41 protein-coding genes (2 of these 41 cut by a window edge) are annotated in these 57,671 nt (G+C 71.9%); 17 read left to right on the forward strand and 24 right to left on the reverse strand.

Going from position 1 to position 57,671, the window contains the following annotated elements; translation table 11 throughout:
• Positions 1-1,885, forward strand: the 3' portion of a protein-coding gene (locus tag CAP_RS14185) for an ATP-binding protein (protein WP_156040785.1). Its footprint begins 1,163 nt before the window's first position; 1,885 of the gene's 3,048 nt are visible here — the last part of the coding sequence; the start codon falls outside the window, past its left edge; the stop codon is at positions 1,883-1,885.
• 24 nt (positions 1,886-1,909) lie between these two features.
• On the opposite strand, the gene CAP_RS14190 is transcribed toward CAP_RS14185, so the two are convergent.
• The gene (locus CAP_RS14190) at positions 1,910-2,737 is read right to left on the reverse strand and encodes a class I SAM-dependent methyltransferase (protein WP_052375165.1); all 828 of its coding nucleotides are present in this window, start codon (positions 2,735-2,737) and stop codon (positions 1,910-1,912) included.
• 262 nt (positions 2,738-2,999) lie between these two features.
• Between CAP_RS14190 and CAP_RS44575 the strand changes: the two genes are divergently transcribed.
• Positions 3,000-3,689 (forward strand): MgtC/SapB family protein, encoded by a 690-nt coding sequence (locus CAP_RS44575; RefSeq protein WP_052375167.1) that lies wholly within the window; start codon positions 3,000-3,002, stop codon positions 3,687-3,689.
• A gap of 31 nt (positions 3,690-3,720) precedes the next feature.
• Here CAP_RS44575 and CAP_RS14200 read toward each other — a convergent pair whose 3' ends face one another.
• From CAP_RS14200 to CAP_RS14225, 6 genes are all read right to left on the reverse strand, one after another.
• The gene (locus tag CAP_RS14200; protein ID WP_044240929.1) at positions 3,721-4,671 is read right to left on the reverse strand and encodes a DNA-methyltransferase; all 951 of its coding nucleotides are present in this window, start codon (positions 4,669-4,671) and stop codon (positions 3,721-3,723) included.
• Positions 4,668-5,627 carry a penicillin-insensitive murein endopeptidase gene (locus CAP_RS14205; RefSeq protein ID WP_081864883.1) on the reverse strand — a complete coding sequence of 320 codons (960 nt, stop codon included), beginning with the start codon at positions 5,625-5,627 and terminating at the stop codon, positions 4,668-4,670. The genes CAP_RS14200 and CAP_RS14205 overlap by 4 nt, the downstream gene beginning before the upstream one ends.
• Before the next feature lie 11 nt (positions 5,628-5,638).
• Positions 5,639-8,380 (reverse strand): 1-acyl-sn-glycerol-3-phosphate acyltransferase, encoded by a 2,742-nt coding sequence (locus tag CAP_RS14210; RefSeq protein ID WP_156040786.1) that lies wholly within the window; start codon positions 8,378-8,380, stop codon positions 5,639-5,641.
• 129 nt (positions 8,381-8,509) lie between these two features.
• Complete coding sequence (locus CAP_RS14215) at positions 8,510-9,343, reverse strand: nucleotide-binding enzyme (RefSeq protein WP_044240934.1); 834 nt, start codon at positions 9,341-9,343, stop codon at positions 8,510-8,512.
• The gene (locus CAP_RS14220) at positions 9,340-9,660 is read right to left on the reverse strand and encodes a sigma factor-like helix-turn-helix DNA-binding protein (protein ID WP_231511459.1); all 321 of its coding nucleotides are present in this window, start codon (positions 9,658-9,660) and stop codon (positions 9,340-9,342) included. The genes CAP_RS14215 and CAP_RS14220 overlap by 4 nt, the downstream gene beginning before the upstream one ends.
• Before the next feature lie 19 nt (positions 9,661-9,679).
• Positions 9,680-10,177 carry an HD domain-containing protein gene (locus tag CAP_RS14225; RefSeq protein ID WP_044240938.1) on the reverse strand — a complete coding sequence of 166 codons (498 nt, stop codon included), beginning with the start codon at positions 10,175-10,177 and terminating at the stop codon, positions 9,680-9,682.
• Between the two features lie 297 nt (positions 10,178-10,474).
• Here CAP_RS14225 and CAP_RS14230 point away from each other — a divergent pair, with 297 nt between their 5' ends.
• The 3 genes from CAP_RS14230 (at position 10,475) to CAP_RS14240 (ending at position 13,235) form a co-directional block, all read left to right on the forward strand.
• The gene (locus CAP_RS14230) at positions 10,475-10,804 is read left to right on the forward strand and encodes a hypothetical protein (protein WP_044240940.1); all 330 of its coding nucleotides are present in this window, start codon (positions 10,475-10,477) and stop codon (positions 10,802-10,804) included.
• Between the two features lie 11 nt (positions 10,805-10,815).
• Positions 10,816-12,540 (forward strand): hypothetical protein, encoded by a 1,725-nt coding sequence (locus CAP_RS14235; protein WP_063748688.1) that lies wholly within the window; start codon positions 10,816-10,818, stop codon positions 12,538-12,540.
• A 230-nt stretch (positions 12,541-12,770) separates the two neighbouring features.
• Positions 12,771-13,235, forward strand: coding sequence for a hypothetical protein (locus CAP_RS14240; protein ID WP_156040787.1), 465 nt, complete (start codon positions 12,771-12,773; stop codon positions 13,233-13,235).
• Positions 13,236-13,252: 17 nt separating this feature from the next.
• Here the strand turns inward: CAP_RS14240 and CAP_RS14245 are convergent, their stop codons facing one another.
• On the reverse strand, positions 13,253-15,850 hold the full coding sequence (locus CAP_RS14245) for a hypothetical protein (RefSeq protein ID WP_044240944.1): 2,598 nt from the start codon (positions 15,848-15,850) through the stop codon (positions 13,253-13,255).
• A 424-nt stretch (positions 15,851-16,274) separates the two neighbouring features.
• Between CAP_RS14245 and CAP_RS14250 the strand changes: the two genes are divergently transcribed.
• Genes CAP_RS14250 through CAP_RS14260 form a run of 3 tightly spaced genes read left to right on the forward strand, consistent with a single transcriptional unit; the run spans position 16,275 to position 26,510 of the window.
• Positions 16,275-22,208, forward strand: a complete 5,934-nt coding sequence (locus CAP_RS14250) for a tetratricopeptide repeat protein (RefSeq protein WP_231511460.1) — start codon at positions 16,275-16,277, stop codon at positions 22,206-22,208.
• Positions 22,209-22,267: 59 nt separating this feature from the next.
• Entirely contained in the window at positions 22,268-24,340 is a 2,073-nt protein-coding gene (locus tag CAP_RS44580; protein ID WP_052375169.1) for a serine/threonine-protein kinase, read from the forward strand.
• Between the two features lie 19 nt (positions 24,341-24,359).
• Positions 24,360-26,510: a hypothetical protein gene (locus CAP_RS14260; RefSeq protein WP_156040788.1), complete on the forward strand. Its 2,151-nt coding sequence runs from the start codon at positions 24,360-24,362 to the stop codon at positions 26,508-26,510.
• A gap of 16 nt (positions 26,511-26,526) precedes the next feature.
• Here the strand turns inward: CAP_RS14260 and CAP_RS14265 are convergent, their stop codons facing one another.
• Positions 26,527-27,864, reverse strand: a complete 1,338-nt coding sequence (locus tag CAP_RS14265; RefSeq protein ID WP_044240946.1) for a hypothetical protein — start codon at positions 27,862-27,864, stop codon at positions 26,527-26,529.
• A gap of 180 nt (positions 27,865-28,044) precedes the next feature.
• On the opposite strand from CAP_RS14265, the gene CAP_RS14270 reads away from it, so the two are divergent.
• Both CAP_RS14270 and CAP_RS14275 read left to right on the forward strand, forming a co-directional pair.
• Complete coding sequence (locus CAP_RS14270; protein WP_197041179.1) at positions 28,045-31,374, forward strand: hypothetical protein; 3,330 nt, start codon at positions 28,045-28,047, stop codon at positions 31,372-31,374.
• Between the two features lie 8 nt (positions 31,375-31,382).
• Positions 31,383-32,270 carry a mechanosensitive ion channel family protein gene (locus CAP_RS14275; RefSeq protein ID WP_156040790.1) on the forward strand — a complete coding sequence of 296 codons (888 nt, stop codon included), beginning with the start codon at positions 31,383-31,385 and terminating at the stop codon, positions 32,268-32,270.
• Between the two features lie 55 nt (positions 32,271-32,325).
• On the opposite strand, the gene mobA is transcribed toward CAP_RS14275, so the two are convergent.
• From mobA to CAP_RS14315, 8 genes are all read right to left on the reverse strand, one after another.
• The gene (gene mobA / locus CAP_RS14280) at positions 32,326-32,997 is read right to left on the reverse strand and encodes a molybdenum cofactor guanylyltransferase (RefSeq protein WP_052375176.1); all 672 of its coding nucleotides are present in this window, start codon (positions 32,995-32,997) and stop codon (positions 32,326-32,328) included.
• Positions 32,994-34,970, reverse strand: a complete 1,977-nt coding sequence (locus CAP_RS14285; protein WP_156040791.1) for a molybdopterin biosynthesis protein — start codon at positions 34,968-34,970, stop codon at positions 32,994-32,996. Before CAP_RS14285 ends, mobA begins: the two co-directional genes overlap by 4 nt.
• Before the next feature lie 44 nt (positions 34,971-35,014).
• Positions 35,015-36,271 (reverse strand): molybdopterin molybdotransferase MoeA, encoded by a 1,257-nt coding sequence (locus CAP_RS14290; protein ID WP_231511461.1) that lies wholly within the window; start codon positions 36,269-36,271, stop codon positions 35,015-35,017.
• Between the two features lie 41 nt (positions 36,272-36,312).
• Entirely contained in the window at positions 36,313-38,244 is a 1,932-nt protein-coding gene (locus CAP_RS44585; RefSeq protein WP_197041180.1) for a DUF2330 domain-containing protein, read from the reverse strand.
• A 268-nt stretch (positions 38,245-38,512) separates the two neighbouring features.
• Complete coding sequence (locus CAP_RS14300) at positions 38,513-39,592, reverse strand: ABC transporter ATP-binding protein (protein WP_044240950.1); 1,080 nt, start codon at positions 39,590-39,592, stop codon at positions 38,513-38,515.
• A 29-nt stretch (positions 39,593-39,621) separates the two neighbouring features.
• A complete protein-coding gene (locus CAP_RS14305) occupies positions 39,622-40,500 on the reverse strand; it encodes an ABC transporter permease (protein ID WP_044240951.1) in 879 nt (292 codons plus the stop codon).
• 7 nt (positions 40,501-40,507) lie between these two features.
• On the reverse strand, positions 40,508-41,602 hold the full coding sequence (locus CAP_RS14310) for a polyamine ABC transporter substrate-binding protein (protein WP_044240953.1): 1,095 nt from the start codon (positions 41,600-41,602) through the stop codon (positions 40,508-40,510).
• 34 nt (positions 41,603-41,636) lie between these two features.
• Positions 41,637-42,482 carry an ABC transporter permease gene (locus CAP_RS14315; protein ID WP_044240954.1) on the reverse strand — a complete coding sequence of 282 codons (846 nt, stop codon included), beginning with the start codon at positions 42,480-42,482 and terminating at the stop codon, positions 41,637-41,639.
• A 282-nt stretch (positions 42,483-42,764) separates the two neighbouring features.
• Here CAP_RS14315 and folE point away from each other — a divergent pair, with 282 nt between their 5' ends.
• The 3 genes from folE (at position 42,765) to CAP_RS14330 (ending at position 45,374) form a co-directional block, all read left to right on the forward strand.
• Positions 42,765-43,340, forward strand: a complete 576-nt coding sequence (gene folE / locus CAP_RS14320) for a GTP cyclohydrolase I (protein ID WP_044240955.1) — start codon at positions 42,765-42,767, stop codon at positions 43,338-43,340.
• 9 nt (positions 43,341-43,349) lie between these two features.
• Positions 43,350-44,015, forward strand: coding sequence for an LON peptidase substrate-binding domain-containing protein (locus tag CAP_RS14325; protein WP_044240956.1), 666 nt, complete (start codon positions 43,350-43,352; stop codon positions 44,013-44,015).
• A 129-nt stretch (positions 44,016-44,144) separates the two neighbouring features.
• The gene (locus tag CAP_RS14330; RefSeq protein WP_052375180.1) at positions 44,145-45,374 is read left to right on the forward strand and encodes an AI-2E family transporter; all 1,230 of its coding nucleotides are present in this window, start codon (positions 44,145-44,147) and stop codon (positions 45,372-45,374) included.
• Positions 45,375-45,463: 89 nt separating this feature from the next.
• Here the strand turns inward: CAP_RS14330 and CAP_RS14335 are convergent, their stop codons facing one another.
• Genes CAP_RS14335 through CAP_RS14355 form a run of 5 tightly spaced genes read right to left on the reverse strand, consistent with a single transcriptional unit; the run spans position 45,464 to position 50,631 of the window.
• A complete protein-coding gene (locus tag CAP_RS14335; RefSeq protein ID WP_044240957.1) occupies positions 45,464-46,291 on the reverse strand; it encodes a carbohydrate ABC transporter permease in 828 nt (275 codons plus the stop codon).
• Positions 46,288-47,175, reverse strand: coding sequence for a carbohydrate ABC transporter permease (locus CAP_RS14340; protein WP_044240958.1), 888 nt, complete (start codon positions 47,173-47,175; stop codon positions 46,288-46,290). The genes CAP_RS14335 and CAP_RS14340 overlap by 4 nt, the downstream gene beginning before the upstream one ends.
• On the reverse strand, positions 47,172-48,557 hold the full coding sequence (locus CAP_RS14345) for an ABC transporter substrate-binding protein (protein ID WP_081864884.1): 1,386 nt from the start codon (positions 48,555-48,557) through the stop codon (positions 47,172-47,174). The genes CAP_RS14340 and CAP_RS14345 overlap by 4 nt, the downstream gene beginning before the upstream one ends.
• Positions 48,554-49,762 carry an ABC transporter ATP-binding protein gene (locus tag CAP_RS14350; protein WP_044240959.1) on the reverse strand — a complete coding sequence of 403 codons (1,209 nt, stop codon included), beginning with the start codon at positions 49,760-49,762 and terminating at the stop codon, positions 48,554-48,556. The genes CAP_RS14345 and CAP_RS14350 overlap by 4 nt, the downstream gene beginning before the upstream one ends.
• The gene (locus CAP_RS14355; RefSeq protein WP_231511463.1) at positions 49,759-50,631 is read right to left on the reverse strand and encodes an HAD family hydrolase; all 873 of its coding nucleotides are present in this window, start codon (positions 50,629-50,631) and stop codon (positions 49,759-49,761) included. Before CAP_RS14355 ends, CAP_RS14350 begins: the two co-directional genes overlap by 4 nt.
• A gap of 259 nt (positions 50,632-50,890) precedes the next feature.
• On the opposite strand from CAP_RS14355, the gene CAP_RS14360 reads away from it, so the two are divergent.
• Positions 50,891-51,874, forward strand: a complete 984-nt coding sequence (locus CAP_RS14360) for a 3-oxoacyl-ACP synthase III family protein (RefSeq protein ID WP_044240961.1) — start codon at positions 50,891-50,893, stop codon at positions 51,872-51,874.
• A gap of 707 nt (positions 51,875-52,581) precedes the next feature.
• Here CAP_RS14360 and CAP_RS14365 read toward each other — a convergent pair.
• Both CAP_RS14365 and CAP_RS52295 read right to left on the reverse strand, forming a co-directional pair.
• A complete protein-coding gene (locus tag CAP_RS14365) occupies positions 52,582-53,739 on the reverse strand; it encodes an IS1 transposase (RefSeq protein ID WP_052375183.1) in 1,158 nt (385 codons plus the stop codon).
• Between the two features lie 1,238 nt (positions 53,740-54,977).
• On the reverse strand, positions 54,978-55,205 hold the full coding sequence (locus tag CAP_RS52295) for a helix-turn-helix domain-containing protein (RefSeq protein WP_052375185.1): 228 nt from the start codon (positions 55,203-55,205) through the stop codon (positions 54,978-54,980).
• Between the two features lie 108 nt (positions 55,206-55,313).
• Between CAP_RS52295 and CAP_RS52300 the strand changes: the two genes are divergently transcribed.
• The 3 genes from CAP_RS52300 to CAP_RS14385 all read left to right on the forward strand — a co-directional run.
• Positions 55,314-55,994 (forward strand): hypothetical protein, encoded by a 681-nt coding sequence (locus CAP_RS52300; protein ID WP_197041181.1) that lies wholly within the window; start codon positions 55,314-55,316, stop codon positions 55,992-55,994.
• Positions 55,995-56,242: 248 nt separating this feature from the next.
• Complete coding sequence (locus CAP_RS14380) at positions 56,243-57,259, forward strand: DUF2169 family type VI secretion system accessory protein (RefSeq protein WP_044240964.1); 1,017 nt, start codon at positions 56,243-56,245, stop codon at positions 57,257-57,259.
• Between the two features lie 51 nt (positions 57,260-57,310).
• Positions 57,311-57,671 carry the 5' portion of a type VI secretion system Vgr family protein gene (locus tag CAP_RS14385; protein ID WP_052375187.1) on the forward strand. It continues 1,898 nt past the right edge of the window, so the window shows 361 of its 2,259 coding nt (coding positions 1-361); the start codon lies at positions 57,311-57,313; the stop codon falls past the right edge of the window.

Consider the following 57,671-nt stretch of genomic DNA (forward strand, 5'->3'; position numbering starts at 1 on the left):
GGTCGAGAGCGACGTCCTCCGCGGGACCACCTTCCGGATCACCCTTCCCCGGGGCGCCATGCAGGAACCTGCCCTGCGCAAGCCCGCCACGCCGGAGAGGCCGACCGAGGACCAGGCCTCCACCCGCGCGGGCGCCGCGCCCTTCGTCGGGGAGGCGCTGCAGTGGACCACCGAGCCCGGAGCCCCGGCGGCGCACCTCCCGGCGCTCGCCTTCGACCCTGCCCCCGACGCGGGGTCTGCGCGCGCCCGCATCCTCGTCGCCGATCACAACGCCGACATGCGCGCGTACGTGGCCGGGCTGCTCGGCAGGCACTGGGACATCACCACCGTGCCCGACGGCGCCTCCGCACTCCGCGCCGCGCAGGACGACCCGCCCGACCTCCTGCTGAGCGACGTGATGATGCCGGGCATGGACGGGTTCCAGCTCGTCCGCGCCCTGCGCAGCGACGAGCGCACCCGCCGCATCCCCATCCTCCTGTGCTCCGCGCGCGCCGGCGAGGAGGCGACGCTCGAAGGGCTCGACTCCGGCGCCGACGACTACCTCGTCAAACCCTTCTCGGCGCGCGAGCTGATGACCCGGGTCAGGGCGCAGCTCTCCCTGTCGCGCCTGCGCCGGGAACTCGACCAGAAGCAGGCCGAGCTGCTCGCGCTGAGCCAGGACCGCCTGCGCCTCGCCGTGGAGTCGACCGGCATCGGGATCTGGGAGATCGAACTCTCCACCGGCAACCTCCGCTGGAACGAGCAGTGCAACGCCATGTTCGGGCTCCCTCCCAACATCGACGCCGATCTCGACGTGTTCATCCACCGGGTTCACCCCGGTGACCGGGAGCGCGTCATCGCCGCACTGCAGGACGCGCTCGATCCGTCGGGCCCCGGCCGCTACGAGATCGAGTACCGGACCCTGGGCTTCGGAGAGGGCCAGGAGCGCTGGATCTCCGCGCGCGGCCACGTCCTGTTCGAGGACGGCATGGCGGTGCGCTACCTCGGGACGCTCCTCGACATCACCGAGCGCGCCCAGCTCGCCGAGCGCGAGCGCCAGGCGCGCGCCGCCGCCGAGGACGCCAACCGCCTCAAGGACGAGTTCCTCGCCACCGTCTCGCACGAGATCCGCACCCCGCTCACCTCCATCCTCGGCTGGTCCTCGATCCTCGGGATGACCCCGCCGAGCCCCGCGACCCTCGCCAGGGGGCTCGCGGTGATCGAGCGCAACGCCCGCGCCCAGCAGGCGCTCATCGACGACATCCTCGACGTGTCGCGGATCGTCAGCGGCAAGCTCCGCATCGAGATCGCCCCCCTCGACCTCGTCCCGGTGATCCGTGAGACCGTGGAGGGCGTGACCACCACCGCCGAGGCGCGGCAGATCACCCTCACCTGCGCCGGGCTCGACATCCCCGCCCCGCTCACCGGCGACGCCGACAGGCTCCGCCAGGTGGTCTCGAACCTCCTCTCGAACGCGGTGAAGTTCACGCCTGCGGGCGGCGCCGTGTCCCTCTCGCTCGCGCACGACGACGGGGCGCTCACCCTGCGCGTCTCCGACACGGGCGAGGGCATCGACCCCGCCCTCATCCCCCACATCTTCGACCGCTTCCGCCAGGCCGATGGATCGAGCACCCGGCGGCACGGTGGCCTCGGGCTGGGCCTGGCCATCGTGCGCCACCTCCTCGAACTGCACGGCGGGACGGTCACCGCGGAGAGCGCCGGCAAGGGCGAGGGCGCGACCTTCACGGTGCGCCTCCCGACCCGGACTGCCCTGGAGGAGTCCGCGCCGGAGCCGACGCCGGAGCCCGGTGACCGCGTGAGCATCGCGCCTCTCTCGGAAGGCGAGCAGCGCCCCTCGGGAATTGTAGAGACGAGCGGCAAGGACAAGGGCTGGAGCGCCGCCTGAGCGCCCTACCGCGGGCGCCGCCTCTCAGGGGGCCGACCGAGGCGCCGTCTTCGCGAAGATGAGGATGTGCTGCCAGGGGAGGAACTCGTGCCTCTCCACCAGGCGAAACCCCGCCGCGTCCAGCTCGCGGATCACCTGAGCCGCGGTCATCTTGTGCTCCTCGCGGATGGGGACGCTGGGGTCTTCGCCCCGGAACTCCACGAGCGCGAGCCGCCCCTCGCCCTTGAGGTTCTCCTTCAGGCCCGCGAGGAAACGCTCCGGCGCGCTCAGCTCGTGGAAGACGTCCACCATCAGCGCCAGGTCGATCGCGCCCCGCGGCAAGCCCGTCGCGGCGTCGGTGGACAGCACGGCCGTGACGTTGCCGAGCCCCTGCTCCCGCACCGACTTGCGCAGCATGTCGAGCATCTCCGGCTGGATGTCGGTCGCGTAGACGCGCCCCTCGGGCCCCACCCGGGTGGCGATGCGCAGCGCGTGGTAGCCGACCCCTGCCCCGATGTCCGCCACCACCATCCCGCGACGGATCCCGAGGGCATCGAGCATCTTCTCGGGCTGCTCCTCCTCGATGCGCTCCGGCCTCGTCAGCCAGTCCGCCCCGAGGTAGCTCATCGTCGGCGCGGGTGTCCGGCCACGATCACGCGGCGCCTCCTCGCGGGGATGCTCGTGGTGCCCCGGGGCATGCTCGCCCGCGCGCTCGCTCTCTCGCGCGGCTCCCCGCGCCTCGACGGCATCCGCGGGAGGAGGTGCCGGCGCGGGAGCGCTCTTCTGCGAGCAGCTCCCCGCCGCCACCGCGAAGGCGAGCGCGAGGGCACGCACGAGGGCGAAGGGGAACGAGGGGCCGCGTCGTTTCGTCATGGAGAGGTCAGCGCCTCCCTGTTCTGGCCCCCCCTCGTCTGTCTGTCGAGCCCACCGCGTCGAGCCCACCGCGTCGACCCCACCGCGTCGACCCCACCGCGTCGAGCCACCGGGTCGACCCCACCGCGTCGAGCCGCCACGGCGGATCTGCGCCCTCAGGCGTCACTGCGGGTTGACAGTCCCCCCTCCGGAAGGGACACCGTGGTTCATGATGACGATCGTCACCCCCGCATCCTGGCGAGGCGCCCGGAGGGCTCCGTAGATGGGACCGCGCGCCCCGGCCGAGCTCGTCGCCCGCATCCTGGTGGGCGCGGCGCTCGGCGGCATCATCGGCTACGAGCGCGACCGCCACGGCAGGCCCGTGGGCCTGCGCACCCACCTGATCGTGGCCATGACGGCGGCCACGTTCATGGTCGTCTCGGCGCACTTCGTCTACTTCCAGGGCTACGGCAAGGACGACCTCACCGCGGTCGACGCCTCGCGCATCGCGGCCTCGGTGGTCTCCGGCATCGGCTTCCTCGCGGGAGGCGCCATCCTCCGCACGGGCGCCACCGTCCAGGGGCTCACCACCGCCGCCGGCCTCTGGCTCGTCACCGCCATCGGCCTGGCCGCGGGCGCCGGCATGTACGTCGTCGCCATCGCCGTCACCCTGATGGGCGTCATCGCGCTGACCGTGCTGCGCCGCTTCGAGGACAAGAACGACAGCGTCACACGCCAGCGGGTCTCCATCGTGCTCGGCGCGGAGGGGCGCAACGTCGGTCAGGTCATGGAGGCCGTCGGCGCCCTCGGCATGCGCGTGAACAAGATGGAGTACGAGCGGCGCTTCGACGAGAAGCGGCGCCTCACCGTGACCTTCGAGGTCCTCCTGCCCGACACCATCGGCGTCGGCGGCTTGGTCGACCGCATCGAGCAGCTCCCCGACGTCCTCCGCGTCCAGGTGCAGCACCTGTAACGCCCGCCTCGCGCTCGCCTCGCGCCCGCCTTCAGCGCTCCACAGCGGCATCCGGCGCCGGGTCCTCGTCCGCGGAGCCCAGTCGAACGCCCTCGAACTGCACGCCCTCGCGCGCGAGCCTGTCCGTCGCGGTCGCGAAAGCCAGCGCGCTCCGGTCCCCGCCCACGAACCGCCTCCCGAGCCTCGCCGCGGCCACCAGCGTGGTCCCGCTCCCGCACATCAGGTCCGCCACCACCTGCCCGGGGTGGCTCGTCGCCCGCACGATCCGTTCGAGCAGCTTCTCGGGCTTCTGCGTCGGGTAACCCGTCGCTTCCTTGCGCAGCGGCGTGTTCGCCACCATGGCCGGCACGTCGGTCCACACGCTCCCGAGCCGCCGCCCCTCGTCCGCGTGGTAGCGGTACGCCTTGCCGTTGATCACCCGCTCCCGGTAGCGCCGCCCGTCCGCGTCCACGTGGGTGAAGTGCATGGCCAGGCTCGTCGCCGCGTACGGCTCGCGCAGCGCGGGGTCGTCGGCGTTGTAGACCACCTGCCCCCGCTCCTTCGCGCTCCGCGCGTAGAGGAGCAGCGTCTGGTGGGTGATCGCGAACCCCCGCGCTCCGCGCCCGCCGTTGCCGGGCGCCCAGATCACCTCGCCGAGGTACGCCCCGCGCCCGAAGAGCCGGTCACAGAGCACCTTGGCCTCGTGCACCGCCCGGTGGTCCAGGTGCAGCCACAGGGTCGCTCCCGGGGCCATGCGCTCCCGGATGGCGGCGAGCCGTGGCTCCAGCATCGCGAGCAGCGCCTCGGCCCCCGCCGGGTCGTCGTAGGCATCCGGCCCGCTGCGCGCCGTCTTCCGCCCGCGCGCCTGGCCGCTGCCCTTCCGCGCGCTCATGGTCGTCCCGAGGCCGTAAGGCGGATCGAGGTACACCAGATCGAAGCGCACCTCCGCGGGGAGCGCCGCGCACACCGCGAGCGCGTCCCCGAGCGCGAGCAGGTGGCTCACGGCGCCGCGCCCGGCGCAGTGCCCGTCAGGTCGGGCGTCGCGGCCGCCATGAAGGGCAAGAGCGACGACGCGGCAGACGTCGGCCCTGCCGCGTCGAGCGCTCCGGGCAGGATCCCCTCCAGGATGGCGCGGCCGAGGTCCTCGTCGGGCAGCCCTCTGAGCGCCGGCAGCTCCGGCAGCCAGGGCCACCGCGGACCGCCGCCCTCGCACCCCGCGATGGTGTCCTCGGGCGCGCAGGCGATGCGCAGGTGCAGGTGATCGTCGTGCGGGGCGCTGTCCCCCGGCTGGAGGAGCACCGACTCCGCGTGCCACACCACCTCGGGGTCCTCGCCCCGCGCCCGCGCGTACTCGGTGATCAGGGCCTCCAGCCAGCGCGCCACGAAGATCCACTGCACGTCGGCTTCCGGCGACATCACCAGCGCCCGCACGAGCAGCCAGGTGCGCTCCACGTCGAGGCGGTAGAACATCGACTTGCCCGCCTTGTCTTGCTCCTCCGCGAGCCCGTCCCGCCCGTAGCGCAGGAACCCTGGCGCGCGCACCGGCAGCCCCTCGGGCGTCAGCGCGTACAGCAAGAGGTCCACGTCGCGCCCCGTGCGGTGCGACCGGTGCCCGCGGATGAAGCCGCCGCGCTCCCCCGACAGATCTCCCACCACCAGCGGGGGCCCCGCGGGCCGCGCGCGCTCCACCTCCCCCGCCGCCTGCTGCACCGCGGCCACGAGGCGCGGGTGCCCCCACCGGGCGCCCTTGCTGCGCAGCAGCACGAACCCGTCCCCGCGCCGCGGCATCTCCACGCCGCCGGTGAGCACCCCGTGGTGGGGCACCCCGATCGAGCCGCGCAGCGAGGGCGCGAGCGGTGACGGCGTCGCGCAGCCGAGGACGGCGGACGCCACGAGCGCCGTCAGCGCCGAGGCCACGAGCGAGAGAGGACGCCGAGCAAACCGGAGACGACCACCCATGAGACCCTCCCTCACCACCCCAGATCGCCGCTGCGGCGCTGGAGATAACCGGCGATGCGACCCTCGATGGTCTGCACCGCTTCCTCGGACGCGAACGACTCGGCGAGCACCAGCTTGCCCTCCTCGCGCCGCAGGTACCCCTGATCCACGAACGCCGCGAGCGCGTTCTCGATCACCGGCCGGCTCACCGCCTCGCTCCGCTCGATCTCCGCCCCGAGGAACATCTGCTCCCCCACCTGGAGCGCCCTCCCCACCAGCTCCTTCTCGGTGAGCCCGCCCTTCACCAGCACCCGCGCGGCGCGCGCGGCGATCCGGTATCCCTCCAGGAAGTTCCGCAGCACCGAGGCGTAGAACCCCACCCACCCGCGCCCGTCGAGCCCCTCGCGCCCTGGCCCGAAGCGCACCACGTCGCCGTCGAACGCGATCTCCCCGTCCTCCGCCATGGCGCGGCTCGTCTCCTCGAAGATCTGCTCGAACGGCGCGTCGGCCCGGAACATGAACTCCAGCTTGAAGAGCCGCGAGAGCGACCTCACCCGCTCCTCCAGCTCCGCGCGCGTCGGCGGGCGGCGTACGTCCCGCGCCTCACGCACCTCCCCCGCGAGCCCCTGCCCTTCCGTGTGCGCGAGCAGCGCCGTGCTGATGAGCGCCCGGTCCACGAGGAGGTGCACGATCACGTTCTTGGCCAGGTCGAGCAGGATGCGGCTCTCCTGGGGCACGGTGTAGATCACGTCGTCGCCCGTGTAGATCCGCGCCCGCTTCCGCGCCTTCCCGGTCAGCGTGTCGCCGGGCACGTGCTGCCGCACCAGGCCCCCGCGCACGTAGAGCAGCGCCGCCTCCCGCACCGCCAGCTCCCGCATCTCGCCCGAGGGCCGGGTGAGCGACGGCGCCGTGCGCGCCCCGAGCCGCCGCAGCAGCGCCGTGAGCCGCTCGCACTGGGCCAGGAGCTCCACGTGCGGCAGCCCCCGCCGGCTGTGGCAGAGCAGCGCCGTCGCCACCAGCGACCCCGGCGTCACCAGCGTCGCCCGGTTCATCTCGCTCATCACCCGGTGCGCGAGCCGCGTCACCAGCGCCCGCCGCTTCGCGGGCGGTACCGGCTCGCCAGGCGCGATCCCCACCGCCTCGCGCATCTCGTCGAGGGTGAGGATCTGGCCGAACTCCATGTTCGCGCGCCCGTACTTCTCCTGGAGCACGCTGCCGATCTTGAGCAGCTCCCCCACGCTCTCCTTCTGCTTCACGCCGCCGGAGAGCTCCCGCGCGAACGACCCCTCCTCCATCATCCGCTCGTAGCCGATGCTGATCGGCACGAACGAGATGGTCCGGTTCTCCAGCGCGAGCCCCGCCTCGACCACCATGTTCAGGAGGCCGAGCTTCGGCGGCAGGAGCTTGCCCGTGCGGGACCTCCCTCCTTCGAGGAAGAACTCGATCGCGTACCCGTCCCGGAGGAGCCGCCGGATGTAGGCATCCACCACCGCCGCGTAGAGCCGGTCCCCCTTGAAGCTCCTGCGGATGAAGAACGCCCCGGCCCTGCGGAACAGCGGCCCCACGGGGAAGAACGAGAGGTTGTCCCCCGCCGCCACCACCGGGAGCTGCAGCGCGTGCTTGCGCAGCACCCACGACATGAGCAGGTAGTCCACGTGGCTCTTGTGGCTGGGCAAAAGCACGATCGATCCCCGCCGCGCCGCCTCCCGCACCCGCTCGATGCCCTCCTTGTCGACGTCGATGCCGGCGTACACCCGGCTCGCCAGCGTGTCGGCCAGCATCTCCAGCCCCCGCAGCGTCGCCGGGTCCGGGTCGGCCTGCAGGCTGCGCAGCGTGCGCCGGGCCTTCTGTTCGAGCAGGAGGCGCCCTTCGTCCCCGGACCCCGCCAGCTCCCGGATCACCGCCTGGAGCTTGGGGCTGCGCAGCACCTCCTCGCGCACCCGGTCCGCAGGCTTCTGCGCCGGCCCCACCATCGCCCGCCGCTCGCGTTCGAGCCTCCGCAGCAGCGCATAGGTGAGGCGGCGCGCGAGTACCGCATCGTCGGTCGACGCCTCGGCGAACCGGAGCGCGCGCTCCGCACCCGCCGCCTCCTCCGAGGTCCCTGCGGCCTTCGCGGCTTCCCGTGCCTCCTCCTGCTCCGCCAGAAACGCGCCGAGGCGCACCGGCTCTCCGGCCCGGATGGCGCAGTGCTTGTAGTTGAGCAGCACCTGCGCCGCGGCGCGCAGCTCGCCGGGAAACTCCGCCGGCCCGAACAGCGTGTCGGTGAACGAGACCCGCAGGTTCCCCGGGCGCTGCGTCCAGAGGAAGGTCTGGGGGACGAGCATGATGTCCTTCCCCCGACCTGCCGCCGTGGCCTCGCGCTGCATCGCGAGCAGCGCGCGCAGCGGCTCGTCCCCTCCGCTGCGGCCGCGCTGCACGTTCCCCGGGCGGGGCAGGATCCGCTCCGGGGGCCGCTTCAGAAAGAGCACCGCCGACTGCCCTCCCTCCAGCGCGTGTCGGATGCGCTCCTCCGCCGACGGCTTCTTCAGGCTCCACGCCGGCGCCTCGACCCAGGCCCCCAGCTCGTTGGCGAAGCCGAGCGGCGGCAGCCCGAAGCGACGGGTCAGCGCGTCGAGCGCGAGCAGGTCCACGAGCGAGACGTTGCGCAGCACGTAGACCACCGGCCCCCGCGCCACGAGCGCGCGGATCGCCTCGACCCAGGCCTCGTCGACCGGGATCTGGCGCAAGACCGTGTCGTAGGCGCGGACGGCGAGCGACGCGGGTCGGAGCGGCATGCCCGAGGGAGTACCGCCGGGAGCCGCGCAGGGGAAGGGCATTGCGCTGTACCGGCCGCCCGTCCCGGCCCGCGATCCTGCAGTGCGCCCGCGGCGTGGCACGCACCGTCGGGCCCCGGGACCGAGGGGCTACCCCACGCCCTCGAAGCCTGACAGCGGATCGTAGTCCTGCTCGGGATCGTCCTCCTCTCCGGGCTCCGGCAACGCCTCCGGCTCGTCGTCGCCGTCGAGCATCTCCAGCAGGCCGTCGAAGGGGCCTGGCCGCGGCGCCTCGTCGAGGCTGCGCAGCGCGTCCATCCCCTCCACCTCTCCCGTCGCCAGGTACTGCCGGTAGGCGTCCGGATGATCCCGCGCGCAGAGCGCCTCCACCGCGCCGATGGACAGCCGCTCGATGGGCTTGCCGTCCGTGCTGCTCCGCGGCCGCGCGCGCAGCTCCCGGGGTTCGTAGACGGTCAGCTCGACGGGGGCGACGTCGGTCACGTGGTAGTGCACGTAGTCGCGGATCGCGCCGCCCTTCTGGATGGACACCTTCTCGCGCTCGTAGACCCAGCCGAGCCCGCGCAGGTGCCGGTCGAGCGCCTCCTCCGCGGCCGGGAACACGTGCAGGTCGACGTCGCTGCCCCGCCGGATGTGCCCGGTGGAGACCGAGCCGATCAGCCGCGGCGAGAACGGCGCGAGCGCCCGCATCGCCTCCAGCGCCACGATGCGCAGCGCGAACAGGCGGCGCGTCCGCTGGCTCCCCTCCGCGTGCTCGGAGAGCACCAGCACCGCGTCGCGGATCTCCCCGTTCGAGGGCAAGTCGGCGGGCCTGAAGCGGGTCCGCTTGCCCTCCACCCGCCCGAGCACGCGCTTCGCGGCGATGCGCTTCGCGGTGAAGTACTGGTCGACGCCCTCGTCCACCATGAGGCGCGCCGCCTCCACGGTGATGCGCCCGCGGACGCCGCCGTAGCGCTCCGCGCTCATCGGGCACCCTGCGCTGCGGCGCCGCCGAGGGCCTGCCGCAGCCGCTGCATGGCGCCTCCGATCAGCCGGCCCCCGCGGGGCGCGCCGAAGAGCCGCTTCTGCACCACCTGCTGCGAGATGCCCAGCCGCCGCGCGATGTCGCCCTGCGACAGGCCCTCGAAGAAGTAGGCCTCCACGACCTCGCGCTGCTTGTCGGTCAGCGCCGAGGCGACCGCATCTCGCACCGCGTCGCAGAGCGCGGCGTGGCCCGGGGGCTCGGGCTCGTCGGCCCAGAGGCGACGCTCGTCGCTCCAGCGGTCCGCGTCGGCGCGGAGCACCTCCCTGCGTGCCTTGCGCTCAGGTGAGCGGCTCCTTTCGCAGGTCATCGCAGGGGGCGGGGTCGCCGGAGGGGCCGAGGAGGTCGAGGTCTGCGCCGTCGAGCAGGAGCGCCACGGCGGCTTCGGGGCTCAGCACGGTCGCCGCGGGCGAGCGGCCACCGACGTCCCAGCGCCGGAGCCGCCCGAGGTCGGCGAGCGCGCGGGTGTTCCTGAGGCGCCGCTTGGTCACGCCCGGCGCGCGCAGGAGGTGGAGGTGGTGGCGCACCAGCCACACCCCGCGCGGGCAGCAGAGGTCGGAGAGCAGGTCCGCGCCTTCCTCGGCGTGGTCTCTGGTCGCGAAGGCCTTGCCGACGTCGTGGAGCAGCGCGGCTGCCCAGAGCACGCGGTCGTCGGTGTCGCGGCGGGCCAGGTCGAAGACCTGGAGGGAGTGGTAGAGCGCGTCCCCTTCGGGGTGCCAGCGCGGGTCCTGCGGTACGTGGTCGAGGGCGAGGAGAAGGTCGAGAAATTCCTGGTGCATCGGGCTGGGGGCGGCTGGGCCACCCGCGAGGCGCGGGCGCGTGGTGCCCCTTCACCCAGGCGCGCGGTCACACCCACCGGCAAGACCGCCACCCCGGGCGCGGCTCAGGATAGCGCCCGGACCCGATAGCCGCGACCCCTCCCCTCGTCGGGTTGGTGTGCCTGCATACCGTGACAGCGAGCCACCTGGCCGTATTTCCGTACCACCTGGCCGTATCGCCGTACCACCTGGCCGTATCGCCGTACCACCTGGCCGTATCACCCGTGCCACCTGGCCGTATCGCCGTACCACCTGGCCGTGTGGCTCGCCCTGCTGGTCGTGGCACCGGCCCTGCTGGCCGTGTTGGTCGTCCTGCTGGTTGTGGTGCTGTCCCTGCCGGCCGTGGTGCTGTCCCTGCTGGTCGTGGTGCCGTTCCAAGAACGCTGGCACGACCGACACGGCCAGCAGGACGACCGACACGGCTGGCAGGACGACCAACACGGCTGGCAGGACGACCGACACGGCTGGCAGGACGACCGACACGGCCGGCAGGACGACCAACACGGCTGGCAGGGCGAGCCATACGGCCAGCGGGTGCGGAAACCCGGGGCTGCAGGATGCATCGATCCGGGCGCCGATTCGAGCTAACACCACGCGCCATGAAGCCGGCAGCGCCGCGGCCCGGGACGAACGAGGCAAACCGTCAGCAGAAGCTCCGGATGCCGGGCTCGCGCAATGACGAGGACCCGTCGGAGGAGGGTTCGGACCGCTTCGCCTGGAAGGGGGCAGCCCTCGTGGCGGTGGCGGTGGCAGGGCTCGTGGTGTGGCGTATGTGCTCGCCAGGGAGCGAGGAGAAGGCGCCGGACGGCTCGATCCGGGCAGCAGGGACCACGAGCGCCACCGCGAAGGCAGCAGCGCCGCCGCGGTGTGCGGCCGCAGCTCCGCCCTTCGTGGTCGACGCCGAGAAGAGGCCGCGCAAGGCCACAGGCGACAAAGTGACGCCCGAGGAGGAGCCGGAGCCCGAGCAGCTCGCGCCGTTCGCGGTGGAGGTGGGGCGCGGGGCGGCGTTCGAGGGTGGGTTCGCGGTGGGGGCGCTGCGCGAGGGCGAGGGGGGCGCGATGGGGATGGTCGCGTTCGTGGGGGCAGACGGCGCCGGGGGGAGGCTGGTGCGGCTGACACGGTCGCGCGGGGATCTGGAGCCTCCGGCCGTGGCAAGCGCGGGCAAGGCGGTGATCACGGCGATGCTCGAACCGAACGCGGGGGGCCGGGCGATCCGGGTGGCCAAGGTGGAAGGGGACCAGGTGACCTGGGGGGCGGAGCTGGCCGAAGGGCGGGACGAGTCGCTGGCGCTCGACGTGGCGACGTCGGGGGCGCGTGCCGTGGTGGTGTGGGACGACGTGACGCGGGACGGGAAGCGGTCGCAGATCATGATGGCGTCGCTCGACACGGCGACGCTGCGGTCGGTGACGAGCCCGAGGCCGATCTCGGTGCCCACGGTGGACGCGGAGGTGCCGCGGCTCCTGTCGCGCGCGGGCGGGTACTGGCTGGTCTACATCGCGCGGTCGGACGAGCGCGCGGGAGGCGCTGCCGAGGGCGGCGCACGCAAGGGCGCGAAGGGGAGCGATGGGGCCGGCGCTGCCAAGGGGGGGACGAAGGCAGGAGCGACGGCGAAGGCAGGGGCGAAGGCGGGGACGAAGAAGAACGCAGAGCGCTTCGAGGAGGTGCTCGACGAGGATACGGAGGCGCCCGGGGAGATGATCGCTTCGCAGTGGCTGGAGGTGGTGCCGCTCGACGAGACGGGGTCGCCGGCGGGCAGCGCGCGGTCGGTGACGCCGCGGGACGGGCACGTGCTGGCGTTCGATCTGGCCGCAGGAGACGAGGGCTCGGTGCTGATCGCCTACCGGGACAACGACACGCCGAGCGGGTCGAGCGGCGGGCGGGTGAGCATGCTCTCGGTGGGGCTCGGGCGGGTGGGCGAGGCGCAGGTGGTCGCCGGCGAGGAGAAGACGACGCCGGGGAGCGGTCAGGAAGGCGTGGTGAGCGGGGTGCCGTCGGTGCTGCCCGGGTGGCTGTCGGTGGCGAGCGCGACGGGGGCGACGCTGCTCGCGGCGCTCGGGGGGCAAGGGGAGATCCTGGACGGGCTCGCCACGGAGGCGGTGATCGGCGGAGGAGAGCCCATCGCCGCTGCTGGAGGGTCACTGCTCGTGGCGCGGCCCGCAGGGACGGCGGTGAAGCTCGAAGTCCTGAAGTGCATGCGGGGCGCGAAGGCGGAGCCGCCGCCGCAGCCCTCGTTGCCGTCGGTACCCGAGGTGGGGGATCCGCGTGGGCCTGCTCCCGGCGAGCCGAGCGAGGAGCGGGCACCGCCTGCACCGGCAGAGGAGTGACGCGCGGCGCGCCGGCGTGTGGGCAGGCGCGCATGCGGGCATGCGGGCGCGCGGGCATGCGATGAGGAGGGTCTTTGAGGTCCTCAAATCGCGCGGCTCGGATGACGGCAACGTGGCGTGACAGGCTCAAATTTGCGGGGTTTTCGTCGACTGCTGCGGCGCTCGCACCTGCTCGTGTGCGATCAATGGGCTCAGGCGCGGCCGACCCGCGCAACCACCAGGGAGCCTTCATGAGCCTTCGTTCTTCCAAGCCTGCTTCGTTCGTCTCCTGCCTCCGCTACGGAGCGCCCGCGCTGCTCGCCGCCGGCGCGCTCGCGGTGGCGACCTACACCGCGGCCCCGCCCGCACATGCCAGCGAGACCTGCAAGAGCGTGAAGATCAAGGTGATCAACCACGTCAAGAACGCCTCGGGGAATTACCGCGACATCAAGGTCCTCAGGGCCATCTACCTCGATGGCGGCACCTGGCGGACGGAGCAGCTCGCGAACAAGATCCTCACCGCGAACGGCGGCACCTGGACCTGGGTGGAGAATCTCGGCAACGTCCGGGATGAGAACACCCAGATCAAGATCGTCTTCCAGGTGGACACCGGCGGCAGCACCTGGTCGTCCGAGGAGACCTCCAACACGGGGACGGCGAGCGCGGTGTGCTCCGACGGCTCGACGTACACCAAGGATCTGGTCGGGACCTACTGACGCGCCGCGGCGGCGCGTCAGGCATCGCCGAGCTGGACGTCGGCGTCGAGCCGGTAGCCATCGCTCTGCTTGACGAGGCGATCGCCGAGGCCCAGGCGCCGCAGGGTGGCGATGGCCACGTGGACGCGGTGCATGCCGGCGTCGTGGGAGATGCGCTCGGAGGGCCACCCGGCTTCGAGGAGCGATGCCGTGGAGACGCCCAGCCGAGGGTCGCGGGCGTGGTGCGCGATGAGGTGCGTGAGCACCTGCCGCAGCGGGGCGCGCCGGGAGAGATCGCACCTGCCGGCGCCGTCGACCTCGAACCAGGAGCCGTCCCGCGCGGCGACGAGGAGGTGACGGCCCTCGGGCCGCGGGGGGCGCCGGGGGTCGACGTCGACAAGCGGATCGGCGTCGACGAGCGGGAGGACGAGCCGGATGGCGTGGCGCACGTCGGAGGAGCGGCGCGCGATGGGCTCGGCGCGGGCGAGGCGGGCCGCGGCGCTGGAGGGGTCGAGGAAAGATTCGAGGACGTCCGCGAGGGGGAGCAGGTTCGGCGAGTCCGAGTGCGCGGCGTGCGCCCGGGCCTCGGCGAAGGCGTCGCGGGCGGCGGCGCTCTCGCCGAGGCGCGCGAGCACGGCGCCCAGGTTCGCGAGGAAGACGCCGAAGCGGTAGTGGTCACCCTCCCGCCGCGCGCGGGCCACGGCGCTGGTCAACAGCGCGCGCGCGGCTTGCCAGCCCCCGGCGTGGGCTTCGAGCACGCCGGTGTAGCCCACGACGGAGCGGTGGAACCAGTCGTCGCCCATCGTTTCGAGGAGCGCTCTGGAGGCCTCCAGGCAGGGGCGCGCGGAGACGGTGTCGCCCTCGTCGAGGCAGAGCAGGCCGTACCAGTGGCGGGCGACGCCCTCGACGAAGGTGTCGCCGATCTTGCGCGCGAGGGCGAGGGCGCGCTGCAGGCCCTCGCGGGCCTCGTCGAGGCGGCCCAGCTCGTGGCAGGTCACGGCAGAGAGCGCGGTGAGGGCGGCCTCGTGGTTCTCGTCGCTGTGGGCACGGGCGAGGGCGAGCCCGCGGGAGAAGCTGTCGAGCGCCTGCTCCATGGAGCCGCGGGCGAGGTGCATGATGCCGATGGAGCGGAAGAGGAGGTCGGCGTCCGGGTCGATGTCCCGGACCAGCGGGGGGAGGCGCTGGAGGCCCTCGTCGAACTGGCCGCGGCTGATCATCACCACGCTGAGGACCGCGAGGAGCTGGCGCTCGATGTCGCCGTGGCCGAAGACGTCGACGATGCGCTGCGCCTCGGCGACGTCGGCGAGCGCGCGGTTGACGTCACCGAGGCTGGAGTGGGCGTGGGCGCGCGCGACGAGGAGGAGGCCGCGGAGGCGGAAATCGTCGAGCGAGCCCGGGGCGGCGAGCACCCGAGTGATGCGCTCGGCGTGGCTGCGGAGGGGGCCCCGCGCGCGCACGAGGGGGTCGAGGCTCAGCGCGAGGCGCGCGGCCTCCGCAGCGTCGCCGGGGAGGCTCTGCTCGCAGGCGGCGGCGATGTTGCGGGCGTCGAGCGCGAGCAGGGCGAGGACCTCGGCGCGAGGGCGGCCGTGGGCCTCGGAGATGTCGGCGGCGTGCCGGGCGAAGTAGCCGGTGTGGAGGGCGAGCGCCGCCTGGGTGTCGCCAAGCTCGTCGAGCTTCTCGGCGGCGTAGGCGCGGATGTTCTCGTAGAGGTAGAAGCGGGGGTGGTCCTGGGCCGCGGGCGTGCGGCCGAAGACCACGAGGGAGGCCTCGCAGAGGGCTTCGAGGACGTCGACCGCGGTCGTGCCGCGAGGTCCGGGTCCGACAACGTGCTCGAACGCCGGCAGGGAAAAGGATGCCTGGAAGACGCTGGCCCTGGCGAGGCCGCGCCGCTCCGCGTCGCCGAGCGCTTCCCACGAGGTGTCGATGGCGTCCCGCAGGGCGCGGTGACGCGAGCCGAAGGCTTCACGCTTCGCCCGCAGGAGATCGAGGCGGGACTCGATGCGCGCGAGGAAGTCGCCTGCCCCGAGCACGCGGGCGCGGCTCGCGGCGAGCTCGATGGCGAGCGGGAGGCGGTCGAGGCGCTCGGTGAGCGCGGTGATGACCTCGGTGGAGTCGGCGACGGGGCCACCGCGGACCGCGAGGGCGCGTTCCCGGTAGAGGGTGATGGCGCAGGCGCTCGTGAGCGGGCCGATCTCGATGCAGGTCTCGGCAGGAAGGTGGAGCGGCGAGCGCGAGGTGGCGAGGAACCTCGCGCGGGGGGCGAGGGTGAGCCATCGTTCGAGCAGCTCGGCGGCGGGCGAGAGCGCCTCTTCGAGCTCGTCGAGGACGACGAGGAGCGCCTCCTGCTGCGCGAGCCAGGTGTCGATCGCGTCGCCAGGCATGGCCAGCACGTGGCCGACGGCGCTCGCGATCTCCTCCACGGTCCGCGCTCCGGCGACGGCGCAGAAGACAGCGCTCGGGAGGGCCTGCGTCGCGAGCCGGATGGCGAGCCGCGTCTTGCCGGCGCCCGGCGCGCCGAGCAGGGTGACGAGCCTGCCTCCGCGCGCAAAACGGTCCACGATCTCCGCGATCTCGGTCTCCCGGCCCACGAAGCTCGTCACCTCGCGCGGGACCCGCGCGGGGACCGGGTCAGCCACCGCGCACCGCTGGGCTCAGCATCGCGCCGGGGGGGCTGCACAGCCACGAGGCCGCGGGGGAGAGGGCTCCGTGAGGAGCAAGAGGGCTCCCTCCCCCAGGGGGCCAGGTCGAGGCGGCATGCACGGGAGCATAGTAACGCACATGCCCCCCTGCCTCCCCTCGATGTGCATCACGGCCATGAGGACGCTGGGCGATCAGGGGCACCACGGGGCAGCGCTGGTGCGGGGATGACGCACGCCTCACGAACCGGAATCAAGGGGAGAATGGCGTGATGAGGAGGAACCCTCGGGTGCGGTGGCAAGGAAGCATGGGGACGGGAGAGAGAACGAGGGAGAGAACAGAAAGGGTGCGGCGCGGGGAAGTACGGGGCGAGATGCCGCCTTCCCTGGATCCTCCAGGGGGGCGTTGTGTAGCATCCGCGCCGTGGGCCAGGGCAACGACCAGCACGACGATATCGAGCGTTTGAGCTTGTCCGACCTGGTCTCGGAGGTGGGCTGGGAAGAGGGCAAGTCGGGGAAACCGCCAGGCATGACGGCGGGTGCGGTAGGTGCGACGGGTGCAGCAGGCGGGCCCGGAGCGCGGCCGCTGGGACCGCCGCCGATGCCGCCAGCGCCACCGCGGCGCGAGGGCGTCGCCGGTCCGCCAGCGCTGCCGCCGCCTCTGCCTCCGCCGAAGATGCCGCCGAAGCTCGCGCCCAGCGCGGCGCCGCCGGGGCTCGATGGCACGATGGCGACGCGCACGCTCTCGGCGCCGAAGCCGCCGGGGACGCGTGACGAGGGGACGCCGGCTCCGTCGCCGCCGAAGCCGTCGCTCGGGGCGACAATGTCGACCCGGATCTCGCGCGGTGCCGGGACGTTCGGGACCTCGACCACGGCAGGAACGACGGGTGCGTCAGGTGCGTCAGGTGCGTCGGGCGCGTCAGGCGCGTCGGGCGCGTCAGGTGCGTCAGGTGCGTCGGCGAGACCTGCGCCGGGTGGGCGGCTCGGACCGCAGACCCTGGGCACGCAGGCGACGGTGATGCAGACGGCGGTCGCGCCGATGCCGCCTCACGACACGGCGACGCGGGGGATGGAGCCGCAGCGATCGCCCGTGTCTTCGCGGACCGGGGGAGAAGAGCTGGGTCAGCGCCACCCGGCGTCCTCCGACGTGCCGGTCGCCGACGAGCTGCGGGGACGCGCGGAGCGGCTGCGGGAGTCGGACCCGGTGGCCGCAGCGCGCGCGCTGGTGGAGCTCGGCATCCTCGAAGAGCGGGTGCTGTACGACAGGCCGGGGGCGCGCCGCTCGTACGAGCGGGCACGGAAGCTTTGTCGGACGATGGAGCCCGCGGTGAGCCGGCTCCGGCGGCAGGTGGAGAGCCGCGCGGAGCTGCCGCTCGCGCTGGAGCTGGTGGAGGATCAGCTCCGGACCGTGGACGGCGAGGCGGCGCGGAGCGATCTGCTCGCGGAGCGGGCGCGGCTCTGCGACGCGCTGGGGCGGCCCGAGGAGGCGCGGGAGGCGTACGGGGAGGCGCTGAGGCTGTCGCCGCTCCACGCGGCGTCGCTGCGCGGGCTGGAGGTGGTGCTGCGGCGCGAGGTGGCGCGGGGGCGGGACCAGACGCTGGCGGGAGAGCTGGCGGCGCACCTGGAGCGGCTCGCGGACGCCTACGCGCCGGGGCGCGAGAGGCCCGATGGGGACACGCGGCTCGCGGCGTGGCTGCACGTGGAGCGGGCGCTCACACTGGATCGCAAGCTCAGCAAGCCGGACCTGGCGCTCGCGTCGCTGGAGGCGGCGGTGGCGTTCGATCCGGCGCCAGGGCCGGTGCGCGATGCGCTGCGGCGCCACCTGATCCGGCACAACGGGATGGTGGGCCTCGTGAGCGCGCTGAGCGTGGAGGCGGAGCAGGAGCGCGACGATGCGCGCGCCTCGCGGCTGCTCTACACGGCAGGGAGGCTCCTCGTCGACAAGCTGCGCGCGCCGGCCGATGCGGTGGCGCTGCTGTCGCGGGCAGCAGGGAGGGCGCCCTCGTCGTCGCCGACGGCGCGGCGGGCGCTCGCGGAGCTCCTGCGCTTGCTGGATGCGAGCGGGGCGGTGGAGGCGGCAGCGGCGGTGCGGCTGCAGCAGCTCGCGCTGCTCACCGACGAGGAGGCGATCGTCCACGAGCAGGTGCGGCTCTCCGAGATCTACGAGGGGCTCGGCGAGCCGGAGCGGGCAGCAGGGCACGCGGGGCAGGCGCTGGGGCGGGACCCGCACGACATGGCGACGCGGGAGCGGCTCGACCGGGCGCTCGCGCGGCTCGGGCGGGACGACCAGCGGGTGCAGACATGGATGGAGGTGGCGAGCTCCGACAGGTCCGCGTCCGTGCGCGTGAACGCGCTGATCCGGGCGGCGGAGATCTGCGAGCGGCAGCTCCGGAGGCCGGACGAGGCGGTGGCGTACCTGCGCGCGGCATGGGTCGTCGACCCCGGCAACGGGCCGGTGTTCGATGCGCTGTCGGCGCTGCTGTCGCCGCGGCCGGTACCGATGCCCGAGGACGAGAACCCGTCGCGCTCCCGGTCGGGGGCGTGGCGGAACGAGGAGGATCCGCGGGGGGTGCGCGCGCGGCTCGACCTGTACACGCAGGCGGCGGCGACGACGCAGGACGCGGCGCGCAAGGTGGGGCTGCTCGAGAAGCTGGTCGCCATCTGGGAAGACGAGCTGGGGCAGCCGGCGCGGGCCATCGAGGACATCGACCGGATCCTGGAGATCGATCCCCAGCGGCGCACGGCGATCCTGGCGCTGCAGCGCAACGCGGCGCGCGCGGGGGACGCACAGCGGCTGGCGCGGGCGCTGTGCGCAGAGGCCGACCTCACCGGCGACCGGGAGCTGGAGCGGCGCCTGCTCCTGCGCGCCGCCGACATCACCGAGGGTCGGCTCGGAGACCGGGACCGGGCGTCGGCACTCGTCGATCGGGCGCTGGCGATCAACCCCGACGACGTGGATGCGCTGCGGGCGCGGGCGCGGATGAACGAGCGCGCGGGCCGCTACGAGGAGGCGCGGGCGGCGCTCCTGCGGTTGATCATGCGGGGGGCGCGGGACGGGGCACCCCCGGGCGAGTCGGAGAACGCGTTCGCGCTGTGGATCGAGATCGCCGGCCTCGACGAGCGGCGGTTGATGCGGCCGAAGTCCGCGGTGGCGGCGTACCGCGAGGCGGCGCGGCTGAAGCCCCGTCACCCGCTGCCGCGGCTGGAGATCGCGCGGCTCCTCCGGGAGACCGGGGATCACGAGCAGCTCGTGGCGGTGCTCGGGGGGCTCGCGGGGGAGGCGCAGGATCCGGAGGACGCAGGGCGCCTCTGGGTGCAGGCCGCCGAGGTGCAGGAGCTGGTGCTGGGACGCGACGACGAGGCGCTGAAGAGCCTGACGCGGGCCGACAGCGCGCTCGCTGAGCGGGGGGGAGACCCGGCCATCCTGGAGCAGATGGAGCGCATTTACCTGCGCGCCGACGGGCACGGGCCGGGGGTGTGGGGGCGCCCGGCATCGCAGGCGGCGCCGCGCGCGGAGGCGGAACTCGCGGCGCTCTACGGGCGGTGGCTCGAACGCAAGCCGCCGGCAGCGGTGGACCACGGGATCCGGGTGTCACTGGCGCACGTGCTCGCCGCGGCCGACCCGCGGGAGGCGGTGGAGATCCTGCAAGGGCTCATCGCCGTGGTGCCGTCGCACGTGCCGGCGCTGCGGCTGCTGGAGCAGCTCCACCGGCTCGTCGACGCGCCGACGTCCCTGGCGGCGGTGCTGCAGGCCGAGGCCGACGTGCTGATGTCGAGCGCGGCGCGGGCCGGGGCGCTCTGGGAGGTGGTGAGCCTGGAGGAGCAGGTCGGGCCGGGCGCGACGCTGGAGGCGCTGGAGCGCATCCTCCGTGACGCGCCGAAGGACACGGCCGCGCTCTCCGCGATGATCCGGGTGGCGGGCAAGGTGGGCGGAGGGTCGGTGGCCCACCCGGCGGCGCTCACGGCGCGGGGGCTGCTCCTCGATGCGCTGCGGGCGCGCAAGGAGCTCACCCCCGATCCGGTGGGGCGGGCGCTCTACCACATCGAGGAGGCGGTGCTGGCCGAGGCACACGCGGAGACCGACGTGTCCTCGGCGCGGGCGGCGCTCGCGGGCTACCGGAGCGCGCTGTCGCTGTGGCCGGAGAGCTTGCTGGCCGCGCGCGGCCTCGACCGGCTGGCGCAGCTCCTCGGGGACCGGGGGAGCATGATCCTGGCGCAGACGGCGCTCTCGCGGCTGCTCTCGGGAGCCGCGGCGCAGGCGGCGCACCTGGTGCGCGCGGCCGAGCTGACCGCGGAGGAGCAGGGCGGAGAGCCGCAGGCGCGCGCGCTCGATCTGTACGAGGAGGCGCTGCGCATCCACCCGGACAGCACGGCGGCGGCGCGGGCGGTGGCGCACATGCTGGTGGCGGAGCCGGCGCGGCTCGCCGACCGGCTGGGCGGCGCGCTGGAGAAGGCGACACACCCGGACGCGGTGGTGCTGCTCGGCACCGAGATCGGGCGGGCCATCCTGCGGCACCAGGGGCGCGGTGGCGCGCCCGAGCCCGGGGTGGGGATCGCGGCGATGCGCCGGGTGGTGGAGGTGACGCCGGACGATCCGGAAGCGCTGCTGCTCCTCGCGCGGCTGCTCACCACACAGCGGGTGTGGGCGGAGGCGCGCGACACCCTGAAGCGCTCGGTCATCGCGGCGCCCGACGCGGAGACCAAGGTCACCGCCTACTTCCTGCTCAGCGATCTCTACGAGGGGCCGCTCGCGGACCTGCCGCTCGCGCTGGAGGCGCTCCAGGCGGTGCTGCTGCTCGAGCCGAACAACCGGCTGGCGCTGGAGCGGCAGCACAAGATCGGCGTCACCCGCGGCGACCACGGGGTCATCCTCCACGCGCTCGGGCGGCTCGTGGACATCGCGCCCGACGCGCCGAGCCGCGCGGAGGCTGCGCTGCGCCTCTCGGACGCGTGCCGCGAGGCGGGCGACACGGCGGGGATGGTGCGGTCGATGTGCGACGCCGTGGTGAGCGCCCCCGCCGATCAGCGGGCGTGGACGGCGCTCTCGCGGCTGTACCGCACTGACACCACGGACGGGGCGATGGCCTACGGCAAGGCGCTGCAGCAGCTCCTCGACGTGGCGTCCTCGCGGCGGCAACCGCTGGAGCCGCGCTGGTTGACCACGCTGGGCCTGCTCGAGGTGAGCAGCCTGGGGAGGGCGCGCGAGGGCATCGCGCACCTGCAGCAGGCGACGGTGATCCCGGGGGCGCCGCCGGAGACGCGGACGGCGCTCGGGCGCGGGCTGGAGGTGGCAGGGAGGAACGGGGAGGCCGTGCAGGTGCTGCGCGAGGCGCTCTCGTCCGATCCGGAGGTCTTCGCGCGCGCGGCGGACCTGAGCCTCGCCCTCTCGGCGATGGAGTCGTCGCTCGCGAAGGAGGGGCGCACCGAGGAGCGCCTCGCCGTGGAGGAGGTGCGGGCTTGCCTCGGGGAGATCACGCCGGACCGGGTGATGCGCCTCCGGTCGCGGCGCCTGCCCGCCGAGGCGCTCCCTCCCGGCGTCCTGGCCGGCAAGGAGGTGAACGACCTGCTCGTGCCCGAGGCGCAGAACGCGATGGTCGACGTGGCCGTCGCGCTCGCGCCGGTCGCCGCCAAGGCGATCCGCTTCGAGCTGAGCAACCTGGGCATCGGGTCGCGAGAGCGGGTGAGCCCGCGCGACGGACACCCGACCCGGATCCTCGCCGAGCGCATGGCGCGCGCGCTGGGCGTCGAGGCGTTCGAGCTTTACCTGTCGCCGGCCTGGCAGGGCGCGGCGCGGGTGTACCCGGGAGATCCGCCGGCGCTGGTGGCGGCGACCTCCTTCGTCGAGCTGCCGGAGCTGGAGCAGGCCTTCGCGCTGGGCAGGCTGCTCTCGCGCGTGGCGCTCGGGTTCACGTTCCTCGACGAGATCTCCATCGAGGCGGCCGACGGGATGCTCCTCGCGGCGATGCGCACCCTGGAGCCGGCGTTCTTCTCGGGGGAGCTGACCCACGCCCGCGAGCACGCGGCGCAGCAGATGCTGCCCTCGGTGCAGCGCGCGATCGGGAGGCGGCAGCGCAAGCAGCTCGAAGAGCTGGTCGGGAAGGTCAGCTCCGCATACGACCCGCGCACGTTCACCATCGGCGTGCGGCGAAGCGAGTATCGGATCGCCTACATCCTCTCGGGGGATCTGCTCGCCGCCATCGACTACCTGCGGCGGTTCGACAGGGAGATCGGCCGCTCCACCGAGGAGCCCCGGGTGCTGCTCCAGCACCCGGTTACCAACGAGCTGATGCGCTACGCGCTCACGGGTGACGCCTACACCGAGCGCCGGCGCACGGGGACGGTATGGGCGAGCGTGTGACGAGAGCAAGAAACGCCGTGCGCGCGGGGAGCTACCCCCGCCAGACAGGAATGTGACACGTGGGGCTTGAGCTCACCGACGGCACCATCATCGAAGGACGATACCGGCTCGCCCGCGTCCTCTCCGCAGGCGAGATGGGCGTGGTGTGGTCGGCGGTTCGCCTCGACGGCGGTCCTCCGGTCGCGCTCAAGCTCCTGAGCCCCCCGGCGAGCCTGGGACCCGACAGCGCCCAGCGCCTGGTCCGGGAAGCGCGGGCCGCGGCCTCGGTGAGGCACCCGAGCGCGAGCACCATCCACGAGGTGCTGACCCTCAACGACGGCACGCCCGTGGTGGTGACGGAGCTGCTCAACGGCGAGTCGCTGCGCGCGCGGCTCCAGCGCGAGAAGCGGCTCGACCTGCCGGAGCTGGCGCGCATCCTCCTGCCCGCGATGTCCGCGGTGGGCAGCGCCCACGCGCAGGGGATCGTGCACCGCGACCTGCGCCCCGAGAACATCTTCCTCGTGGAGCCGGGGCGCGGTCAGGTGGGCAGCGCCCGCATCAAGGTGCTCGACTTCGGGATCACGCCGCTCACCACGGTGGATGGCGCTGCGGCGCGCGCGGCAGGCCTCGACGGGCCGGGGACGCTGCTCGGCACGCCCCACTACATGGCCCCCGAGCAGGTGCTCGGCGCACCCGACGTGGACCACCGCGCCGACGTGTGGTCGCTCGGGGTCATCCTCTACGAGGCGCTCACCGGGATCCGGCCGCTGGAGGGCTCGACCACGGAGAAGATCCTGAAGCGCATCCTCGCCGGGACGGTGACGAAGGTGCGCCTCGTGGCGCCTCAAACGCCGACCATCGTGGCGATGATGGTCGAGAAGATGCTCACGGTCGATCGCGAGCAGCGCCCCACCTTGCAGGAGGTGGGCAAGGTGCTGAACCGCTTCGGCAACATCACCTTCCGCCCGTTTGGACCGCCGGCGCCAGCGCGCTCGCCCTCGGGGGAGTTCCCGGCGGTGGAAGGTCCGCGGCTCGTCGCGCCCTCGCCAGCCGCGGGCGACCTGACCAGCCAGGCCGTGGCGCACCTCGACAGCCTCACGAGCGCGGTGCGCGAGGAGAACGCCAGACGCGAGGCTGCGGCGGCAGAGCAGGCGTCGGACACGGCCGGTGCCCCCGCGGAGGCCAGGGAAGCCGGCTCCGGAGGCGAGGTGTCCTCCGCGAGCCAGGCGTCGGGGGCAGCCGGTGGAGAGGCCGCGCCCGAGGTGACCGCCGGGCATGCAGCAGGAGCCTCGCCCGCGCACGCAGGACCGGCACGCGCGCCTGCGCCGACACTTCCCAGCGGCACCGCGCTCTCGGGCGCTGCGCTCTCGGGTGCCGTGAAGGCCGACCCGGTGACGGGCGATGTCGCGACAGGGACGGCTGAAGGAGCGACGGCTGCAGGACCGACGGCTGCAGGACCGACGGCTGCAGGACCAACGGCTCCAGCGGCCGGCGCACGCACCGGAGACGCGGAGGCGGCGGGCACAGCGGCCGAGAAGCGCACGGGTGTCGCGAATGCCGAGGCCGAGATGGCGACGGCGGTTGCTGCGACCGCGGTCGCCCACGAAGCCGATCTGCCAGCGTCGCCCGAGACCGGCGCGGCGGCGGAGATGCCGGCACCTCCATCCCGAGCGCATCGCTCGACCCCTCCTCCGGCGCCGCCGATGCGCTGGCCCACCCTCGTCGTGGGTGGGCTGGTGCTCGTTGCGGGCGCGGCGCTCATCCTGTGGTGGCAACGCCCCGCTCCAGCCCCGTCCGGCCCGTGCCCGGCGGGGATGACGCAGGTCTCGCCAGGGCTGTGCCTCGACGAGGCGGAGGTCACCACCACACGCTACGAGGCGTGCGCTTCCCGCGGGAGCTGCCCCGCCCTGGCCCCTCCACCCTCCGGGGCTCCCTGTGCAGGGAAGGCGTCCGCGGACCAGGGGCCCTCCGTGGTGGCCCACTGCGTGCGCCGCGATGAGGCGGCAGCCCTGTGCCGCTCGGAAGGCAAGCGGCTGCCTTCACAGGACGAGTGGAGCCGGGCCGAGTCCCTGGTGGGCAAGATCCCCTACCCGTTTGCGCGCCAGGATCCGGCCGGGTCTTTCCGCTGCGCGGCGGCGCCGGCAGCGCGCTGAGCGAGAGGGCAGCGCGCCCGTGTCGACCCCCGCCGCACCCGACGCTCCAGCATCGAGCGCGGCTTTACCGGAGGAGAGAACGCCGGCGCCGGGTGCGCTCGATCTCACCCTTGGCCGCGAGAGCGCGGCGCCGCTCTGGCTCCTGCCCTCGGGAGAGCTGAGCCACACCCCCGCGGCAGCGCCGCAAGGCATGGCGGCGAGGGAGGTGCTGGTGACGGCGGCGCGCTGGATCTCCGGGCGGCGAGGCACGGGGTTCGACCGGCTCTTCTCCGCGGGCGGGTCACTCTCTGCCACGGCATCCAGGCGCGAGCGCCTCTCCGCGCAGCAGGGGACGTGCCTGCTCGCACAGGTGCGCGGGGCACTCGGCGCGGCGGCCGTCGGCGAGCGCGCGGCGCGGGAGGATCCTCTCGGGGCGGCGCAGACCCGATCGGCAGGGCTGACGGTGCTCGCACACCTCACGGCCACGGCGCTGCGTGATCCGGCCTTCGGCGCCGTGGCCGAGGAGGCTGCGCAGGAGATGCTGCGGCTCGCGCACGCCGAGCAGGACCACGAGACGGCGCGCCCTGCGCTGCGCGCGCACGCCGTGCACCTCCTCCAGCTCCGGGCGCCGGCGCTCACCCGGGCGCATCGCGAGGAGGTGCAGGCCCTGGTGCGCGGGCTCCTCCGGGAAGCGCCGCCTTACGCGGAACTCACCGGTCCCTGGAACGTGGCCATGTGCTCGGCGGGAGAGTTCATCGTCGGGGAGCAACGCCTCCTCGTGCGCTCCGCGGGGTTCCGCGAGATCCCGCTGCCCGACGGCACCCCTGCGCCGCCGACGCACCGCGCGCAGTACCGGGCCTACGAGGCGCCGTTCCGCACCCCGAGCGGGGCGCCCGTGCGCATCTTTGCGCGCGCCGCGCTTCCGCGGGACGAGCACCTGGAGATGGGGAGCAGGTTCTTCATGGGCTTGCTGATCAACCGACACGCCCAGCTCGGCGCCTTCGACCTGCGCGCGGCCACCGTCAGGGTGCGCCAGGAGGGCTACAAGCTGATGATGAACTCCCAGTGCGCGGGGCTCACCACGCGCTTCGCGATCTCCCGCATGTTCCCGGACGCGGACATCTACTCGTCGTGGGACTCCACCTACTTCCGCAAGGACGCGGAGGGCGAGGTGAGCGCCTCCGAGGGGCTCGATTGCTTCCTGGCGGTGCTGGAGGGGATGCGCCACGGCGAGACCCACGCGCAGATCACCGAGCGCATCCGGCGGGCGCAGTGGCGCCATCCGCATGACGGCTCCCCGGGCTTCGTGCAGTTCGTGGGGCCGTCGCACCCGCGCGTGGTGGCCCGCTACGACGACGTGAACCAGGACGGCCGCGCCGACTGCTACGATGGCTTCCTCGACTTCGACCTGATCGAGATCGCGGAAGACGTGCACGCCTCGCTGGAGCCGCGCGACCCCGGGGTGCGGGCCTCGCAGGTCGGCGGCGCTGCGGCGCTGGGCCTGAGCTGGGCCTCGGGGTGCCTGAACCGCGCCGCGCAGTACGGCGCGCTCTGGGAGGGCCTGCCCGGCAAGAGTGAGCTGTTCTATCCATTCCAGTCGGGGGGCTTCTACAGCCAGCGCGAGCCGCCCGAGGACGTGCCCGCAGGCACGGGGCCCGCTCACGACCTCGGGCGCATGCCGGCCGTGGTGCGCTACCTGCCGGCGCCGGACGCCGAGGGCGGGTTCGTCGCGGAGGTGCTGTTCCACAGTTTCCTGAGCCATGCCTCGAAGGAGGTGAAGGCGCTGCTCTGCGCGGCGGACGCGCTGCGGCGCGCGCTGGACGTAGGGTACCTGCCGGCGGAGGGGCCGCTCGCAGGCGTGGCAGGGCAGCGCGGTGCCATCTTGCTCCTGCTCTCGGGGATGCTGGAGGTGCCCGCGCCACAGAACCTGCTCGATGCGCTGTGGGCCACGGCGCTCTCGGCGCTCAAGCTGCCAGAGGTGTCGCGCAACGTGGTGCGATCGTGCGTCAGCGAGTCGGAGCTGGAGCGGTCGAACATCTTCGGCTCCGCGCGGGGGCTCCAGCAGCTCCTCGCCACCCTCGAAGCGCGCGACCCGGTGGCCTACGCGCAGCTCGCGGGAGAGGATCCGGCGGTGGGCCGGCTCCAGCCGCTGGTGCTCGGCGGGAGCGCCGAGGGGACCGCGGGCTCGTGAGCGCGAGGGGCTCGCGTCACCGCACCGTGCGGGCGTGGGCAGCGCGTTCGACCTCCTCGATGAGGTGGCAGCTCGCGGTGTCGCCGTAGCCGCAGCCGAGGCGGAAGAAGGAGAGCGCGCGCTCGGGGGTCTTGTTGCGAAGGGCGGAGGCGACGGTGCGGCAACGCTCACTCACGCCCATCAGGCACGCCGTCGTCGCTGCCCACTCGAAGTCCTCGGTCTCCAGAGAGGACGATTCGAGCAACCGGGATAGCTCCGCGCACCCCGCGGCATCTGCGCGCGCGCACGCACGGCGGAGCAGCTCCCGGGCGTGGGCGACGTCGGCGTCCGAGACCGGGGCGCTGGCCAGGTAGCCGCGCGCGGCGTGCACGCACCCCGACGCACTGTCCTGTGCGCACCGCGCCTCCGCATAGGTCTGCGATCCACCTCCCACGGCAGCCCACGCGTGGGTCCCGAGCACCAGGCCTCCAGCCACGAGCCCCGCGGCTCCCCGCGCGATCGCACGCCGCAGCGCCTCGCGGGCCTGGTCAGCGCTCCCCACGAGCAACGCCACCGCGCGCGGCTGGCTGCGGTACGCCGAACCTCCGCGCGCGAGCTGCGCCTGCGTCTCCTCACCCAGGCCGAGGTCCAGGGCAGGCACCTCCCCGCCGCTCTCGCCAGGGCGAGGCTCGTGCGGCTCCAGGTGGGTCTGCATCACCCGCCTCACCCCCCTGAGGGCCACCAGGTCCGCCACGAGGATGGTGGCGATCAGCAGCACCGCGCCGAGGGCAACGCTCGCAGCCACGTAGGGCCGTTCCGCTTCCCACACCCGGTCGAGGATGTGCCGCGGCGCCTTCGCCAGCAGCGCGCCCGCCCACTCCGGCAGGGCGACGAGGGTGGCGAGCGACAGCGCGGTCGCCAGGATGGACCACACCGCACGCGCATCCGATCCGGCCACGATCGATCCGAGCCGCGCCCGCACGGCGCGCCGCGCGGCGCCGACCACCACCGAGCAGACCGGGAAGAACGCGAGGCCCGTGAGCACCCCGGCCACGACGCCGGCCGGCATGCCTCGCGCGAGGCCCGCCTCCGCGCTACCCACCACGCCGCCGGTCAGGGCCCCTCCCACCAGCACCGACGCGAGGAGCTGTCCGCCCACGCGCTCCTCGGGGGAGCGCACGCAGCGCCAGGTGAGCGCCGCGCCCACGCCAGCGCCCACCGCCATGGCCAGGAGCGCGGCCATCCCGCGCCTTGGATGGTTTGAGTAGCCGATGAGCGGCACCGCGAGCGCCCCCGACGACAGCCACCCGGCGGCCAGGCCGACCAGGGCGAAGGGGAAGGCGAGTGCGGGAATCGCGCGGTGAGGTCTCAGCATCGGGTCCTCCGGCCAGCCGTGTCAGAGTCATGATGAGGTCTCGTTGTTCCCGCGGCCACACCGGCCCGCGATCCGTTGGACCTCAAGTCTTGCAAAACGGGCAGGAGGCTGGTGGGGTGACCTGCCGAGATGGTGGGGCGCTCACTGGTGCAGAGAGGGATCGGAGCCGCGGGAGCGGTCTTGCTGGCAGGCACCCTTGCCACGATCGGCGGGGTCGTAGAGCCTGCGGGAGCCGCCGCCGCACCCCGACGCGCGGATGCGGGCCTACCGGTAGACGGGGGCGCGGCAGGAGAGGCAGGGGCGCTGGGAGAGGGGCCGGGCCAGGGCGCGGAGGCGAGCCGCGGGGTCGCGGGAGGCACGGAAGGCGCGGAGGACGCAGGAGACGCGGGGGAGGCGGGGGAGGGCGAGGCGCTCGCGACGCTCGAAGCGCGGGTGAAGCAGCTCGAAGGGCAGCGCGACGCACTGGGGGCGCTCCTCCGGGGAGTCCTGCCAGACAGCGGACTCACGTCGGGAGCGCTGCTCGGTGTCGATCTGCTGGATGACGCGGCTGTCGCCCTGCGTCGAGGAGAGATCGCCCGCGATTTGGAGGAGATGCGCAAGGCGGACCAGGCGCGCGACCGCACCGCCGAGAGCCCCGACGCTGGCCCTCTGGACGCTGGCGTTGCCGATACCTCCGACGCTGCAGCTCCGGATGCCACAGCAGATGGCGCTCTTGCAGACGAACCCCAGGGCCAGGCACGGGAGCGGCTGGAGCACGAGATCCGGCGCTCCCAGCAGGCCCTGGCGGAGGCCCAGCTCGCGCTGCTCGACAAGCCAGCGTGGGAGCGGCGGCGCATCGCGGAGGCAGAAGCGGACCGCGCGCGGAGCGTCGCGCAGCAGGCCCTTGCGGAGGCGGAAAGGAAGGGCGCCGCCGACGAGGCACGCGCCGCAGAGGAGGCCCGGAAGCGCGCTCTTGCCGAGGCCGAGCAAGCGCGCAGCGCGGCGCAACGCACCCTCGCCAGCGAGCGCGCCCGCGCCGAGCAGGTGCGCCGTGATCAAGCGCAGCTCCGGGAGGAGCTGTCACGCCGCCGGGGTGAGGACGCGGCCACGTCGACAGCGCGGCAGGCACGCCTATTCGAGCTGCTGGAGGCCGCAGGGACTGCGCAGCCTGGGACCGCGGCCACCGACGCGCTGTACGGCCGGATCATGGCGCAGCTCGTGGCGCTCCGTCCCGACACCGAAGCCGCCCTCGGGGTGGCCACGGCGCTCCGCGACGGTCAGCCTGTGCCGCGCTACAGCCTCCCCCGGGAGGCGCTCCCGAGTGGCGCCGGAGAGCTCGAACGCGAGCGCCAGGAGATCCTCACGCTGGCCGAGACGCTCGCCGACGGAGAGCGGGCGCTCATCGAGGAGTCGCGCCGGCTGACGTCGGCGCGCCTCGACGAGCTGCTCACCGGCGAGCAGGAGCTGAACGAGGCGCGGGTACTTCTCCTCGACAAGCTCAGCCCCGCGCGCCGCGACGAGGTACTGGGCCTCGGCCCCGAGGGGGGCACCCAGCTCGGCTGGGAGATCTGGCATGTGGGCGCCCGCGGCCGCTGGTACACGCTCAGCCGCGACGACCTGGCGGTCCGCACGCGCGCTGCCATGCGCGACCCCTACGTGATCGGCGCGGTCATCACCCGCGGCGTCCCCGTCCTCCTCGTGCTGGCCACGGCGCTCACCCTCTTCCGGAGGCGCCGCCGCCTGCGCGACGCTGCCTGGAAGGCCATCTCCAGCGTCATTCGTCGGCCTCCTCTCCTCCGCGCGCTCCAGCGCGCGCTCGATGCCCTCGAAGCGCTCTCGCCGGAGCTCGTCTTCCTCGCCGCTCTCTGGGGCGTGCACGCCGTGCTCGGGCCGCTCTCCACCATCGACGAGGCGCGCATCGCTCACGCGCTGCTCGTCTGGTACGGCCTCTACCGCCTCGCCCTCAAGGCCGCGCACCGGGCCATCACCTGGCTCTCCAGCACCCCGAACGCCCCCATCGGCGAGGCGACGAGCGCCAAGATCCTCCGCTCTCTACGCCTCGTCGGCCGCTATGCCCTCGGGGTCCAGGTGGTCCTGTCGCTCACCGCCGCCATCGTGGGCGAGGCGTTCATCCACCACCAGGTCCGCAGGTTCGCGTGGCTCGGGGCCATCCCCATCTTCTTCACCTTGATCCGCAGGTGGCGCGGGCACATCGCCGACGCTTACCTCCAGCTCACCGCCACCGGCAGCCTGGCCGACGCGGTGCGCTCGACCCGCGATCGCTGGTACGGCTTCTTCGTCGCCGTCGCGGCGTTCGGGGTTATCCTCCTCGCCGGCGCCAGCGGGGCGGCCCGCCGCTTCGTGCTCGGCTTCGAGCAGTCGCGCAAGGTCCTCGCCTACCTGTTCCGCAAGCGCCTGGAGCGTCGCGCCGAGGACGGCGACGAGGGGCGCGTCACCGCCGTGGGGCTGCCACCCGACCTGGTGGCCTGCTTCTCCGAGGCGCCGCTCGACGACCCCGCCGAGGGTATCGATCGCTTTCCCGGGATCGACAGGTTCGCTCAGGATCTCTCGGCATGGCGCGCCGGAGAGCGCCTCGGCGCGGTGCTCCTCGTCGGCAGCGCCGGCTCGGGCAAGACGAGCTGGCTCGCGGCCGCCGAGCAGCGCGCGGGCGCCCTGGCCGCGGTGCGGGTCCTCCTTCCACGCCGCATCACCAGCGCAGGCGAGCTGTACGCGCAGATCGGCGCCGCGCTGGGTGCTCCCCAGGAAGCCCGCGCCAGCGTCGAGGCTCTCGCGGCCTGGATGCGGACCGGAGAGGCGCGCCTCGTCGTCGTCGATCACACCGAGCGCCTCCTCCTCCGCGGGGCCGGCGCCTGGGGCGCCTGGGACGCCCTCCAGCGCCTCATCGAGCAGGCCAGTGACAGCGCCTTCTGGCTGTGCACGATGGATCTCTACGCCTTTCACTACCTCCGCTTCGCCCGCCAGAACGTCGGCGCGTTCCGCACCACCCTCACCCTTCCTCGCTGGTCCGAGCAGGAGATCGCCTCGCTCATCCACGCCCGCAACGAGCAGAGCGGCTACGCCATCTCCTTCGACGATCTGCTGCTCGAAGAGGTCGGTGGTCACGAGCGCGAAGCGCGCCTGGTCAGCACCGAGCACGACTACATGCGCCTCCTCTGGGACCACGCCGACGGGTCGCCTCGGGTGGCGCTCCACTTCTGGCTCCGCTCCCTCGTGCCCGATGGAGACCGGAAGGTGCGGGTGCGCCTGTTCCGGAGCCCTTACGAGGACGAGCTGGAGATCCTCGACGAGCCGGCGCGCTTCGTGCTTGCCAGCGTGATGTGGCACGGCGACGTCACGCCGGAGGAGGCGGAGCGCTCCCTGCGCTACCCGGCGTCCACCTGCGAGGCGGTCCTCGTCCGCCTCGCGGAGAGGGGCGTCCTCGCCGCCGCGGAGCGCCGCTACCGCGTGACCACCCGCTGGCAGGGAGCGGTGAGCGGCTTCCTGCTCCGCAAGCACCTCATCGAGCCGTGAGGGAGACGATGGCCCCGACGATCGACGTGGATCCTGGCGACCCCAACCTCATCGAGATCATCCGCCTCGGCGGGGTGCTCACCGGCCTCGGCGTCCTGTTCCTCACCTGGTTCGCGGTGCGCCTCGTGCGCGCCACGCTCACGCGCGTCGGCGATCGCTTCACCCACCGCCGCCTGCTGGTGAACCAGATCTCCACGCTGACCGGGTTCGCGCTCTACCTCGCCGGCATCGTCCTCGCGGTGAGCGCCTCGGTCAGCCTCTCGCGCGAGGTGGTCCTGGCCCTCACCGGCACCGCCGCGGTGACCGTCGGCTTCGCGCTCAAGGACCTCGCGGCCTCGATCCTCGCGGGCGTCACCATCATCCTCGACCGCCCCTTCCAGGTGGGCGACCGGGTGACGTTCGCCGGCACGTACGGCGAGGTGATCTCCATCGGCCTGCGCTCGGTCCGTCTCATCACCCTCGACGACAACATCGTCACCATCCCCAACAACAAGTTCCTCACGGAGGCGGTGTCCTCCGGCAACTACGGGGCGCTCGACATGCTGATCCAGCTCGATTTCTTCGTGGGCGTGGATCAGGACGTCGCCCTGGCCAAGCAGCTCGTGGAGGAGTCGCTGACGACGAGCCGGTACGTCTACCAGAAGCGGCCCTGGCTCATCGTCGTGAACCAGGTGGTGCACGAGAGCTACTTCGCCGTGCGCCTCCGCGCCAAGGCCCACGTGCTCGACGTGAAGTACGAGCAGGAGTTCCACACCGACGTCACCGAGCGCGTACTGGAGGCGTTTCGCGAGCACGGCGTGCTCCCGCCTGCCCTGCTCCACCGCGAGCTTCCCGAGGTCACCCCGCGGCGCAAGCGCGCCCCCGCCAAGGAAATCCCCCAGCCGCCGACGGCCTGAGAGCACCGGCGCGCCCGGCGGGGAACCGGACGATACGTTTCACCCGCAGGACGCCTCAGCGGAGGCCAGCCGCGGCCAGGGCGGCCGCGTAATCGTCGGGGGTGTTCAGATTCCGGAGCGACCACAGCTCGGGGTCTGCCGCCGCGAGCGCCTCGTCTTCGAGCAAGAGCTCGGGCGACACCACCCGGGTCGGCACCTGCTCGAACAGGAAGAAGGGGCGCCTCCTGTCCGCCGCGAGCAGCGCCAGTGCCTCCGCCCTCACCGCGCACCCGTATACCGACGCCAGCGGGTGGTGGTGTCCCTCCGCATGGGGCACGGCCACGGCGAACCCCTGCTGCAGCGCCGCCATCCGGCGCACGAACGCAGGGGTGAGGAAGGGCGCGTCCGTGGCCGACACGTAGGCGCGCTCCGCGTGGGGCGCGACGGCCTCCAGGCCCGCGGCGATCCCCCGCAGCGGCCCCTGCCCTTCCACGGCGTCCCGCACCACCGTGACTCCCGCGGGCAACGCCGGCACGTCCTGCCCTGGCGCGGCGACCACCACCACGGGCCAGGCAGCCTCCGCGACGCGACGCACCACCCTCGCGAGGAGCGGCTCCCCGCCGAAGTCCAGCCACGCCTTCGCCCGACCCATCCGCCGGCTCTGCCCTCCGCACAGCACCACGCCCGCGAGCCCCGCGACCCGCCCAGCAGGTACGCGCGCGCCTTCTTCGCTCGGGACGCCGCTCATGCTCTCAGCCCCCGCGCCCGCAGCGCTCTCCGCACCTCCTCCGAGCCCAGCTCTTCGAGGAGCGCCCGCACCCCTGGCCGGCCAGCCCGCGCCTCGGCGATCACCATGTCGAACCTCTCCTCGCGCAGCGGCAAGAACCCGAGTCCACGCTCCCGCGCCACCAGTTCGATGGCGATCCCGAAGTCGGCCCGCCCCTGCGCCACCGCAGCGCCGATCGCGTGGTGGGACGAGGCTTCCACAGCGTACCCCGCGGGGCGCGCGTCCCCGAGGAGTTCGTCGTACAGGGCCCTCGTCCCGCTTCCCCGGTTCCGGTTGATCATCATCACGGAAGGCGTCTGCGCGGCTTCCCGCACGGCCTCCGCCGCCTCCCGTCCTTCGAAGCGCGCGTCTCCGGCGCGGTACACCACGCCCTGGAGCCGGCCGTAGCCCCGCGCGAGCACGAGCCCTGGACCCATGAACGGCGCGTTGTAGCTGCCTGTCACGGCATCGTAGAGGTGCACGCCGGCGGCGTCGCACTCCCCGCGGCGCACGGCGGCGAGGCCGCCTTCGCTCCCCACCGCGATCAGCTTGCTGGTGATGCCGCGCCGCGAGAGGCGCCCCAGCAGCACGTCGAGGCCCATGCAGTGGCTCCCGATCACCACGAGGTCCACCCGACGCGGGCTCGCCCCCGCGACGGGCAGGATGTCCACCTCATCGCCAGCCTCAAGGCGCTCCACGCCGCGCGGGATCACGAAGTAGCCGTCTGCCTGGCTCCAGGCCGTGACCGATCCGGAGCCCTTGCCGATGGGGTAGGCCACGGCCCTGCCGGCGTCGTCCTCGGTGAGCCGCACCAGGACGTACTCCGTGCGCCCTCCCTCGGAGATCATCGCCACGGGCAGCCGCGCCCGTGACCATCCCCTCTCCCGCGCTCCCCTGGCAGGACTTGTGGCAGGGCTGGCGCCACTGCCTCCGCCAGCGCCGGGCTCCGCGCGACCGGCGAGGGCGCGGATCACGGGGGCGACGAACTCGTGGAACGTGAAGATGGCCGAGGTGGGGAACCCTGGCAGCACCACCACGGCCTTGCGGTCCGAGGCTGCGAGGCATAGCGGCTTGCCTGGCTTGAGCGCCACGCCGTGGGCGAGGATGCCGGGAGCCTCCAGCGTCTCCTCCAGCACCCGCACGTTCAGGTCTCCGGGGCCCTTCGAGGTCCCTCCGGAGAGCAGCACCATGTCTGCCGCCGCGAGCGCATCGAGGAGCGCGGCGCGCACTGCCGCCGGATCATCGCGGGTGATCCCGCAGGGCACGGGCTCGCCTCCCGCTTCCCGCACGGCGTCAGCCAGGATCACCTGGTTCGAGTCGTAGATCTTGCCCGCGCCGAGGGGCGCCCCGGGGGGCACGATCTCGTCGCCGGTTGAGAGGATGGCCACCCGTGGCCGCAGGAAGACCCGCACCCGATCGCGACCCATGGCCGCGAGCACGCCGGTCTCGCGCGAAGTCAGCACCTCGAAGGCCCGCAGCACCACCTCGCCCTGGGCGATGTCGGTCCCCGCCCAGGTGATCGCCCTCCCCGGCGCGACAGGCTTCTCCACGAGCACGTCTCCGCCCTCAAGGCGGGTGTGCTCGACCATCACCACCGCGTCGGCGCCTCGGGGGACCACGCCGCCAGTCGGGATGGCCATCGCACAGCCTGGCTCCACCACGCCGCGCGGCAGGTCCCCCATCTGGACGGCCTCGGCGAGGCAGCGCAGGCGCCGTGGTTCTTGCTCGCTGGCGCCGAAGGTGTCCTCGGCGCGGACCGCGAAGCCGTCCATGTTCGACCTGTCGAAGCCCGGCACATCCACCGGGCTCGCCACGTCCTCCGCGAGCACACGCCCGAGCGTCGCGCCGAGCATCACCTCTTCCACGCCCACCGGAGCGAGCGGCGCGAGCGCCGCCCGGAAGCGTCGCTCCGCTTCGTCCCGGTCCACCACGCTCAGGAACTGCTCCTGCTTCATCACCGCCCCGCCGCCCGCCGCCCGCCGCCCTGGATCGCCTGCGCTCAGTCGTAGAGGAGCACCTCGACCTCGGCGCCCTCGCCGTAGCCTTCCTCGTCGGCGGGCACCAGCACCACGCCGTCGGCCCGCGTCGTCGACGTGAGGATGGACGCGCCGCTCGTCATGAGAGGGATCACCCGCTCCTCCTCGATCCGCACCCGCACGTAGTCCATCCGCCCGATCTCGGAGACGATGCGCCGCCCCACCGTGCAACGCCGCCGTCGGTGAGGCCACGCCCGCGGCAGGCCTCCGAGCCCGCGGATGGAGGGGCCGGCGAACAGCTCGTACGCACACAGGCACGACACCGGGTTCCCGGGCAGCAGGAACACCGCCCGGCCATCGGGCAGGAAGCCGAAACCCGCGGGGCTCGACGGCCTCACCGCCACGCCGTGCACCGCCACTTCCCCGATCTCCGCCAGCACCAGCGGCGCGTGATCTTCGGGCCCCACCGAGGATCCGCCGGACACCAGCACCACGTCCTCGGGCGCGCCGCCCATCGCTGCGCGCACGGCTTCCCGACGGTCCGCGACATAGGTCACCGTCACCTCCGCGGCGCCATCACGGCGCGCGAGGGCGCCGAGCACCAGGCTGTTCGCGTCCACGATGCGCGCTCCCTCGGGGATGCTCCCTGGCGGCAGCAGCTCGTCGCCCGTCACCAGGATGTGCACCGAGGGGCGCCGGATCACCCGCACGGAACCGACGCCCGTCGACGCCAGCACCCCGAGGTCCTGGGGCCGGAGCTTCCGCCCCGCTGCCACCACCGCCGCGCCCGCGAGGAGATCCTCGCCCACCTGGGCCACGTGCTTGCCGGGTGGGACCGCCTCGCGGGCCCACACCCTGGGCCGCGCTGCGTTGGACGGTTCCTCGTCCGCGTACTCCGCCATCAGCACCGCGTCCGCCCCCTCCGGCACCGGCGCTCCCGTGGTGATCCGCACCGCTTCGCGCGCCCCTACAGCGCCTCCGAACGGGCGTCCCGGCCACGATGCTCCCACGAGCTGCAGCGCCACGGGGGCGAAGGCCGTCGCTCCGAAGGTCGCCTCTCCCCGCAGGGCGTAGCCGTCCATCGCGGCGCGCGCGAAATGCGGAACGCTGACGGAGGCCGTCACCTCCTCCGAGGCGACGCGCCCGCAGGCCTCGACGAGGGGCACGCGCTCGTCGCCGAGCCGGCCCACCCGCGCTTCCAGGATCGCGAGCGCGGCCTCCACCGAGGTCCGCTCCCGGAAGCCACGCATGCGGACATCGCGGCGCACCCGACCTTCCACGCCGCGAGGCTACCGCGGAAGTCCGGGCGCGGGTCGGGCGATCACCAGAAGCGACCGGGGCGCGCGCTGCGCTCGTCTGCGTCTGCGCCTTTCCGGCGGCGCGGGCGCAGCAGCCGCCGCATCGGCGCCACCACGGCCATCATTCCCAGGCCCATCGGCGAGAGGCGCGGGCCCTTGCGCTTCTTCTGCTTCGTCATCGAGGCCTCGGCCTCGCCGGTCTCCTCGCTCGGCCCGGAGTCGCAGTCCACCTCGCTCCCGCCGCTGTCGCCGCTGCAGCTATCCGAACTCGACGACGAGTCGCTCGAACAGCTATCTGAGGAGTCGTCGTAGTAGCTGTCCGAGGTGTCGCCGCTACAGGCGTCGGAGGAGCCGTCGTCGTAGCTGTCCGAGGTGTCACCGCTGCAGCCATCGTCTCCGCTGCCGTCGTCGTAGCTGTCCGAGGTGTCGCCGCTGCACCCGCTCCCGTACGAGGAGTCGGCCGTGTCTGCGGTCCCCACACACCCGCAGCCCCCGGGGGAGATGTACCCTTCGTCGTAGTACGTGATGCCGCCAGTGGTGCCCGACGATCCTCCGCTCGGGCTGCCGGGGCCCGAGCTTGGACCGGCGCCCACGCCCGTCCCGGGGCCCAGGCCACCGCCTCCGTTGCCGCCGTTCCCCCCCGTGCCCGGACCGCCGCCTCCGGTGCCCTCCTCGCAGCCTTCGAGGCTCACGTTCTCCGCCACCAGCTCCGGGCTCAGCTCGGAGCCGTCCGAGAAGGACACGGCTCGGTCGGTGCCCATCAGGGTGGAGGGGACGCGGAGGGTGTAGCGGGTCAGCCACGCATCCTGCACGGGGAGGCCCGACAGGGCGATGGCCAGGTCGTCGGCGCCCTCGCCGCAGCGCAGCACGCCCGGGTTCACCTCGCCGACGGCCGGGTTCTCCACGCAGGCGTCGGTCCCGTCGACCACGCCCTGATCGGCGCGCGGGCAGCTCGCCGACACCGTGCCGTTCGAGGACAGCGCCGACGCGGCGAAGGCGGCGCACGTGCTGGCCTGGCCCTCGCCGTCGCCGTAGGCCACCGCCCGGGAGAAGTAGGTGGAGGTGACGCCGCCGATGGACACGCTCCCGCCGAGCGAGACGTCCTTGCGGATCACCTCGTGGCTCGAACACTCCAGGACGGCCCCCGAGGCACCAGCAGCGACGAGCGCGGCCATCCGCTCGTCCTCGTAGTTCGAGTCGCCCGTGTCGGCGTTCCAGATCAGCGCCTCTTCCTCGACGGTGACCGGCGTGGAGCTGCCCAGCTCCGCGCGCCCCGCCCCGATGAACCACGCCGTCACCCGCACATCGTCGCCGCTCGCCTGCGTGAGCGACAGCGGCAGCACCGGCTCCACGCCGGGGAGCACCACGCGCAGCGTACGCGTCAGCGCGGGACCTCCCGGCGAGAAGAACCGCGCCACGAGGAACCGCTTGCCCTGCATCGCGCCGAGCTTCGAGGCCATCGCCGGAGAGAGATCGAGCCCCGCCTGCACCGCCCAGAGGGCCACGTCGCCCGCGCTCTCCAGCACCAGAAGCTCCGCGGGTGGAAGCGTCTGCTGGTGGTTCAGATCCCCCGCGACGTGCACCGCATCCGGGTCGTCTCCCTCTCCCGGGCACGTCGCGCTCGCACCGAAGGGAGGGAAGATCCGCGGCGCGGTGGCCATCTCCAGCGCTTCGAGCCACGCGTCGGAGGTCAGATCGAGCGCCGCGAGCGGCGGCACCGGCACCACCACCCCCACGGAGCCGGCGCTGCCGTCGAAGCGCAGGCTGGTCCACACCGTGGTCCGCTCCGGGCCCATCGCCACGGCCACCCGCTGCTCCACAGGGGTCTGGTCGTCGCTGGGCAGGAGCGCCCCGCCGGCGCGGGCAGCTCCGGGGAGCGCCACGAAGGGGAGGGAGGAGAGTGCGAGGAGCGCGAGGCGACGTCGAAGCACGTTGCCCTGATTCGCAAGGGCCATGCCTCGCATGCTACGCGGCTTTCAGGCGCGCAGGGGCCCGCATCCACGCCCGCGCGAACCCGCGTTCATGACGCGCCGTAGCCACACCCCACGGCGCCTGGTGTCGATGCCTTCGCAGCCCTGAGGTGCCGGCACCACACCACGTGCCGCCTGGCGTCGGCGCCTTCGCATCCCTGAGACGCTGCCACCACACCCCGTCGGCATGCACCGCGTCGGCGCTTCGCCCCCTCTGCCCCCTCCGATCCCCGGGGCGAGGCGTCGGGGTGGTTCAGTCCTCGTGTACGAAGACGATGTCGTCGTGGTGAAGGTGGCACCACACCCGATCCCCGGCGTGGACGGGGGTCCGGCGGGAACTCTCGTTCGCCACCAGCGCCGACAGCGTAAGGCCGCCATCGGTCTTGAGGCGGAGCTGGTCGGTCGGGCCCTGGAACAGCTCGTCCTCGATGGTCGCCTCGAACCAGTTGTCTCCCTCGCCGCGCTCCTTCTCGATCCAGACCTTCTCGGGGCGGATGGAGACCAGCACCCGCTCCGCCCCCTCCGGCAGCTCCTCGCTGGTGGTGAGGGTGAGTCCCCCTTCCAGCTCGACCCGGGCCTGCCGTGCCTCGCGCGCCACGACGGAGGCGTGGAGGATGTTGGCCTGGCCGATGAAGTTGGCGACGAAGGTAGTCTTCGGGCGGTGGTAGATGGCGTCGGCGTCGCCGAGCTGCTCGATCTTGCCCTTGTTGATGACGGCGATGCGGTCGCTCATGGTGAGCGCCTCTTCCTGGTCGTGGGTCACGAACACGAAGGTGATGCCGAGCTTCTTCTGGAGCTGCTTCAGCTCCACCTGCATGGAGTGGCGGAGCTTGGCGTCGAGGGCGGAGAGGGGCTCGTCGAGGAGGAGCACCTTCGGCCTGCACACGATGGCGCGGGCCAGGGCCACGCGCTGCCGCTGCCCGCCGGAGAGCTGCGTGGGCTTGCGGGCCTCCATGCCAGCGAGGGAGACCATGGCGATGGCGGAGCGCACCCGCTCGTCCATCTCGGCGCGGCCGACCTTCTTCATCTTCAGGCCGAACGCGATGTTCTCCTGCACCGTCATGTGCGGGAAGAGGGCGTAGCTCTGGAAGACCTGGTTGACGTCGCGGCGGTAGGGTGGCTCGTAGGTGACGTCCTTCCCTTCGAGGAGCACCGTGCCCTCGCTCGGCGTCTCGAAGCCGGAGATCATCCGGAGCAGCGTGGTCTTGCCGCACCCGGAGGGGCCGAGGAGGGTGATGAACTCCCCGGCGCGGATCGTCAGGTCCACCTCGTTCACGGCGGTGGTGCCCGAAAAGCGCTTGGTCACCCGCTTGAGCTCGACCATCACATCCATCCGACCCGACTCCTCGACGCGCGCCGCGCTCACGCGGCGTCGCTCTTGCGCATGCTGAGCGCGAAGCAGGCTGCGAACAGGAGCAGCATGGTCATGCCCAGCGCCGCTCCGAAGGGCCAGTCGCGGGCTTGCCCGAACTGGTTCTGGATCACGTTGCCGATCATGGGGACCCGCCCGCCGCCCATGAGATCGGTGATGGCGAACATGCCGATCGCCGGGATGAACACGAGGAGGACGCCCGCGAAGATCCCCGGCCGGGTGAGGGGCACGATCACGTGGGAGAACGCGGACACGGGGCCGGCGCCGAGGTCGAAGGCGGCCTCGATGAGGGCGTTGTCGAGCTTCTCCACGCTGCCGTAGATGGGCAGGATCATGAAGGGCAGGTAGGAATACACGAGGCCGATCACCACGGCCGCCGGGGTGTACAGGATGTCGAGGGGGGCCGCGATGAGCTGCATGTAGAGCAGCATGCCATTGAGGGGCCCCTCGGCCTTAAGGATGGACATCCAGGCGTAGGTCCGGATGAGGAAGCTCGTCCAGAAGGGGATCATCACCAGCATCAGCAGCTTGTTGCGGATCTGCTCGCTGGCGCGGCCGATGAAGTAGGCCACCGGGTAGCCCACCAGCAGGCAGATCACCGTGGTGATCGCGGCGTACTGGATCGAGTTGGTGAAGATCTTGAGGTACGTCTTGTCGAAGACGCGGGTGTAGTTCGAGAGCGAGAACTCGAACACCACCTGCCCCAGCTCGTCGCGCTGGCAGAAGCTGTAGACGAACATGATCGCGGTCGGGGCGATCACGAAGGCGAAGAGCCAGAGCATGAGCGGCGCGAAGAGCAGCCACCCGCGCAGCCCTGGCCTGCGCTGCGCACCCTGGATCTCGGGGAGCTGCCCGGTACCCGGCGTCATCGGCGTCTCAGTTCGCCGCAGCCTTCAGATCGGTGACCATCTTGTCGAGATCCGAGGCGGCCTTGCCGATGTCGCGGAAGGTCTGCTTGCTCTTGATCTCGGGGTAGCTCGCGGGGTTCTTGAGCTGCTCCGGGGTGAGCAGCTTGCGGGCCTCGCTGTTGGGGTTCGTGTAGGGGAACTTGTCGCTCACCAGCTTGCTCACCTCGGGGCGGAGGATGTAGTTGATGAACAGGTGCGCGCCCTCGGCGTTCGGCGCGCCCTTGGGGATGGCGAGGTTGTCGATGTACTGACGCGCGCCCTCCTCGGGGATCACGAAGGCGTACTTCTTGTCGGTGTTGGCGAGGATGGCGCCCTCGCCGCTCCACACCACGCCGATATCGACGTCGCCGTTCATCATCGCGGTCTTCGGGCTGTCGGAGTCGAAGACCTTCACGAGCTTGATCCACTTCTCGACGGTGGGCTTCACCTTCTCGAGGTTCTCGGGCGTCATCTGGTTGACGTCGATGCCGTGGGTCATCATCGCCCAGGCGACGATCTCGCGGTTGTCGTTCAGGGCCACGATGCGGCCCTTGTACTTGTCCTGGAAGACGTCCTTGAAGCCCTTCACCGGGTCCTTCACCTTGTCGGTGTTCACCACGATCCCGACGAAGCCGACCATCCAGGGCACGCTGTACTTGAGGCCGGGGTCGTGCGGCATGTCGCGCAGGTCCGCGACGATGTTCTTCAGGTTCGTGAGCTTCGCGTGGTCCAGGGCTTCGAGCTTGTTCTGCTTGACCAGCGCCTCGATCACGTACTCCGAGGGCTGGATGAGGTCGTACTTGGTGCCGCCGGCGAGGAGCTTGGAGAGCATCTCCTCGTTCGAGGCGTAGGTCTCGTAGTTGACCTTGACCCCGGTCTCCTTGGTGAAGCCGGTGATGACGTCCTCGGGGATGTACTCGGACCACGCGAACAGGTTCAGCTCCTTGCCGACTGCCGCTGCCGCGGGCGCCTTCGCCGACCCGGCGCCTGGCGCCGGAGCCGCTGGCTCGTCCTTCTTACAGCCCACGAGGAACGCGACGATCGCGATCGCCAGGAGATAGATCAAACCTCCAATACGCTTCATCTCTCGAACCCTCTCCTTCCGCGCGAATCGCGCCTCAACCAGGCTCCCGGGAGCGCCGCGCCGTTCCCTTGAGCAACTCCGCGCAGATCACCAGCATCGCGGTTCCCACGATGAACACCGTGGAGATCGTGTTGAGCAGCGGGTTCAGGCCCACCTTGGCCATCCCGTACACCTTGATCGGCAACGTCTCGGATTTCGGCCCCCGGGTGAAGTAGGTGACGATCAGCTCGTCCATCGACAGGGTGAACGACATCAGCGCCCCGGAGATGATGGCCGGCAGGAGGTAGGGCACCATCACGTGCCAGAACGCCTTGAGCGGCGTCGCGCCGAGGTCCATCGCCGCCTCTTCCAGGGACGGGTCGAGCCCCGCGAGCCGCGCCTGCACCGCCACCAGCACGAAGGGGAAGCAGAAGGTCACGTGGGAGATGATCACCGTGGCGAAGCCGAGCTCCATCTCCACCGTCTTGAAGAAGATGAGCAGGCTGATGCCCATGATGATCTCGGGGATGATCATGGGGATGAAGATCAGCGTGGAGATGGTGCGCAGGGCCGGGAAGCGGTAGCGGTGGAGCAGCCAGCCGCCAGCGGTCCCGAGGAGCACGGAGAGGCCGGTGGTGGCGGCGGCGATGATCACGCTGTTGCCCATCGACTCGATGAGCGCCGAGCGCCGCTCGTCCGCGAGGTGGGCCGTGAACTCGTGCCAGAGCTGTTCGTACCAGCGGAAGGTGAAGCCCTCCCAGACGATGGCGAGCCGGGAGGCGTTGAACGAGTAGACGACGAGCAGGACGATGGGCAGGTAGAGGAACAGGAACACCAGGCCGGTCCAGCCGCTGAGCAGCAGGTTCACCAGCCTCATGCCCGAGGGCGTCCGGGATCTCATCGTCGATTGTCCTGCCTTTGCTGCAGGGGCGCCGAGCTTAGCCCTCACGCAACGGCCATGGCAACCTCGCAACGGCCTGGTCGCGCCGTGTTTCCCGGCTCCCGCCGCATCGCGGCAGCGCCTCCGCCGCGCCACCGCGCTTGACGCCCCCCTCCCCTCCGCCTACCGCGGGACCTGCAGCGCCGCCCCGAGGGCAGCCGCGCTGCCGCGATCCGTGCCTGATCCCGTACCTTTCCTCGTGGCCGTTCCCGTGACAGAGACCCACCGCCGGACCTACCAGCCATGCGCAGGGTGATCGACCGCAAGGCAGCCGCGCGCGCCGTGGAGGATTTCCTCCGGGCGCTCGGCCATGACATCGAGGGGGAGCTGGTCGGCACCGGCGAGCGCGTCGCCGACGCTTTCGCCGACGACCTGCTCAAGGGCCATGGCGTCGACCCGGGCGCCCTCCTGCGCGACGGGGCCATGGCGGCCAGCGCCCACGAGCGCGGGCTCGTCATCCTGCGTGACCTGTGGGTCGACACCATGTGCCCCCACCACCTGCTGCCCGGCCACGGCACGGCCACCATCGCGTACTTGCCCGGGGACCGCGTGGCCGGCATCGGCACCATCGCCCGTGTCGTGGACGCCCTGTCCCAGCGCCTCACGCTGCAGGAGCGCATCGGCGGGCAGCTCGTCGACCTGCTCGTCGAGGATCTCGGCGCCCGTGGGGCGCTCTGCAAGATCTCGCTCACCCACACGTGCCTGGTGGCGCGCGGCGAGCGCAAGACCGGCACCGTCGTCGACACCCTCGCAGCGTCCGGGGTCCTCGCCCGTCCTTCTCCAGAGCGTGACCTGGCCATTGCTGCCCTCCTCCGCTAGCCTCCGGGCGTGACCTCCTCGGCGCCGCCACCTGCGGATCTCGGGGCCGCCTTGAAGCGGCTCCCCCTCTTCCCCCTGCCCCAGGCCGTGCTGTTCCCCGGCGGCCTCCTGCCGCTGCACGTCTTCGAGCCGCGCTACCGCGCCCTGGTCCGCGACGCCCTGGCCACGCACCGGTGCCTGTCCGTGGTCCTCGTGGCCAACCCGGCCAAGGTGGACGCCAACGGGCAGCCCGCCATCTGCGAGGTGGCCGGGGTCGGGGAGATCATCGAGCACGTCGATCTGCCCGGGGGTCGCTACAACATCCTCCTGCGGGGGCGGGCCCGGGTCAGGCTCATGGAGCAGCCGTTCGTGCCGCCCTACCGCACCGCCGAGGCCACCCTGCTCGAGGACACTGGCGGGCCTGTGGACGCCGTGGCGCAGTCGGCCCTCCTCGCCACGGCCAACGCCTTCGCGGCCATGGTGCGCGACCGGGAGCAGGCCATCGAGATGCGGGTCCCCACCGACGCGAGCGCCGGAGTCTCGGCGGATCTCTGCGCCCACTACCTGCTCCTCGACCCGCGCGAGCGCCAGACGGTCCTGGAGACGTTCGACGTCACCACCCGGGTCCAGCTCGTGACCGACGCCCTCTCCCTGCAGCGCCTGTCGTTCGCCCAGGGCAGCAGGTCGCTCAACTGACGCCGCTCGGCCCACAGCCTCCTCTCGCTCGGTGGAGCCACCTCCATCGACGGAACCATCTCCATCGGCGGAATCGTCAGCGTTCCACGTTGACGCGCTCCTCACCACGACCCATGTCCGGGGGATCTCATGGACCGTGAACGCTGGCTCGCGATCGTCGTCAGGACGGGGCTCATCGTCTTCTTCGTCTGGATGACCCAGGCGATCCTCGTCCCGGTCATGCTGGGGGCGCTCTTCGCGCTGCTCCTCGCGCCGCTCTCCACGCGCCTCGCGGGGCGCCTGGGCAAGGCGCAGCAGTTCGCGCCGCTCATCGTCACCATCTCCGCGTTCGTGATCTTCGTCGTCCCGTTCGTCTTCGTCACCATCGAGGTGGTGCGGTCGGTGAACGAGTTCCTCGCCAGGGACTGGACCGCCACCTTCAACCGCCTGCAGGGCTTCCTCACGGGCGGGTTCGACGTCTTCGGGCGGCGCATCCACATCGGCGGTCCGCAGATCCAGTCGGTGCTCTCCAACGTGGGGCAGCGCGCGGCGTCGTTCCTCGCCGGGTTCGTGGCGGGCCTGGCGACGACGGTGCCGAACTTCATCGTCGCGCTCTTCCTGTTCGTGGTCTCGCTCTACTACTTCCTGCGGGACGGGGACCGGCTCCGGCGCTGGCTCTTCCGGGCGTCGCCCTTCTCCGAGAACCAGACCCGGGAGCTGTTCAGTTCCGTGCGCGAGACCGTGAACGGGGCCATCCTCGGGCTCATCGCCACCTCGCTCGTGCAGGGCGGCCTCACCCTGGCAGCGCTCTACATCTTCGGCATCCCCCAGGCGTTCCTGCTCGGCATCGCGGCCACGCTGATGTCGTTCCTGCCGCTCATCGGGACCACGCCCGTCACCTTCGGCGCAGCCATCTACCTCTTCGTCAGCGGCCGCTACGGGGCGGGGGTGGGGATGATCGTGAGCGCATTCATCGTAGGCATCTCCGACAACGTGGTGCGGCCCTGGGCGCAGAGCAGCCGCGGGGACATGCACCCGCTGCTCGCGCTGCTCGGCATCTTCGGGGGCATCGAGCTGTTCGGGGCCTCGGGCGTGTTCATCGGGCCCATCGTGGCGGCGATGGCGGTGTGGGCGCTCGACACGTACATCCGTCTCTATCCCCGGCGCGATCCGCCGAGGCCGCGGCCACCAGGCGTGCCTTCCGAGACCGCGCCGGACGCCGGAGAGCGCTTGGAAGATCCGCCTTCGGACACGCCGTCCACCCACGCCACCCGGGACGACATCACCCCGTCCACCGACGTTGCCAGGGCCGACGTCCGACCCGCCGACGTCCAACCCGCCGACGCTCCCCCGCCGCCCTCGTCGCGCCGCTCGCCCTGAGGGCAGCCGCGCCGCAGCGTCATCCCCGCAGCGTCATCCCCGCAGCGTCATCCCCGCAGCGTCATCCCCGCAGCGTCACACCCGCAGCGTCACACCCGCGCGGTCACGGCGCGGAGGATGTGGCGCTGGGCCACCGCGAAGAGGGCGAGCACCGGCAGGCTCAGGATCACGTTGCCGGCCATGACCACGTGCCAGCGGACGCCGGTGCCTTGCTCGCGGAGGAGGGCCACGGCGAGGGGGAGGGTCCGGACCTCGTCGTCGGTGGTCATGACGAGGGGCCAGAAGTAGTCGTTGTAGTGGAAGACGAAGCTGAAGAGGAACAGCGCGGCGAGGGTGGGGCGGAGCATGGGGGCGAGGATGCCGTAGATGATCCGCAGCTCGCTCGCGCCGTCCATGCGGGCGGCCTCGATGATCTCATCGGGGACCGAGAGGAGGGCTTGCCGCACCAGGAACGTGCCGAGGGCGCTGACGCCGAAGGGAAGGACCAGGGCGGCGAAGGTGTTCACCAGGCCCGCGGCGCCGAGGAGGGTGAAGACGGGGACGAAGGTGACCTGGGCCGGGATGAGCAGGCACGCGAGGACCAGGCCGAAGGCGGCGCCGCGGCCGGCGAAGCGGAGCTTGGCGAGGGCGTAGCCGGCGGGGAGGGCGAGCGCGATCTGGAGCAGGGCGATGGCGATGGCGGCCGCGAGGGAGGTGAGGAGGTAGCGGCCCACGGGCACGGTGGTGAGCACCTCGCGGTAGGCGCCGAGCTGCACGGCCTGGGGGAGCGGGTAGGCGGGGGCGCGGAGGATCTCGGGGAGGGTCTTGAGCGAGGTGACGGTCATCCAGGCGTAAGGCCCGAGCCAGAGGGCGGCGACGATCACCAGCACGGCGGTGCGGGCGAGGTGCGCGGCGCCCTGGCCTCGTTCGCCGATCATCGGGCCCTCGATCGCGCGTGCTCGCGGGGGGCGGCGCCACGCATGACCCGGAGCTGGATGGCGGTGAGGGCAAGCAGGAGGAAGAAGAAGACGATGCACAGCGCGCTGGCACGGCCCACGCGCAGGTTCATGAAGATGTGCTCGTAGATGGCGTAGACGAAGATGGTCGTGGAGCGCACGGGGCCTCCCTGGGTCATGACCCGCACCACGTCGAAGGCCTGGAAGGAGAGGATGAGGCTCGTGGTGGTGACGAAGGCGACGGTGGGGCGGAGCAGGGGCCAGGTGACGTGGCGGAAGCGGCGGAGGGGGCCGGCGCCGTCGAGCGCCGCAGCTTCGTAGAGGGAGCGGGGGATGTCCTGGAGGCCAGCCAGGAAGATGACCATGGCGTAGCCGGTGATCTTCCAGACGCTGACGCCGGCGAGGGCCCAGAGGGCGGTCGCGGGGTCGGCGAGCCAGGCGCGGCCGGGGAGACCGATCGCGCGGAGGGCAGCGGAGAGGATGCCGTCGGGGTCGAGGATGAGCATCCAGAGCAGGGCCACGGCGACCCAGGAGACGACGTAGGCGCTGAACACCGCGCCGCGCACGAAGGCGAAGACCTTGCCGGGGCGGTCGAGGGTGACGGCGAGGAGGAGGCCGAGGGCGCCGGAGAGGAGGACCACGACGGCGCTGTAGCCGAGGGTGCGGGCGAGGGTGCCGACAAGCTCGCCGCTGCGGAAGAGGGCGCGGTAGTTGTCGAGGCCGACCCAGACCGGAGGGGTGAGCAGGTCCCAGGCGTAGAGGCTGTCCTTGGCGGCGATGGCGAGCGGGAGCAGGAAGAAGACGCCGAGGAAGATCGCGGTGGGGAGGAGCAGGGCGTAGGGGTGCCAGGCGTGGCGCGGGTTCATGGTTCCCTCGCGGCGCGGCGGGCTTCGTCGAGGGCGGCCTCGGCGTCGCGGGGGACGAGGACGGCCTCCTCCAGGCGGGGCTGGACGGCTTCGCGCTGGACGCGGAAGAGCGCGGGGGACCAGGGCCACGCGGCGGCGACGGCGAGCTGGTCGACGGCGACGCGATCGTTGGGGTGGGCGGCGTAGAAGCCCTGGCGCTCCAGCAGGTCGAGACCGCCCCGGGAGACGGGGAGGTAGCCGGTCTGGGTGGCCCAGTGGTTCGCTTGCTCGGGTTCCATCATCCAGCGGAGGAAGGCGGCGGCGGCTTCCTGGGCGTCGGGCGCGGCACCGCGGGGCATGACGAAGAGGGTGCCGCCGGTGGGCACGGAGGCGCGAACGCCGCGGGGGAGCGGGGCGGCACCGACCTCGAAGGCGCCGCTGCCCTTGGCGGCGTTGTCTTCGAGGTAGCGGAGGAAGGCGGTGGAGGTCCAGATGAGGGCGACCTTGCCAGCGAGGAAGTCGGTGTTGACGGCTTGCCAGGCGTTGTAGTCGCGGCCCGGGGGAGGCTTCATGGTGCGGTCTTCGTGGACGAGGGTCTGCCAGAAGCGGAGGGCGCGGACGCCGGCCTCGCCGCCAAGGGTGACCTCGCCGTTCGGCTCGACGACGTTGCCGCCGGCCTGGCCGACGAGGGCCGCCCAGAACCACCAGTCGACGGGGCAGCCAAAGCCCCAGCGCACAGTGTCCGCGCCGCGGCGGACGAGAAGCGCCTGGGCGGTGGTGCGGAGCGCGTCCCAGGTGGTGGGCGGGGCGAGGCCCATCTGCTGGAAGAGGGTGCGGTTGTAGTAGGCGATGGGGGTGGAGCGGTTGAAGGGGAGGCAGACCAGGGGTCTGTCGGCGCCGTGGAGGAAGGTGCCTTGCTGGCCGAGGGCGGGGACGATGTCGAGGTCTTCAGCGCCGCCGGGGAGGATGCGGGAGAGGGGTTCGAGGACGCCGGCCTCGGCGAGGTAAGGGACGACCTCGCCGACGACGTGGGTGAGCGCCGGGGCGGAGCGGGCAGCGATGGCGGTGCGAAGCTTGGCGAGGCACTCGAAGTACTCGCCCTGGTAGGTGGGCTCGATGCGGTAGCGGCTCTGGGCGGCGTGGAACCTGTCGACGAGACCGAGGAGGACCTCGCGGTTCTTGCCACCGTACGCGAACCAGAGGGAGCCGACGCGGCGTCCGTCGGCGGCGCGGCGCGCACAGCCGGTGCCGGTCGCGGCGAGGGCCGTGGCGATGCCGGCGGCGAGGGCACGGAGGGCGTCGCGCCGGGACGTGGAGGGAGCGCGGCGCGCGGGGCGGACCGCAGAGATGGGGCGGGGTTGCGCGAGGTCCGCGGGGGTGGGTCGGGGACGCGGGAGGGTCATCCCGGGGCTCGGAGGCGCTTGCCGGTGGTGGCGTCGAACCAGAGGGCGCGGGAGGAGGCGATGCCGAGGCGCACGGTGTCGCCAGGGGCGAGGCGGGCGAAGCCGGGGACGCGGGCGCGGAGCTGGAGCGCGCCGCTCTCCAGGTAGACGAAGGTCTCGGCGCCGAGGGGCTCGACGACCTTGATGCGCGCGTCGACGGTGGCGGCGAGGGGACCGGGGTCAGTGGTGCTGGTGCTGGCGCTGGCGCCGGTGCTGGTGCTGGCGGAGTGCGGGTGCGGGGTGTCCGTGGCCTCGCCGGGCGTGGACGCGCCGGGCGTGGATTCGCCGGGCGTGGAGAGAAGGCGCACGTGCTCCGGGCGCACGGCGATGACGGCGCGCTCCGGGAGGTCGAGACCGGGGGGGACGTCGAAGGAGATGGGGGCGCCGTCGGCGCGGTAGCGGCCGTCGTCGCGGCGGACCTCCACCTGGTTGATGGCGGGGGCGCCGAGGAAACCGGCGACGAAGAGGGTCTCGGGGTCCTCGTAGATGGCGCGGGGGGCGCCGACCTGGAGAAGCTCTCCGGTGCGGAGGACGGCGACGCGATCGCCGAGGGTCATGGCCTCGACCTGGTCGTGGGTAACGTAGATGGCGGTGGTGCCGAGGCGGCGGACGAGGGCGGAGAGCTCGACGCGAAGCTCGGCGCGGAGGGCGGCGTCGAGGTTGGAGAGGGGCTCGTCGAAGAGGAAGACCTTGGGGGCGCGGACGATGGCGCGGCCCATGGCGACGCGCTGACGCTCGCCGCCCGACAGCTCGCCGGGACGCCTGGCGAGGAACCTGCTGAGGCCGAGGGTGGCCGCGACTTCGACGACGCGCGCGTCGCGGGCAGCGCGGGCGACGCCGCGCATCTTGAGGGGGAAAGCCATGATCTCGGCGACGGTCATGTGCGGGTAGAGGGCGTACCCCTGGAAGACCATGGCGACGTCGCGCTCCTGGGGAGGGACGCGGCTGACATCGCGGCCGCCGAGGTGGATGGAGCCGGCGTCGGGCGCGTCGAGGCCGGCGATGAGGCGGAGGGCGGTGGATTTGCCGCAGCCGGAGGGGCCGACGAAGACCATCAGCTCGCCAGGGGCGATGGAGAGGTCGAGGCCCTGGAGGGCGGGGCGATCCGCGCCGGGGAAGTGGCGGCGGAGGCCGCGCAGGTCGATGCCTCCCGCGCTGCTCGTCATGCGCCTCGGGGGGAGATGGGCGCGATGGGCAGGGAGGCCGGAGCGGAGGGATCCTCCAGCTCGACGGCGCCAGGGAGGGTGCGGCAGAGGTCGAGCAGCTTGGGGGAGGGCGTGACCGCGACGGGATGCATGGCGAGGGCGAGCATGGCGGCGTCGTACGCGCTGTCGCCGAAAGCAGCGAGGAGGGTGAGCTGGCGGCGGGCAGAGGGGTCCGCGGGAGAGGGGATGTTCAAGGCGCGCTCGACGGCGAGGACCTTGCCGTGGCCGTACGTGGCGGGGGCGCCCATCTCGGGCTGGATGACGCCGGCGGTGACGCGGGGGCGCATGGCCATGACGTCCACGGGGGGGATGGCGAAGGCCCGCACGGCGCGCTCGACGACCACCTGCGGCGAGGCAGAGACGACGATGACGCGCAGGCCGCGCGCATGAGCCCAGGCGACGAGGGCCTTCATCCCGGCGCGGATGCGGGCGGGGAGGCCAGTGGCGTTGAAGGTCTGCTCGGCGAAGGCGCCGACCTCGTCCTCGGTCCAGCCGGCGAAGACCCAGGCCATCATCGCGAAGGCGCGCTCTTCGTCGTACTTGCCCGCCTTGAACTGGTCGTAGAGGCGCGCGGCGAGGTCGTTGGGGTCGGCGTCCGGGGGGACGTCGAGACCACACGCCGTGGCCTCGCGGGCAAGGGCATCGCGGGCTTCGGTGCGGACGCCGCGCGCGGCAAGGAGGGCTTCGTAGATGTCGAAGCCGACATCGCCGTCCCACAGGGTCTGGTCGGCGTCGGTGCCCATCGCCAGGGGTTTCTCCCAGTTGCGCCACGCCGAGAGGGCGGAGCCCAGCGTCTCCAGCACGTCATCGGTCGTCTGCCGTGGGATCACGGCGCTCAAGCTCCGGTCTTGGTCCATCGCAACGCTCCCTGGGCTCCACCTACCAGCATCACCACGTGGTCCGCACGCCATCATCGCCCGGGTGGCCTCATAACGCGATGCGCCTCGTCGGGCGGTGCTTCTGTCATGCTCCCGTCATCGGGTAGGCGCGATCGGGCTCCCGCTTTCCCCTGCCCGGGGGGCCGTGGTAGTCCGGCGCTGACCGTGGTTCTGCGCGCAGGCACGCGCGCCCTACCCCCCCGATCTGGCGATGCTTTACATTCACGGAACCGGCCATTTCCACCCCGAGAACGAGCTGAGCAACGCCTTCCTGGAAGGGCTCGACATCGGCACCAACGCGCAGTGGATCCTGGAGCGGGTGGGGATCCAGAACCGGCGGACGGTGCTGCCGCTCGACTACATCCGGCACACGCGCAACAAGGATCTGCGCGCGGCGCAGGAGGCCGCGCTCTACACGAACGCGGAGACGGGGCGGCGGGCCGCAGAGATGGCCATGGCCCGCGCCGGGGTCAAGCCGGAGCAGATCGGGATGGTGATCTGCGGGGGCTGCACTCCGGATACGTGCATCCCGGCGGAGGCGTCGCGGGTGGCCTGCGCGCTGGGGCTGGAGGTGCCGGCGTTCGATCTGCACACGGCATGCAGTAGCTTCGGAACGCAGCTCCACTTCCTGAACCAGCTCGGGGCCGCGGCGCCGGAGTTCGTGCTGGTGGTGTCGCCGGAGAACATGACGCGGGCGGTCGACTACAGCGATCGGAACACGGCGGTGCTGTTCGGAGACGGGACCAGCGCGGCGGTGGTGTCGACGCGGGTGCCAGCACGCGTGTGTGTGACGCGCACGAGCTTCGGGGGGAGTCCGAAGGGCGCCGACGAGGTGCGGGTGCCGCGGACGGGGTACTTCTGGCAGAACGGGCCGGCGGTTCACAAGTTCGCGATCAAGAAGATGGCGTCGCTGCTGGAGGAGCTGCAGCAGGGCCTCACGCCCGAGGCCGCGGAGCGGCTGGTGTACATCGGACACCAGGCGAACCTGCCGATGCTGGAGAGCGTGGCGCGGCGGTGCAACATCCCGGCAGAGCGTCACTTCATGAACATCGTGGGCTACGGAAATCAGTGCGCCGCGGGGGCGCCGATCGTGCTGTCGCAGCACTGGGAGACGCTGAAGGAGGGGGATGTGCTCGGGCTGATCGTGGTGGGCTCGGGGCTGGCCTGGTCGTCCCTGCAAATCGAGGTGCGCTGAGGAAAGGGGGGGGCGGGCAGAGGGCGCTGGAGGGGGGCGCTGGAAGGGCGCTGGAGCCGCGGGGACACCCGCAGGAGTTGAGGGAACGCTCGTGGCGGCAGCGGGGACGCCCGTTGCTGCTGGCGGGACGCGCATAGCAACTGCGGAGACGCTCAGGGCGCCCGCGGGGACACCCGTTGCTGTTGGCGGGAGGCTCGTAGCAACTGCGGGGAGACTCGTAGCAACTGCGGGGAGGCTCGTAGCAACTGCGGGGAGGCTCGTAGCAACTGCGGGGAGGCTCGTAGCAACTGTGGGGGACGCCTGTTGCTCCGGCGGGTAGTGGCCGGTACCGGCCAGTCTTGAAAAAGTGGCTGGGTTCAAAACCAGCCACTCTTGAAACTGGCTGGGTTCAAAACCAGCCACTCTTGAAAACTGGCTGGTTTTGAACCCAGCCACTATTCGTGATGTGGACTACGTGTGGTGACCGACGGCTCCCCGGCCTGCGCCTGCCCGGCAAGGGCGTCGACTAGGGCGATGACTCAGCGGAGGGGACGCGAGGGCGGGCGGCTGAGGATATCCTGGGCGTCCCCCGCTGGAGGGCCGGGGGGCTGGAGGCGCGTCTCCCGCCGTCTACCGACCTTCCCGAGGGGTCCAGGGCCGCTTCGAGGCGCTCCGCATCCGGTGCCGCTACGTCGACTGCTCCTGTTGAGAGGGCAGAGGGACGAGTCTCACTGCGTCGGCGGCTCGCTCTCGTTCCTGAACAGGGAAAGTTGCTGGGGTTCGGGTCGCTTCGACGCAGCGGGCGAAGGCGCCCTCGGCTCGAAGAGGTCGAGTTGCGGCGAGGTGCCCTTGCCAGGCGTCTGCTTCTCGGAGCCTGCGGGAGCCCGCGACGGTGCTCCATCGGGCGGCGGCGTGACAGGTCTTGGAGGGGGCGCCTTGGGCTCGCCAGCACTAGGCACCGAACGAAGGTGGTGCCCATTGGCTAGGAGACGCGAAGGCGTCGCGGGCTGACGAAGGCTGAGGGGGCCCTTCTCAGGCAGCCCAGTCTCCAGCACGCTCAGCAGCGCGTTGAGAAACTCCTCCTCATCCCAGGGGTGTGCTGTGACCCCGATCGACATCGCAGGAGTGACGCGCAACCCTTTCGGTATCCAGCAGAGGTTGTAGTAGCAGTAGCTCAATGCGACGGCTGCGCGATGGTGTTTGGGACACTTGCTGAACGCGAGCACAAGGCGACGCATGCGGCCGATGAAGTGCCTCATGGTGCTGTTGTTCCTCTCCACGTGCGCCGTCGTTGCTGTCTCTAGGTTCGGCGCCCCGAAGATCGCATGCTTAACAAGGAAGGGGTCACGTGGAGGCTCGTACCGATGATCGTCATCCTTCCGCCCACCCTTCCGAAAGCGTTTGATTCCCTGTGAGTAGTCGACACCTGGGCCGAAGTGCTCACCGATGGCGAGCGGGTATGGATTGAAGCCGTCGGTCGTGATCTCCGGCATGATCGAGAGGCGCGCCCGCGTATCCGCCTCGAAGATGGAAGCCGTCTCTGCATCACGTTTGCCGACGGTCCAGGTGACCACGTAGCGGCTGGGCATCGCGAGGGAGACGAAGGTGTAAGCCTCGCCTTGGCCAGCCGCGTTCTCGGCGGGGCTGACTCGCGACTGCTTCTTCTTCACGAAGCTCCAGAGTTCATCTTGCTCGATCAGCGGCGTTGTAAGCCCTCGGGCCATCTGGTTGTGGAGGTACTGTGCCTTGGTGCCGAGGATCATCGCGTAGCGTGCCACCGTCTCGCGATCGACATTGGCAATGTTCGACGTGGCGCGCTCACTGTTGCCGTTCACGAGCGCCTTGAGGAGGAGCAAGAGCCTCTCATTGTTGATGTAGTTGCCCATCGTCGTCGCCGCCAAAGCCGATGCGTCCTCGGGCGCCCTAATGGCCCGCGAGAAAGACAAAGCACTCCCTATCGTTCACGGCCCAAGAGGGTCGCAACGGGAACACCGCGGCACCGAAGCGCCGCGACGGTGCAGCGAAGCAGCCCGAGGGCGCACCGCTCCACCTGCAAAACGTCGAACTCACGCACGAGAGAGCGCCAAAGGCCGCGTTCTGTCAGCGAAGAGCTTCGACCTCAGCGTGCGTTCAGCTCGCTGGCGCGTCGATATAACTGGGTAGGGGACGAACGACGCTTGCTCATATCAGCCTCACTTCTCGCGGAAGTGATGAGCAAAGATTGTCATTCAAGCGGCACGGCGTGTGCAGAGCACACGTCTACCGCCCGGTGAGGTTCTCGCTCATCGGTCGGCCCCCTGGAAAGCCAGTGGGGGAGGGCTCGCAGTTGCCAGACTGCGGGCCTTCTTTTTTCCTCCTGGAGGAGGGCGGCGAAGGCCAAAGCCACCGCAGCTCGATCGTTCGAGCTGTGTGGAGCATGGAGCACGGTCAGTGCCAACCCGTTCAGGGCTCCTGAACAGCTTTCTGTTCAAGCGCCAGCGGGTAGCAAGCGAGGGTGCGAGTAGTGAGTAACCCAGCAGAACTACAGCTTAAAGCAGCTCCATCTGAGCGTCTTACGTAATGACGAATCGGTTTTCTTGATGCATGTTGCAGGCCAGAAATTGGCCGACACGGGGGTCACATTCGACTTCACTTCAGGCGGAGTGAGCGCGGTTTTCTTGCTTATGGGATGTATGACATTCTGATCATAGGCGCTGCTATTATTTGCATAATTCTTGCGGTATGACATTCGTGTCATAACGGGTACTAGAACCTATGATCAAAGCGCCGCGCACTACTCCTGACAGGAGGCTGTGTGCCGACAGCTAGACCCCCTCGAACAGCTCTGCGAGGCGCACACCGAGGGCTCGCGCGCGATTCCAATAGGTGACGCCCATCGCGAGCGGGCTTGCCGCGGTACGGCATACGCCACGGGTCTTGGGGAGACGTTCCCGAATCCTCTGCTCGCAGCTACGTGCCCTTGGCGGGGCGCCTCGTGGGGAGCTGGTAACCCTGACCGGGGGCGTCGGCGTCGACTTGGCCGGGGACTTCACCTTCGGTGCTCGCCCTCGCCGCACCTCCAGGGACTTCGGCGCCCGCAACAGGGCGGTCAGCTCGACCTGATCACGCTGCGCTGCCGGAGGCGCTAACGCAGCAGGTCCGCCGGGTCGGCGTCGAGGGCGACCGCGAGACGCGCGATCGTGTGCAGCGTCACATTCACCTCGCCGGCCTCGACCTTCTGGATGTGCCGCCAGTTCATCCCGGCGCGCTCCGCGGCCTTCTCCAGCGTGAGACCTGCTGCCTCACGGTGCTTACGCACGTTTCGCGCAAGGTGGCGGCGCAGCTCCTTCTCTACATCGTCCACCTGCGCCACACGGCGACCGTACGGAGCCGTCCAGGTTGACCACCACGCCACATGTGGCGTAGTCCGATCCGAGCCGAAGCCGCGCCACAGGGGTGCGCTTCGAGGGCGAGGTGAAGCGTGAGCTACCAGCAACCGCACGGGTACGGACCCCATTGGCAGGCGCCGGGCTACGGTCAGCCACCACATCCACCTCCACCGCCACCCAAGAAGACCAACACCCGTACGATCCTCGCCATCGGCTGCGGTGGCTTCTGGGTCCTCGTCACGCTCATCGGCGTGCTGGGGAAGCGGGGGGCTGACTCCACATCGGCATCGGGGACGACGACGGTCGCGCCGTCTTCAAGCGCCACACCCTCAACGCCGCCTCGCCGAGCTGCACCTGCTCCTGGCCCGAGCGAGCTGCCATGGCTCGCCACCGTGAAGGAGAACTGCGCGGAGTACCGCGACGCTCCGAATGACATCAAGAGGAGCGCGATCTTCAACGCCCACAAGAGCTTCGTGCGCGCGATGAAGCTCACCGACGTGCGCGGCACGCTCACGACGATCTCGACGAATCAAGGCGGAAGCGATCTGACGCTCAAGATCGAGGTGGGGGATGACGTGGAGTTCACCACTGAGGCGCTCTTCGCCCCAGTGAAGAAGGGCTCCCAGGTCTATCGAGCGGCTGCCGAGATGCGCGAAGGACAGTGTGTCGTGTTCTCGGCCGACAAGCTGGAGCCGTCTTCGATGATGGAGATGTCCAAGGTCTGCGACACCGAGTACTTCGCCAACTTCACGTCGCTGAAGCCCTGCCCGTGACCACGCGGAAGGTTGACGATTTGGTGAGGCCTGCTCAGCGGGCCTTAGAGCGCCGTCCCCTCGGCCCCGAGACCCTTCGGTCGCATGAGCCGCCAGAAGGGTACGGTGCCAACTGGCAGGAGGGGTGCGCACGCTCACTCCTGTTGACCTCGCCGCCGCTCCTCCAGTAGAAAGCCTGAATTGGGGTCTCCCCGGGGGTTCATGTCGAGATCGCCAGCAGCGTTACGTGTCTTGAGGCGGGGGATACAATGAGCCTCGCCAACGCGACGCCCTATGCTGCCCTCGCGGCGCCGTTCCTCGCCCCAGACGGCCGCGAGGTGGTGGTCACCCTGGTGAAGGGCACCTTCGTGATGCGCGAGCCTGGTCGCGTCGTCCTCGCGGACGAGCAGGCCCCCATTCGGGTCGCCGATGTTCCGCACGAGCCGGTCCCCGAAGCGGATCCACGGTCGCCAGGCGCTCCTGCCGAGAGCAGCATCCGCTATCCGTCGGAACTCTCACCCGGAAAGCGGGGCGGCGATCTCGCGATCGTGGGGGAGGCCATCTCCAGCAAGCCCGCACCATTCGTCGATATGATGGTCCAGGTGCGCGAGCAGCGCGCGCCCCTGCGCGTCTATGGAGAGCGCATCTATTACCGCTCCCTGGGCAGCATCGCTGTAAGCCCTGCGGCGCCCTTCGAGCGGCGGCCCATCCTCTACGAGTACGCATACGGAGGCACCGCCACGGACGCCTCGGTCGTGGAGCGGCGGAACCCTGTGGGCCGCGGCGTCGCCAGGAGCCCAGCCGACCTCGAGGGGCAGCCCGCGCCCACCATCGAGCACCCTGCGCATCCCATCACCTCCGCGTCCGACCGGCCGGAGCCCGCCGGCTACGGCGCCATCTCCACGAGCTGGCTCCCACGCGCCGATTTCGCCGGCACCTTCGACGAGGCGTGGCAGCGGACCCGGTTGCCCCTCCTGCCGGCCGATGTCGACCTCCGCCATTACAACGTCGCCCACCCCTCGCTCCAGGTTCCCACGCCCTTCCAGCCGGGCGACAGAATAAGCCTCTTTGGCATGTCCGAGAGAGGCCTGCTCGTCTTCGAGCTCCCTCCCCTCGACGTCACCGTCAGGGCGCGGCGGGACGACGGACGATGGCAGGAGGGCCGACCCGTCATCGATCTCGTGCTCGTCGAGCCGGGCAGAGCGCGTTTCGAGGTAACGGCGCGGCTCGTGCTCCCCAAAGGCCGCGGCAAGACGCTCCTGCGCGAGGTGAGGATCGATGGTTGACCCTGGCGTCCCTTCGGGCGGCTTGCACCTCCCGGCACGGCGAGCTGCCCGATGATCGAGCAGGCGATGCTGCTCTGCGACGCGATCGGCCCCGCGACCGTCGTGCGCATCGACGGCGACGAGGCCATGTCCGAGATCCCTTCCTGGCGGGTCAGCGTCCTGTCCGAGGAAGGGGACCTCGATCTTGCGGCCGCCCTCGGCGCCCCCGCCACCCTGGCGATCGGTGACGGCGAAGGGGGGGCGCGGTCGATCCCGCTCGTCGTCGCGGAGATCGCCCATGCCGGCGCGCACCGGGACGGGCATCGCTACCATCTCACCCTCTCGCCGTGGCTCCACCGCCTCACCTTGCGCGCGGGGTACCGCGTCTTCCGGGACAAGACGGCGCAGGAGATCCTCGCCGAGGTCCTGACCG

Source organism: Chondromyces apiculatus DSM 436 (genome assembly GCF_000601485.1).
Classification (GTDB): domain Bacteria; phylum Myxococcota_A; class Polyangia; order Polyangiales; family Polyangiaceae; genus Chondromyces; species Chondromyces apiculatus.

Coding starts and splice junctions, on each gene's coding strand:
- CAP_RS14365 (WP_052375183.1), bottom strand. CDS start 53,739: ATGGGCAACTACATCAACAATGAGAGGCTCTTGCTCCTCCTCAAGGCG.
- CAP_RS14225 (WP_044240938.1), bottom strand. CDS start 10,177: ATGCACCAGGAATTTCTCGACCTTCTCCTCGCCCTCGACCACGTACCG.
- CAP_RS14350 (WP_044240959.1), bottom strand. CDS start 49,762: ATGACGAGCAGCGCGGGAGGCATCGACCTGCGCGGCCTCCGCCGCCAC.
- CAP_RS14210 (WP_156040786.1), bottom strand. CDS start 8,380: ATGCCGCTCCGACCCGCGTCGCTCGCCGTCCGCGCCTACGACACGGTC.
- CAP_RS14205 (WP_081864883.1), bottom strand. CDS start 5,627: ATGGGTGGTCGTCTCCGGTTTGCTCGGCGTCCTCTCTCGCTCGTGGCC.
- CAP_RS14235 (WP_063748688.1), top strand. CDS start 10,816: ATGAAGCCGGCAGCGCCGCGGCCCGGGACGAACGAGGCAAACCGTCAG.
- CAP_RS14300 (WP_044240950.1), bottom strand. CDS start 39,592: ATGGATGTGATGGTCGAGCTCAAGCGGGTGACCAAGCGCTTTTCGGGC.
- CAP_RS14215 (WP_044240934.1), bottom strand. CDS start 9,343: ATGAGCGCGGAGCGCTACGGCGGCGTCCGCGGGCGCATCACCGTGGAG.
- CAP_RS14285 (WP_156040791.1), bottom strand. CDS start 34,970: ATGAAGCAGGAGCAGTTCCTGAGCGTGGTGGACCGGGACGAAGCGGAG.
- CAP_RS14315 (WP_044240954.1), bottom strand. CDS start 42,482: ATGAGATCCCGGACGCCCTCGGGCATGAGGCTGGTGAACCTGCTGCTC.
- CAP_RS44585 (WP_197041180.1), bottom strand. CDS start 38,244: ATGGCCCTTGCGAATCAGGGCAACGTGCTTCGACGTCGCCTCGCGCTC.
- CAP_RS14265 (WP_044240946.1), bottom strand. CDS start 27,864: ATGCTGAGACCTCACCGCGCGATTCCCGCACTCGCCTTCCCCTTCGCC.
- CAP_RS14380 (WP_044240964.1), top strand. CDS start 56,243: ATGAGCCTCGCCAACGCGACGCCCTATGCTGCCCTCGCGGCGCCGTTC.
- mobA (WP_052375176.1), bottom strand. CDS start 32,997: ATGAGCGGCGTCCCGAGCGAAGAAGGCGCGCGCGTACCTGCTGGGCGG.
- CAP_RS14310 (WP_044240953.1), bottom strand. CDS start 41,602: ATGAAGCGTATTGGAGGTTTGATCTATCTCCTGGCGATCGCGATCGTC.
- CAP_RS44575 (WP_052375167.1), top strand. CDS start 3,000: ATGGGACCGCGCGCCCCGGCCGAGCTCGTCGCCCGCATCCTGGTGGGC.
- folE (WP_044240955.1), top strand. CDS start 42,765: ATGCGCAGGGTGATCGACCGCAAGGCAGCCGCGCGCGCCGTGGAGGAT.
- CAP_RS14340 (WP_044240958.1), bottom strand. CDS start 47,175: ATGAACCCGCGCCACGCCTGGCACCCCTACGCCCTGCTCCTCCCCACC.
- CAP_RS14360 (WP_044240961.1), top strand. CDS start 50,891: ATGCTTTACATTCACGGAACCGGCCATTTCCACCCCGAGAACGAGCTG.
- CAP_RS14335 (WP_044240957.1), bottom strand. CDS start 46,291: ATGATCGGCGAACGAGGCCAGGGCGCCGCGCACCTCGCCCGCACCGCC.
- CAP_RS14240 (WP_156040787.1), top strand. CDS start 12,771: ATGAGCCTTCGTTCTTCCAAGCCTGCTTCGTTCGTCTCCTGCCTCCGC.
- CAP_RS14275 (WP_156040790.1), top strand. CDS start 31,383: ATGGCCCCGACGATCGACGTGGATCCTGGCGACCCCAACCTCATCGAG.
- CAP_RS14330 (WP_052375180.1), top strand. CDS start 44,145: ATGGACCGTGAACGCTGGCTCGCGATCGTCGTCAGGACGGGGCTCATC.
- CAP_RS14345 (WP_081864884.1), bottom strand. CDS start 48,557: ATGACCCTCCCGCGTCCCCGACCCACCCCCGCGGACCTCGCGCAACCC.
- CAP_RS14305 (WP_044240951.1), bottom strand. CDS start 40,500: ATGACGCCGGGTACCGGGCAGCTCCCCGAGATCCAGGGTGCGCAGCGC.
- CAP_RS14190 (WP_052375165.1), bottom strand. CDS start 2,737: ATGACGAAACGACGCGGCCCCTCGTTCCCCTTCGCCCTCGTGCGTGCC.